Here is a 56,660-nt window from a genome sequence, read left to right on the forward strand (position 1 = left end):
CATAATCTTCGACCCGTGCAGGTAGAAGGCTGACCTGATCCCGGCTGACGCCGGTCTTGAACCTACGATTCGTCATACCGAATCGTACACTCGTTCCTACAAAAAGCTCAGATTCTTACCCAGTCTCGAAGCGCAATCCGGGGCCGCTCGTGAGGCGGATGTAGTTTTCCCGGGTTGCGCTTCGCTCCACCCGGGCTACAGGACCCGCAACGTCAGCGCACGTTGGCGAGGCGCATGTCGAGATAGCCGGTGACCGTTTCCATCAACGGTTCGAGCTTGCCGTCGAAGAAATGGTTGGCGCCGGGGATGACCTGCTGATCGATCACGATGCCCTTTTGCGTCTTCAATTTCTCGACCAGCGTGTTGACGTCCTTGGCCGGCACCACGGCATCCTTGTCGCCATGCACGATCAGGCCGGAGGACGGGCAGGGCGCCAGGAACGAGAAGTCATAGAGATTGGCGGGTGGCGCGATCGAGATGAAGCCCTCGACCTCGGGCCGGCGCATCAAAAGCTGCATGCCGATCCAGGCGCCGAACGAGAAGCCCGCGACCCAGCAGGCGCGCGCTTCCGGGTTAATGCTCTGCGCCCAGTCGAGCGCGGACGCAGCATCGGACAATTCGCCGGTGCCGTGATCGAACGAGCCCTGGCTGCGACCGACTCCGCGGAAGTTGAAGCGCAGCACTGAGAAGCCACGATGCGCGAAGGCATAGTAGCACTGGTAGACGATCTGGTGATTCATCGTGCCGTGAAACTGCGGGTGCGGATGCAGGATCATGGCGATCGGCGCGTTCTTCTGCTTGGCCGGGTGGTAACGGCCTTCGAGACGGCCCGCCGGGCCGTTGAAAATAACTTCAGGCATCCGTGATCCCTTGAGTGATCCTACGCTTGACCATTGGTTGGCGCTGGGCAATCAACCGAGTTGTGCTGACTTTATCGGCCCCCGGCAGACAAAGTGGCTGGATTACCGCGATCGGCGTCGTCAGGCGGCTTCCCGCGAACGAACGGCGCCTCGGTTGGTTTTGAGGCCCGCGTTCTAGCATGAGGCGAGGGGCAAAAAGCAAGCATCTTGAACATCGCCAAGCGTGTTCAATGCGTTAGCTGGTGATTGCGGGCGTCATCGCAGTTACCAACTGGCATAACGCCGGCAAGACTCGAGTGAAGATTGCAGGCAAGAGGCTGGAAGACGTATTTAGGTATTATATTACCTCATGAAGGGCCGAGTCTATCTCGACTGGAATGCGACCACGCCGCTTCGCCCTGAGGCGAAGGCGGCAATGGCGGCGGCATGGGAATTGTGCGGCAATCCGTCCTCTGTGCATGCCGAGGGGCGGCAGGCGCGGCGCCTGGTCGAGGACGCGAGGAGCGCGATTGCAGCGGCGGTTGGTGGCAGGGCGCAGGACGTGGTGTTTGCCTCCGGTGGCACGGAAGCGAACGCGCTGGCGTTGACGCCGGGGATGCGACGCGGCGGCGGTGCGCCTGTCCAGCGGCTGCTGGTGTCGGCGATCGAGCATGCATCGGTGCTATCGGGGGGACGCTTTGCGGCCGAGGCCATCGAGACTGTCGCCGTGACGCCGTCTGGCGTGCTCGACCTTGATCACCTCCGCGGCAAGCTCGCTGACGGCCCGCCGGCGCTGGTGTCGGTCATGCTTGCCAACAACGAGACCGGCGCGTTGCAGCCGGTCTCGGAGGCGGCCGAAATCGTTCATGCCGCCGGCGGCCTGCTCCACGTCGATGCGATCCAGGCGTTCGGAAAGATGCCGTTCGATCTGCAGTCATTGCAGGCGGATCTGGTGACGCTGTCCGCGCACAAGATCGGCGGTCCCAAGGGCGTCGGGGCCGTGGTTCTGGCTGACGGCATGGAGGGGCTCGAACCCCTGCTGCGGGGCGGCGGCCAGGAACTGGGACGCCGTGCCGGTACCGAGAATGTTGCCGGCATCTCGGCCTTTGGCGTGGCTGCCAAGGTCGCGATGGCCAGCCTTTCGAACGATATGACTCGGGTGAAGGCCCTGAGGGACCGGCTTGAGGCCGGCCTGAGGGAGATTGGTGGTATTATTGTATTCTCCGACGGTATGCCGCGGCTGCCGAACACGACGTTGTTCACCGCGCCCGGTTTGAAGGCCGAGACAGCCGTGATCGGGTTCGATCTGGCCGGTATCGCTGTATCCTCGGGTTCCGCCTGTTCCTCGGGAAAGGTCCAGCCCTCGCATGTGCTGGCCGCCATGGGGTTCCAGCCGGACCTCGCCCAGGGAGCAGTGCGGCTTAGTCTTGGCTGGTCTACATCGCCAACAGATATAGATTTGACCGTAAAGGCTTGGCTAACGCTCGCCAATACCTTACTTAGAGGGGGACGAAACACAGCTTGAACGGTTCTAAGCGGGTTTTTCGTCCACTAAGCAACCGTACCACTCTTTAGAACTGATCCACCGCGGTCCTTGAAACCGCGAGCGGAGGATTGAATGCCTGCTGTACAGGAGACGGTCGACCGTGTCCGACGGATCGACGTCGATCAGTATCGATATGGGTTCGAGACGCTTATCGAGTCCGAAAAGGCCCCCAAGGGGCTCTCGGAAGATATCGTCCGCTTCATCTCAGAGAAAAAGAACGAGCCGGCCTGGATGCTGGAATGGCGCCTGGAGGCGTATCGCCGCTGGCTGACCATGACCGAGCCGACCTGGGCGCGCGTCAACTATCCCAAGATCGACTACCAGGACCTCTATTATTACGCGGCGCCGAAGCCGAAGAAGACGCTGTCGTCGATCGACGAGATCGATCCGGAGATTCTCAAGACCTACGAGAAGCTCGGCATTCCCTTGCGCGAAGTCGCGATCCTCGAGGGCGTCGAGCCGCCTCCGGGCGGAGAGCCGTCGGAGCAGCGCAAGATCGCCGTCGACGCGGTGTTCGACTCGGTGTCGGTGGCGACCACCTTCCAGAAGGAACTGAAGAAGGCCGGCGTGATCTTCATGCCGATCTCTGAGGCGATCCGCGAGCATCCTGAACTCGTGCGGAAGTATCTCGGCAGCGTGGTGCCGACCTCGGATAACTTCTTTGCAACGTTGAACTCGGCAGTGTTCTCCGACGGCTCGTTCGTCTACGTGCCGCCGGGCGTGCGCTGTCCGATGGAATTGTCGACCTATTTCCGCATCAACGAGCGCAACACCGGCCAGTTCGAGCGCACGTTGATCATCGCCGACAAGGGCTCCTATGTGAGCTACCTCGAAGGCTGCACCGCGCCGCAGCGCGACGAGAATCAGTTGCATGCCGCGGTCGTCGAGCTCGTCGCGCTCGATGACGCCGAGATCAAATATTCGACGGTGCAGAACTGGTATCCCGGCAACTCCGAAGGCAAGGGCGGCATCTACAATTTCGTCACCAAGCGTGGCGACTGCCGCGGCAACCATTCGAAGATCTCCTGGACCCAGGTCGAGACCGGATCTGCGATCACCTGGAAATATCCAAGCTGCATCCTGCGCGGCGACAATTCGCGCGGCGAATTCTATTCGATCGCGATCTCGAACGGTTACCAGCAGGTCGACAGCGGCACCAAGATGCTCCATCTCGGCAAGAACACTTCGAGCCGGATCATCTCCAAGGGCATCGCCGCCGGCAAGTCGCAGAACACCTATCGCGGCCTCGTCACCGCGCACCGCAAAGCCACCGGCGCGCGCAACTATACCGCCTGCGACTCGCTCCTGATCGGCGACAAGTGCGGCGCGCACACCGTGCCCTACGTCGAGGCGAAGAACTCGTCGGCGACGTTCGAGCACGAGGCGACGACCTCGAAGATCTCCGAGGACGTGCTGTTCTACTGTACTCAGCGCGGGCTGAGCCAGGAGGAAGCGGTCGGCCTCGTCGTCAACGGCTTCGTCAAGGACGTGCTGCAGCAGCTCCCGATGGAGTTCGCGGTCGAGGCGCAGAAGCTGATCTCGATCTCGCTCGAAGGTTCGGTTGGATAATCCTCATCCTTCGCAGGCCTGCCGTAGCGGCGCCTTAAGGATGCTACCTAGGAAAACTGTAATGGCATTGCTCGAAGTGAAAGACCTCCAGGTCCGTGTCGAGGATCGCGAAATCCTCCATGGATTGTCGCTGACCGTGAACGACGGTGAGGTGCACGCGATCATGGGGCCGAACGGCTCCGGCAAATCGACGCTCTCCCATGTCATCGCCGGCAAGCCGGGCTACGAAGTCACCGGCGGACAGATCCTGTTCCGCGGCGAGGACCTGCTCGAAATGGAGCCGGACGAGCGCGCCGCCAAGGGCGTATTCCTGGCGTTTCAGTATCCGGTGGAAATCCCGGGCGTCACCACCATGAATTTCCTGCGTACCGCGCTGAACGCGCAACGCAAGGCACGTGGCGAAAGCGAACTGCTCGTGCCGGACTTTCTGAAGAAGGTGCGCTCCGTCGCAGCCGGGCTCAACATCCCGCAGGACATGCTCAAGCGCGGCGTCAATGTCGGCTTCTCCGGCGGCGAGAAGAAGCGCAACGAGATCCTGCAGATGGCGCTGTTCGAGCCGAGCCTCTGCATCCTCGACGAAATGGACTCCGGCCTCGACATCGACGCGCTCAGGATCGCGGCCGACGGCGTCAATGCGTTGCGCTCGCCCGAGCGCGCGATGGTCGTGATCACCCACTACCAGCGGCTGCTCAACTACATCGTGCCGGACTATGTGCACGTGATGGCGAAGGGGCGTGTCGTGAAGAGCGGCGGCAAGGAGCTGGCGTTGCAGCTGGAAGAATCCGGCTACGCGCAGTTCGAAGACGCCGCCTGAGCCTGAACGGAATTCGTGATGAACGTCGTGTTGGCAAAAACCGATACCGGACGCGCGGTGAGCAGCAGCTTTGCGCTCGCACGCGAGCGGTTGCCTGGCTCGGGCAAGGTCGCCGAGCAAAGGCGGCAGGCCTTTGAGGCCTTTGAGCGTGCGGGCCTCCCGCACCGCCGGATCGAGGATTGGAAATATACCGATCTGCGCGTCCTGATGCGCGAAGTGTTGCCGCTGGCGGCAGCACCGGACACGGCGGCGCTGTCGCGCGCGGAAACCGCGCTCAAGCTGCACGCTATCGAACGCACGCGCCGTCTGGTGCTGGTCGACGGCGTGTTCGCGCCAAAACTTTCCGACCTTGGCAAGTCCGAGAAGGGCCTGTCCGTTCGCACGCTGCGCGAAGTGCTGGAGGCTGGAGACGGCGCGCTGCAGAGCGAGTTGCTGGCGTCGGATAACTCCAATCCCATGATCGCGCTGAACACGGCGATGGCGACCGATGGCGTCGTGATCGAGATTGCCAACGGCACCGTGCTCGAGCAACCGCTCCACGTGGTCCATGTCGCGAGCGCGACTACACCGGCTGCGACGTTCACCCGTTCGCTGCTCCGGATCGGACGCGATGTGGCCGCGACGCTGGTGGAAAGTTTTGTCGCCGCCGAGGGCGCAAAGGCGTATCAGACCTACGACTCCCTGATCGTTTCGCTCGACGATAACGCGCGGCTTGATCATCTCCGTCTGGTCGAGGACGGACTGGAAGCCTTCAACATCGCTTCCGCGGCGGTGACGCTCGGCGCGCATGCGCAGCTCAACACGTTTGGCATGGTGTCGGGCGCAAGCGTCAGCCGCTATCAGCCGACCATCGTGTTCGCAGGCGAGGGCGCCCGGGTCGACACCAATGGCGTCAACCTGATCAAGGGCCGCCAGCACGCCGACACCACGCTGTTCATGGATCACGCGGTGCCGAACTGCGCCAGCCGCGAGGTGTTCCGCGCCGTGATCGACGATCGCGCTCACTCGGTGTTCCAGGGCCGCATCATCGTCCGTCCCGATGCGCAGAAAACCGACGCCAAGATGATGACGCGGGCGCTGCTGCTGTCCGATGAGGCCGAGGCCGACAACAAGCCCGAGCTCGAGATTTTCGCCGACGACGTGACCTGCGGTCATGGCGCCACCACCGGTGCGCTGGACGAAAGCCTCTTGTTCTATCTGCGCGCGCGCGGCCTTCCCGAGAAGGAAGCGCAGGCGTTGCTGATCCAGGCCTTTGTCGGAGAGGCCATCGAATCCATCACGAGCGATTCGTTGCGCGAGCATGTGATCGCGGCGGCACGGCGCTGGCTGGAGGCAAGGGGATGAGCATGCATCCGGCGGTCGCCAACGGCGCTTACGATATCGCGCGGGTGCGTGAAGACTTTCCGGCGCTGGCGCTGCAGATCTACGGCAAGCCGCTGGTCTATCTCGACAACGCGGCCTCCGCGCAGAAGCCGAACGCGGTTCTCGACCGTATGGCCGAAGCCTACAAGACCGAATACGCCAATGTGCACCGCGGACTGCACTACCTCGCCAATGCCGCGACCGAGGCTTACGAAGGCGCCCGCACCAAGGTGGCGCAGTTCGTCAACGCCCGGCGCACCGAGGAGATCATCTTCACCCGCAACGTCACCGAGGCGATCAACCTGGTCGCATCGTCATGGGGCGAACCCAATATCGGGCCGGGCGACGAGATCGTGCTCTCGATCATGGAGCACCATTCCAACATCGTGCCCTGGCACTTCCTGCGGGAGCGGCATGGCGCCGTCATCAAATGGGCGCCGGTCGATGACGACGGCAATTTCCTGATCGAGGAATTTGAGAAGCTGCTCTCGCCGCGTACCAAGCTGGTCGCGATCACGCAGATGTCGAACGCGCTCGGCACGCTGGTCCCGATCAAGGACGTCGTCAGGATCGCGCATGACCGCGGCATTCCGGTGCTGGTCGACGGCGCGCAGGGCGCGGTGCATCTGCCGATCGATGTCCAGGACCTCGACTGCGATTTCTATGCCTTCACCGGCCACAAGGTTTACGGGCCGACCGGCATCGGCGCGCTCTATGCCAAGCATGAGCTGCTGGTCGCGATGCGGCCGTATAACGGCGGCGGCGAGATGATCCGCGAGGTCGCAAAGGACTGGGTCACCTATGGCGACCCGCCGCACAAATTCGAGGCCGGAACTCCGCCGATCGTGCAGGCGATCGGGCTGGGGGCCGCGATCGATTACGTCAATTCGATCGGCAAGGAGCGCATCGCCGCCCATGAACACGGCCTGGTCACCTATGCCCAGGAACGCCTGCGCGAGATCAATTCGCTGCGGCTGATCGGCACCGCGCGCGAGAAGGGGCCGGTGATCTCCTTCGAGATGAAGGGCGCCCATCCCCATGATGTCGCCACCGTGATCGACCGCCAGGGCATTGCGGTGCGCGCCGGCACCCACTGCGTGATGCCGCTCTTAGAGCGGTTCAATGTCACTGCCACCTGCCGGGCCTCGTTCGGCATGTATAATACGAAAGAAGAGGTCGACCATCTGGCGCAAGCCTTGATCAAGGCCGGGGAATTGTTCGCATGACCGAGACAGCCGAAGACGTCAAAACCGCCCATGTGGAGACGAACTCCGCCTTGCCGCCGGAGGAGACCGAGCGTCTGAGCCAGGAGATCGTGGCGGCGCTGAAGACGGTGTTCGACCCGGAAATTCCGGCTGACATCTATGAGCTCGGATTGATCTACAAGGTCGATCTCAAGGACGACCGCGGCGTTGATGTGGTGATGACGCTGACCACGCCGAACTGCCCGGCCGCCGGCGAGTTGCCGACCATGGTGGAGAATGCGCTGGCCAGCGTTCCAGGCGTTGGCGTCGTCAACGTCAACATAGTCTGGGAGCCGGCCTGGACGCCGGACCGGATGAGCGACGAGGCCCGCCTCGTGCTCAACATGTGGTGAGGTTCGTTGCCCAAGCTATCCGGTGTCATCGAGACCGCGCTTTATGTCGATGATCTCGACCGCGCGCGTGCGTTCTACACCGATGTGCTTGGTCTTGTGCCTCTGACCAGCGATTCGCGGTTTTTGGCCTTCGACGTGGGAGGCCGTAACGTGCTGCTGCTGTTTCAACGCGGCGCCACGCTCGAGACGGTCCATTTGCCCGGCGGCACCATTCCGCCGCACGACGGCAACGGCCCGATCCACGCGGCCTTTGCCATCGCAGCCGACGAGTTGCCGGCCTGGGAAAAACGGCTGGGCGAGCACGACATCGCGATCGAAGGCAGGACCGATTGGCCGCGCGGCGGCAAGAGCATCTACTTCCGCGATCCGGACCGGCACCTACTTGAATTGGTCACACCGGGAGTATGGGCGATCTACTAAAGCGCGATGAGATGAGGATGAACCAACATCGCGCTTTAGGTTATTGTTTGAGCATGATCTTTTCGGAAACCGCTTCACACTTTTCCGGATCATGCTCTAGCAATGGTTCGGAAACGTGAGACGATTTTCCGGACAAGTTCTGGGCCACGTTGGAACATGAGACCTTCACAGCCGGAATTTCGTTGTTATTTTTAGAGCTAACAGACTTCGCCGCCGTGCGGCGGCAAGGAGATCCACTGCAATGGATACCATCGCACCAGTTGCCAAGCCGAAGCCGCGGCCGCGCCCGCAGGTGATGAAGCTGACCGACGCCGCGGCCGCGCGGATCACGGAACTGACCAGGCGCGCCGATTCGGAGATCGTCGGCCTACGCGTCGGCATCAAGAATGGCGGCTGCGCCGGACAATCCTATACGGTCGAATACGCCCACGAGATCCGGCCGACCGACGAGGTGGTCGAGGACAAAGGCGTGAAGATCCTGGTCGACCCCAAGGCAGTGCTGTTCCTGCTCGGCACCGAGATGGACTACAAGGCCGACAAGATGCAGGCGCAGTTCATCTTCAACAACCCGAACCAGGTTTCCGCCTGCGGCTGCGGCGAGTCGGTGCAGCTCACGCCGGCGAAGGTGTAAGCCTCTCGCCAAATGCACCGACCTCATCCTGAGAGCGCGTAGCGCGTCTCGAAGGATGGCCACGGGCGGGATCGAGGCCTCATGGCGAGACGCCGCTGCGCGGCTCCTCACCATGAGGGGCTAACGTCTGTGGCTGGGGCGCCATGATGGACCGCGAATTCCTGATCGATCTGTTTGCGGATTTCGGCCCGGTCACCATCCGCCGCATGTTCTCCGGCTATGGCATCTCCGCCGACGGCACCAACTTCGCATTATCGTTGCGCGCCGGGCTTTATTTCCGCGCCGACGAAGAGACCATTCCGCGGTTTGAAGCGGAAGGATCGAAGCCGTTCCAATATCAGACAAGCACCAGAACCGTCACGGTGAACTCCTACTGGCAGTTGCCGGCGCGGCTGTTCGACGATTCCGAAGAACTGGCGCAGTGGGCGCGGGCCGCGCTCGCCGCCGCGCAGCGCGCCGCCTCGCGCAAGCGGCCGAGACGGAAGAAGGCGGCGAAGGAGTCGGCCAAGAAGGGCGCGGGTAAGAAGCGCGTGGCAAAAAAGAAAGTGGCGAAGAAGGCCAAACAGAAATCGCCACAAAGAAAGTCCTCATCCTGAGGAGGCCGCATAGCGGCCGTCTCGAAGGATGGCCGCGGGCGAGATAGGGGCCTCATGGTTCGAGACGGCGCTTGCGCGCCTCCTCACCATGAGGAGCGGGCGCGGAGCGCGTTCGCAAGCATCAAGCCACGCGGCTGCGGATTTCGGCGGTGTATTCGGGGTCGACTTCGCAGACCACGCGGTTGCGGCCGGCGCGCTTGGCGGCGTAGAGGCAGGCATCCGCACGCTCGATCAGCGCATCGGTGTCGTCGCCCGGCTTCAGCATGGAGACGCCGACCGAGATGGTGACGCGGCCGAGGATCTCGCCGGTGGACTTCTTCTTCAATTCCTTCGCCATCACGGCGCGGCGGATGTGGTCGGCGACCGTCAGCGCCTGGCGCAGCGCGGTGTTGGGCAGTACGACCGCAAATTCCTCGCCGCCATAGCGCGCGGTGATGTCCTGGCCCTTGATGGTCTGTTTCAGGGACATGCCGACCAGCCGCAGCACCTGGTCGCCGGTGAGATGGCCGTAGGAATCGTTGAACGATTTGAAATGGTCGATGTCGAACATCAGGAGCGACAGCGGCTCTTCATTGGCGATCGCGGTCTGCACCGCCATCTCGATCGAGCGGTCGAAATATTTGCGGTTGCCGAGCCCGGTCAGCGGATCGGTCAGGCTTTCGGCGCGGATCGCCTCCAGGCTGTGCTGGAGATTGCTGATCTCGGTCTTTGACAGCGCCAGGCGGCTCTCCAGCGCCTTGTTGGTTTCGCGCATCTCGCGGGTCGACTTCACGAGCTGCTCGATGATCGGCTTGAACTGGTCGCGGTTCTTTGCGGCAGCGAGCTTTTCGCTGGCGCCGCTCAGGCTGGCGTCATAGCTCGCGGACATGGCGAGGGCATCCGAGATCAACGTCACGACATCGTCGATCTCGCCGATGACGCGTGCGCCGACCTTGTCGATGCGGTCCGATGTCTTGATGTGCGAGAGATAGGTCTCGTAGATCTGCTCGAGATCGGCTTCGCTCAGCCTGCCATTGCGCGCCAGAGTCTCGTTGATGATCTTGTTGAGCGGAGCGTTATATCCGGTCGCGTACACGTACCAGATTTCATAATTGCGGGGGACTGCGGTCTGTCGGAGCGACCTGATCTGGCCAAGCGCAACCTCGGCAAAAGCCATCGTGCGTTCGTGTTCGTCCAGCAGCTTGACCACTGATCAAGTCCCCAATGCCGAGCCGCGCTGCCCAGCCGCAATGACTAAAATTATCGTTGTCACGCTAATGGAGGATAATGAACGCCCCGTAAACACTACAATTGCACGGTTCGTGCCGATGATCCTGACGCAAGAATCAGCGGCGTGAAAAAAAGAGCCGGGCCAAGAGATTAGAGCGTCGGCTTGATTTGAGCCGACGCTGCCGGAAAGCGCTAGACGCGAGCGCGTACGGGGCGCAGCAGAAACGCGGGGAGATGCGAGTGATCGGCCGGCTCTGAGTCGACGTCGCGCGGCGTGTGTCGCGGCTCCGGACGTCCGATCGAAGGCACGCGCGGGCTAGCGGCGGCCTGCGGCTGCGCATTGCCGTTGCGGCCTTCGCGACCATGGCCGTGACGCGGCTCGCGTTCGCGCCGCGAATTGCGGCCACTGCGCTCGCGCGAACCATCGCGCCGTCGTGCCTCACGTGGCTGCTCGTCCGTCTCGCTCGCATCCGATTGAACCGTGAAGTCACCTTCGGCGCGTGGGATCGGCTGACCGATCAGCTTCTCGATCGCGGCGACCGACTTGGTATCGAGCGAGGTGACGATCGAGATTGCGGTACCGGTGCGGCCCGCGCGGCCGGTGCGGCCGATGCGGTGAACATAGTCGTCGGGATGGTGCGGGACGTCGAAATTGAAGACGTGGCTGACGGCGGGAATGTCGAGACCGCGGGCGGCAACGTCGGAGGCGACCAGGAGCGGTAATTCGCCCTTGCGGAATTGATCGAGCGCCGCCATGCGGGCGCTCTGATCCATATCGCCGTGCAGCGCGCCGACGCTGAAGCCGTGCTTCTGGAGCGATTTGTGAAGAATGGCGACTTCACGCTTGCGATTGCAGAAGATAATCGCGTTGTTGAGGTCTTTGGCGTCGCGCAGCAGGCGGCGGAGGATCTCGCGCTTCTGGTGCGGCTCACGCCCGGCGGGCACCTGCGACTGCGTAACTGTGACGGCGGTGGTCGCCGGCTTGGAGACTTCAACCCTGACGGGGTTGTGGAGGAAGGTATCGGTGACGCGCCGGATTTCCGGCGGCATGGTGGCGGTAAAGAACAGCGTCTGCCGGGTGAAGGGCACCAGCTTGCAAATGCGTTCGATATCGGGGATGAAGCCCATGTCCAGCATGCGGTCCGCTTCATCGATCACCAGCAGTTCGACGCCGGTGAGCAATAGTCCGCCGCGCTCGGTATGGTCGAGCAGCCGGCCGGGGGTTGCGATCAGGACATCGACGCCACGGGTCAGTTTGCTGTCCTGGTCGCCGAACGAGACGCCGCCGATCAGGAGCGCCACGTTGAGTTTCTGGCCGGCGCCATAGCGGTCGAAGTTTTCCTTCACCTGGGCGGCGAGCTCACGCGTTGGCTCCAGGATCAGGGTCCGCGGCATCCGTGCCCGCGCTCGGCCTTTCTCAAGGATGGTGAGCATCGGAAGCACGAAGGCGGCGGTCTTGCCGGTGCCGGTCTGCGCGATGCCGAGGACATCGCGGCGGGCCAGAACGTGGGGGATCGCCTGTTCCTGGATGGGCGTGGGATTGGTGTATCCGGAGGCCGCTACGGCGGCCAAGACCTTGTCGGAAAGGCCAAGATTGGAAAAAGACATTGAGCCTCTTGTCGACACCGCCGTTCGGAATCGAAGGTAAAAAGGCTGGTCGCGTTTCGCCCCGAAACGGCGTTGCTTCTCAAAAAAGCTCGGGGGCTCTGACTGACGCTGACGGGCGGCAAACTCAGGGAATCGCGTTTCGATCCAAGGCCGCGTTGCCCGGAACATAGGTTCGAAATCGCCAAAGTCAATCTGGGAACCGCCCAAATGACCGAAAAAGCTTAATGTTTTCGCACAAATAACGGGCGAGCTGTCATTTGGCCGTCACATGCGGGACCGTATTGGTCGGCGAATGAAAGGTCATACACTGAACCGGTTGGGGCGGTGTATCGACTACGCCATCGACGGTCGCTTGGTGAGACGGGGGCAGAGGATGGCTGGCTTGCTTTCGAGAGTTCTGAGGGTGGCAGGCATTGCCCTGGCATCGGTCACTCTCGCCATGCCGGCGCAGGCCGAAAAGCGCGTGGCGCTGGTGGTCGGCAACAACGACTACAAATACGTCCCAAAGCTGCAGAAGGCGGTCAACGACGCCCGCACCATGGGTGACACGCTGAAGCAACTCGGCTTCTCCGTGATGATTGCCGAGAACCAGAACCGGCAGCAATTCTCCGAGACGCTGCTCGCCTTCGACAAGGCGATCGAACCCGGCGACACCGCATTCTTCTTCTACGCCGGCCATGGCTTCGAGATCGCCGGCCAGAATTTCCTGCTGCCGACCGATGTGCCGGCTGCGACCGAGGGCCAGGAGGAATTGGTGCGCGACGCATCCGTCCTCGCTGACCGCATCGTCGAGCGCCTGCAGAACAAGAAGGCGCGCACCTCGATCCTGGTGTTCGACGCTTGCCGCAACAATCCGTTCGAGCGGCCGGGAACGCGCGCGGTCGCCGGCGGCGGCGGGCTTGCGCCGATGACGCAATTGCCGGAGGGCGTGTTCTCGGTGTTCTCGGCCGGCCCGCGCCAGACCGCGCTCGATCGCCTGTCGAACGACGACGCCAATCCTAATTCGGTGTTCACCCGTACCTTCGCCAAGGAGCTGCTGCAGCCCGGCAGGAATCTGGTGCAGGTCGCCCAGCACACGCGGCGCCTGGTCAGCGAGGCGGCCGAGACCATCAGGCACAAGCAGATCCCGGTCTATTTCGACCAGATGGTCGACGACGTATTCCTGAACGGTATGGCGAAAGGGCCGGATGCGGGGCCTGCCGAGGCTCCGCAGAAGCTTGCGGCGTTGCCGCCGGTCTCGGTGCCGCGAATCCCAAAGGAGGATTCCGTCAATGCGCCGATCGCGAGTTTCTCGCGCCATAATGGCGGCTGGACGGTGGTGTTCTCGATCGCGGACCCTGCGCTCGGGATTTCCTGGCGGATGGGCGACGGCGGCAATTTCCGCGAGACCGGGTTCATCGACACGCTCGATCCGCGCACCCGCAAGCGGATGCCCAATCCTTCGATCGAGCTGCCGGCCGATGCGCAGGCCGGCACCATCCAGGTCCGCTACGTCGATACGGCAGGCGAGATGCAGGGACCGTTTCCGATCCGGTTCGACCCCGAAGCAGCCTTGATCCGCGACCAGCGCAAGATCCTCGACATGACCGCAACGAGCTGGCTGTCGTTCCGCGAGTTCAACGGGCTCCTGATCTATTACACCCATCTGATGTCTTATCGCTGCGCGATCCGCGAGGCGCGTGTCGGCATCGACAGTGCGGTGCCGGACAAGGTGCTGAAAATGCCGCCCTGCGATCCCCGCGATCCCAGTGTGATCCCGCACGAGGCGCAGCCCTATCTGAAGCTGGCGCCGCAGACCAAGTCGGTCTCGGTGGAGCTGACCTATCGCGACGGTAGCGTGTCGGAGATCAAGACGTTCCGGCGCTAGAACATTTTCGGTTCTGATTGAATCAGAACCGAAGCTCTAGATTCTTGTTGGGTTTTCTTCACGCGAACCGGTATACACTTCGCTCGAAAACGCTCTAGTCATCTCGCCTGTTGGACCGGCGCTACAATTCCGGCCGAGCATCGAAGTCTCGACGAGGACATCATGACCGCCAAGGTGATGCAGCACCCGTCAGCCCGCAGGATGAAAGTGCACTGCTGCATCGTCGGCGGCGGGCCGGCGGGCATGATGCTCGGTTATCTCCTGGGCCGCGCCGGCATCGACGTCGTGGTGCTGGAGAAGCACGCCGACTTCTTCCGCGATTTTCGCGGCGACACCGTGCATCCCTCGACCTTGCAGGTCATGGACGAACTCGGCTTGATCGACGGCTTCCTCAAGCTGCCGCACCAGCAATTGCAAAAGCTCGACGGGATGTTCGGCGGCGCAAAGGTGCGGATCGCCGATCTCTCTCGCGTCGGCGCAAAATACCCGTTCATCGCTTTGATGCCGCAATGGGACTTTCTCAACTTCCTGCGCGAGAGCGGCAAGCGTTTCGCCTCGCTGCAGGTGCTGATGAGCACGGAGGCGACCGACCTGATCCGCGACGGTGAAGCGGTCGCGGGCGTGAGGGCCGAGGCACCGGAGGGTACGCTCGACATCGAGGCTGATCTGACGATTGCCTGCGATGGCCGTCATTCGACGGTGCGCGAGCGTGCCGGACTTGCGGTCGAGGAGATCGGGGCGCCGATGGACGTGTTGTGGTTCCGCGTCGGGCGGCGGCCGGACGAGAGCGAGAACCTGTTCGCGCGCGTCGAGCCCGGCAAGATGATGGTCACCTTCGATCGCGGCGATTACTGGCAATGCGCCTATGTCATCGCCAAGGGGCAATACGATGCGGTGAAGGCGAGGGGACTGGCCGCGCTGCTGGACGACGTGGTGCGGCTGGCGCCGATCCTGAAGTCCGGCATCTCCGACGTCAGAAGCTGGGACGACGTGAAGCTCCTGACGGTTGCGATCAATCGCCTGAAGCGCTGGACGCTGCCGGGGCTGCTCTGCATCGGCGACGCCGCGCATGCGATGTCGCCGGTCGGCGGTGTCGGCGTCAATCTCGCGGTGCAGGATGCGGTCGCGACCGCCAATCTGCTCGCGGCGCGGCTTGCGGGCGGATGTCCGACCGAGGACGAACTCGACGCCGTGCGAAAGCGGCGCGAGTTTCCGATGAAGATGACGCAGCGGATGCAGGTCATCGTGCAGAACAGGATCATCAGCAGCGCATTGGGGCCAGCCAACCAGCCGCTCAAGGTCCCGCTCGTGGTACGGCTGATCACGGCCGTACCCTGGTTGCAGGGCATCACCGCGCGCTTCGTCGGAATCGGCGTGCGACCCGAACATGTGCAGTCGCCGGCGCTCTCCTGAAGGATTCAGCCCATGATCGAATAGCCGCCGTCGACGGGGATGGCGGTGCCGGTGACGAAATCAGAAGCCGGCGAGGCAAGGAAGACCGCGATCCCCGACAGATCGCCGCTATCGCCCCAGCGCGCCGCCGGCGTGCGCGCCAGCACCCGCTCATGCAGCCCGGCGATCTCGCTGCGGGCGCGCCGGGTCAGGTCGGTGTCGATCCAGCCGGGCAGGATCGCGTTGACCTGGACGTTGTCGGGCGCCCAGGCGCAGGCACAGGCGCGCGTGAACTGCACGATGCCGCCTTTGCTCGCGGCGTAGGCCGGCGCGAAGCCGGCGCCGAAGATCGACATCATCGAGCCGATATTGATGATCTTGCCGCCGCCGGCCTCTTTCATCGCCGGATGGACCGCCTGCGAGCACAGGAACGCGCTGGTGAGATTGGTCGAGATCACGCTGTCCCATTCGCTGACATCGAGCGCATGCGGCGGCTTGCGGATATTGATGCCGGCGTTGTTGACGAGGATATCGATCCGACCGAGCTCGCCTTTGACGCGCGCTACCATATCGGCGACGGCTTTGCCGTCGGTGACGTCGGCGGCCACTGCAATGGTCTTCCCGCCGCGCTGTCCGAGTTCAGCGGCCGCGGCTGCCGATTTCGCCTCGTTGCGGCCGACGACGGCGATCGCAGCACCAGCGTCCGCCAGTCCGCGTGCCATCCCAAGCCCGATTCCACCATTGCCGCCGGTGACGATCGCAACCTTGCCCGTAAGGTCGAAGAGGGACGTTCCCATTGGTGTGTTCCGCTTCTGTTGAGCTTGGGGGAAGATGCCGACTTGGGCGAGCCTTTGCCAGACCCGGATGTCGCAGACCTGTCCGTGTTGCAACGAGCGCCAGCCGCAGACGCAAAAAAGCCCCGGACAATGCCGGGGCTTCCGCCTGCCATTTTAGCAGAGATCAGTACCTGCCGCCGACCGGAGCGCCCCAGTTGAAGCGGTAGACGATCGAGGTGCTGATGGTCTGCACCCAGGGCTTGAAGGTCGTCGAAACTCCCGTCGGCGCACCGAGGAACGACTCCGGCAGGGAGATACGGTCGTAGAACGCGGAGCGGTATTCGGTCTTCATGAACCAGCCGGGCGCGCTGATGCCGAAGATATCGAGGTTATTCTCGACGCCACCACCGACGAACCAGCCATCGCGACGGAACGAATCAGTGGTCACCCCGGTCGGGTTCCCGGCCAAGTCGTTCATGGAAGTGCCCGACCATTCGGAGCCTGAATAGCCGCCGTTGACGTAGGAGTAGACATTCGGCGCAACGAGATAGCCGAGGCGCACACCAGCCGCATAGCTGGTCCGGAGCTTCACGCGTCCTTCAATGTCGTTGATCGGATCGGTCAGCGAGCCGCGGAGGCTGCCAAACTGGCCGTCGGCGAACACGCCGGCAACCCAGCGGCCGCTGAACTGCCAGTCGTAGCCGATACCAACGGTACCGAACCAGCCATCGCCGCCGAGCCGCGTGTCGCGCGACAGGGGAATCTGGCCAACGGTGGTCTCAACATTGCTGTCGGCGTCCCACAAACCGCCGCCGCCACCGCCGAAGATGTAGAAGCCCGTCCAGTTGTAAACCGGCGCAACCGGCGGCGGCGCCTTCGTATACGGCCGAGCGCCAAGATCGGCCGCCGAGGCCGACCCCGTCAGTGCTGCAACCGTGGCCACAGCGAGCGCCAATTTCTTCATATCCAATCCCCAACTTGCTAGACGAACGCCTGACGGCTGCGTCGATTCCATTCCGTAGCTGCACAAACTATAGCTGTTTCAACCGGGAATGCTGTTGCGGGACAGGCACACTTACCTGAAAACGCTCCGGTGAATTGTTGGCCGAAGCGCCTTGGTGCTACGGTACCGGACCAAAATCCGCCGCATGTACAGAGGGTTAAGGCTGGAGGGCTGGCGATTAGACGTCTAGCATGTCGTCGCTGGCGAATTCCGCCTTGTCGGAAATGAAGGCGAACCGCGCCTCCGCCTTGGTGCCCATCAATCGCTCGACCGAGTCGGCAGTGCCCTCGCGGTCGTCGGCAAGCAGAACGACCCGCAGCAGGGTACGCTTGGCCGGGTCCATGGTGGTTTCCTTGAGCTGGGCCGGCATCATCTCGCCAAGGCCTTTGAAGCGGCTGATCTCGACCTTGGCGTTGGCATTGAACTCGCTCTTGATCAGCGTATCCCTGTGCGCGTCGTCGCGGGCATAGACCGATTTGGAGCCGTGGGTGAGCTTGTAGAGCGGCGGCACCGCCAGATAGAGGTGCCCTTCGTCGATCAGCCGCGGCATCTGACGGTAGAAGAAGGTGATCAGCAGCGATGCGATATGGGCGCCGTCGACGTCGGCGTCCGTCATGATGATGATGCGCTGATAGCGCAGATCCTCTTCGCGGTAGTGTGCACCGGTGCCGCAGCCGATCGCCTGCACGAGATCGCTGAGCTGGACATTGCCCATCAGCTTGTCCTTGCCGGCAGAGGCGACGTTGAGGATCTTGCCGCGCAGGGGCAGCACGGCCTGCAGCTTGCGATCGCGCGCCTGCTTGGCGCTGCCGCCGGCCGAGTCGCCCTCGACGATGAAGAGTTCGGAGCCAGCAAGTCCGGCGTCGGTGCAATCGGCGAGCTTGCCGGGCAGGCGGGCCTTCTTGCCCGCAGTCTTGCGCGCAACCTCTTTCTCCTGGCGGCGGCGCAGCCGTTCCTCGGCGCGCTCGATCACGAAATCGAGCAGCCTGTTGGCCTGCACCGGATTGCCCGACAGCCAGTGGTCGAACGGATCCTTGATTGCCTGCTCGACGATGCGCTGGGCCTCCGCCGTGGCCAGCCGGTCCTTGGTCTGGCCCTGGAATTCGGGCTCACGCACGAACACGCTGAGCATCACCGCGGCGCCGACCATGACGTCTTCCGACGTTACCGGCGCAGCCCGCTTGCCCTGGCCGACACGTTCGGCATGGTCCTTCAGGCCGCGCAGCAGCGCGCTGCGCATGCCTGATTCATGGGTGCCGCCATCGGGAGTCGGAACGGTGTTGCAGTAGGAGGAGAGGAAGCCATCGGCATCCGCCGTCCACGCCACCGCCCATTCGCAGGCGCCATGGGCGCCATTGCGGCCCGACTTGCCCGAGAAGATGTCCGGATGCACCAGCGTGTCGGCGTGGATCGCGGCGGCGAGGTAATCCTTCAGGCCGCCGGGGAAGTGGAAGGTCGCTTCGGCTGGAACGTCCTCGACGCCCTTCAGCAGTTCCTCGTCGCAATGCCAACGGATTTCGACACCGCCGAACAGGTACGCCTTCGAGCGCGTCATCTTGAACAGGCGCTGCGGCTTGAACGTGGCCTTGCCGCCGAAAATATCAGTATCGGGCTTGAAGCGGATGCGCGTGCCGCGGCGGTTATTGACCTTGCCGAGGTCTTCCAGCTTGCCCTTGGGATGGCCACGCTCGAACGTCATGCGATGGAGCTTCTGGCCGCGCGCGACCTCGACCTCGAGCTGTGAGGAGAGGGCGTTGACCACGGAAATACCGACGCCGTGCAGGCCGCCCGAGGTCTCGTAGACCTTGGAGTCGAACTTGCCGCCCGAGTGCAGCGTGCACATGATCACTTCGAGCGCCGATTTCTTCGGGAATTTCGGGTGGGGATCGACCGGGATGCCGCGGCCGTTGTCGGTGACCGTCAGGAAGCCGTCGGCGGTCAATTCGACCTCGATGAAGGTGGCGTGCCCCGCCAGCGCCTCGTCCATCGAGTTGTCGATGACTTCGGCGAACAGGTGGTGCAGTGCCTTTTCGTCGGTGCCGCCGATATACATGCCGGGCCGCCGGCGGACCGGCTCCAGCCCCTCGAGCACCTCGATATCGGCAGCGGTATAGTCAGCCTCACCGGAACCCGATCGCGCAGCGACCTTCAACGGCGCCCGGCCCTTGGACGCAGCGCCCGCGAAGAGATCATCATTGGATTTGGTTTTTGCAGCGGACTTCAGTGATTTGGACATGGCTCTTCATAGATTGCGCGAACAGCGCGCAGCGAATCAGTCAACCTGACTATGCCACGGATAGGCTTAAAAAGTGACCGCCGGGCAGCAGCAATCGCTGCCTTCGCCCGGCGGTCACAGGAAATATGGGGATCCTCAATCAGGCACGCGAGGTGCGGAACACGATGAGGGCAAACAGCGCCATGGAGGCAATCACCATGAATGATCCCACAATTGGCGCGATCTCGAACGAGGATCCCTTCAGAAGCACGATGGCGACGCCGGCGGGGAATAGGATCGCGCCGAAAATGTGCAGCCAGCCCTGGATTCGAGCCAGCATTGTGGTCCCGGCCGCTGGAATCAGGTGGTAGTAGAGCCCAAACAGGAACAAAAGCACTCCGCCGACGAGGTTCAGGTGCGCATGCGCAGGTGCCAGGATGAAGTTTTGCTGGATACCCATGGCAATTCCACCGAGCATTCCGAGCAGAAGAACGACCGCACTGACGCACATCATCAACGATCCAATCATCAAAAAACCTCGTCTTTACAGGAAAAAACCGGTCCGGCCCTGGGCCGGAACTGAAATCACGCCCCTTCCTGCGGCTTTGTGACTTGATTGTCATGCAAGGGGCTGGCTTACCTGTCCTTAGGCTATGAGCCCGCAGAAAGGTTCAAGCCATCTGAGCGGGGCGGGGAAGGCGTTCACTACATGGAAGAATTTGCGCGTGCCGTGGCCGATTTCGTGCGCCACCACCAGGTTTGGGCCGCGCCAATCGTGCTCGTGCTGGCGTTCGGCGAGTCGCTCGCCTTCATTTCGCTGCTGATCCCGGCGTGGGGCGCGCTGGTCGGGATCGGCGCGCTGATCGGGGTAAGCGGCATCAGCTTCTGGCCGGTCTGGATTGCCGGTGGCATCGGCGCGGCGCTCGGCGACTGGGTCTCCTATTGGTTCGGCTACCGCTACAAGGAGAAGGTCGCGCAGATGTGGCCGCTGTCGTGCTACCCGGACATCCTGGAGCGCGGCGAGGCTTTCGTGCGCAAGTGGGGCGTGCCCAGCATTTTCATCGGGCGCTTCTTCGGACCCCTGCGCGCCTCGGTTCCGCTCGCGGCCGGTATTTTCGAAATGTCATATTGGCAATTCCAGATCGCCAATTTCGTCTCGGCGCTGGTCTGGTCGGCCGTGCTGCTGCTGTTTGGAGACGTGATGGCGCATGTCGCCGAATGGTTGTGGCGATCGGTGTGAGCGGTGGAATAAGCGCTTGAGGTGGGGGTTAGCCCCGACGGTACCGGGCGCTCCATTCCGGTAGATCGGTCTTGCAGGAGGCCAACGCGGAAATACCGCGGTCATCGTTTCACTGGGAGAGCATCATGGAAATGACACGTCGTCACGCCCTTGCGGGCGCAGCCGCCATTGCTGCCGCGCCGCTGTTGCCGAACATTCCCGCACAGGCTGCGGCGCCACTTGCGGACAAGCAGGCGCCAAGCTTCTACCGCTACAAGGTCGGTGACACCCAAGTCACCGTGGTGTCCGACGGCAAGAACGTCTTCAAGCTGGAAGACTCCTTCATCATCAATGCGAAGAAAGAGGAGGTGAACGAGGCACTGGAAAAGGCATTCCTGCCGCGCGATGTGTTCACGATCCATTTCGCCCCGCTCGTGATCAACGCCGGCGGTAAGCTCATCGTGCTCGACACCGGCAATGGCCCCACGGCGAAAGCCAACAGCAAGGGTGCCAACGGATTGTTCATCGACCACATGACCGCGGCGGGATTCGATCCCAAGGCGGTCGACATGGTCGTGATCTCCCACTTCCACGGCGATCATGTGAACGGGTTGCTGACAGCGGACGGCACCCCGGCATTTCCGAACGCCGAGGTGCTGGTGCCGGCGGTGGAATGGAAGTTCTGGATGGATGACGGCGAGATGAGCCGCGCCTCAGCCGGGCGGATGCAGAACCTTTTCAAGAACAACCGCAGCATCTTCGAGGCGAGCCTTAAGGTGACGCCCTACGAGTGGGGCAAGGAGGTCGCGCCGGGATTGCTCGCGGTCGAGACTCCCGGCCATACGCCGGGTCACACTTCTTACGTGCTGTCGTCGGGATCTGGAAAAGTCTTCATCCAGTCCGACGTCACCAACAATCCGAATCCGTTCGCGACCAATCCGGGCTGGCACGCGTTCTTCGACCAGGACGCTGCCATGGCCGAAAAGACCCGTCGCCGGGTCTATGACATGGTGGCCGCCGAGAAGCTGCAACTGCAGGGCTTCCACTATCCGTTCCCCGGGCTCGCCAATATTGAGAAGGACGGCAATGGCTACCGGGTGATCCCGGCGCCGTGGAATCCAGTGATCTGAACCGCTTTCAGCATCCCGGAGCGCGCACCGTCAGCGCGCGAATCCGGAAAGCCGGGAGGTTGTGGCGCGACGTTCCGGGTTCGATGCTTCCGCGTTGCCCGGAATGACGGCGTTCGTATCTTGACGCGCGCCGTTCGCGACCCTATAGCCTCGTCCATGATCCTCATCGCGACCAATTCCATCGCCCGTCGCCGCCGCGCTTGCGCGGTATGGGCGGTCGTCTGCGTTTAAGATCATCGCCTCTGCCGCCGGATTACTTCCCGCGGCATCTTTCCTCGAAAAAGAAACGCGGTCGGTCTGGCGGCTCCTAGCTACCTCCGGAGTTCGACATGTATACGCCACCGCCGTTCAAGCCCGACCGCGCCGCAAGTCTCGCCTTTGCGGAAGCGCGCGGGTTCGGCCTTGTGTGCGCCTGGGACGGCGCCAAGCCGATCGCCTCGCCGCTGCCGTTCTACCTGTCCTACGCGGCGGACGGAACGCCGCGCGCGACCTTTCATCTCGCCCGTCACAATCCGCTGGTAAAGCTTGCGGGGACTTTGTCCTGGCTGCTGGCCGTCACCGGAGCGGATGCCTATGTGTCGGCGGACTGGTATGTTTCGCCGGATCAAGTGCCGACCTGGCTCTATCAGGCCGTGCACCTGACCGGTCCGGTGCGGCCGCTGTCGGATCATGAGCTGGCAGTGCAGATCGATACGCTCAGCGCCAAGTACGAGAATAGGCTATTGCCGAAGAAGCCGTGGACGTCGGCGAAGATGACCGCGGCGCGGCTGGAGGCGATGAAGAAGGCAATCGTGGGCCTTGAGATGACGGTTGAAGAGGTTGAGGGCAGCTTCAAGCTCAACCAGCATAAATCCGAAACCGACTACGCGGCGGTGGCGGGCGCGCTCGCCTCGCGGACCGATGCAGGGGCGCAGCAGATTGCAGATCTGATGCGGGAAGCGCGACCCGACGCCTTTGCAAGTGAAACGAACAAGCTCGAAAGGAGCGAGCCATGAGCCTCTCGGACGTCAAGCAATCCCCGACTGTCGGTAGCTCCGCCAGGCCTGCCGTGTTCGTCGACGGTGCCAGCGGAACAACGGGCCTCGGCATCAACGAGCGGCTTCGGCTGCAGAACGACGTGATGGTGAAGAGCATCGCCGAAGACAAGCGCAAGGACGCAGGCGCCAAGCGCGCGCTGATGGAGGAGGTGGATCTCGTGATCCTCTGCCTGCCGGACGATGCCGCGAAGGAGACTGTTGCGCTGATCGACAGCATGGGCGCGGCGGCCCCCCATGTGCTCGATGCCTCGACGGCGTTTCGGGTCGCCAGCGACTGGGCTTACGGCTTTCCCGAGCTCGCGCCGGATCAGGCGGAGAAGATCCGGGCGGCGCGGAAGGTCTCCAACCCCGGCTGCTATCCGACCGGCGCGATCGCGCTGCTCCGGCCGCTGGTCGACGCCGGCCTCCTGCCTGCGGATTATCCGGTCACGGTCAACGCCGTCAGCGGCTATTCCGGTGGTGGAAAGTCGATGATCGCAAGCTTCGAGGACGGCACGGCGCCGGCGTTCGAACTCTATGGTCTCGGTTTCGAGCACAAGCACGTGCCGGAGATGCAGCTTTACTCAAGGCTGACACGGCGGCCGATCTTCATACCGTCGGTGGGCAACTACCGGCAGGGCATGCTGGTGTCGGTGCCGCTGCAGCTCGAGACATTGCCAGGCAAGCCCGGCGTGGCTGACCTGCACTCGGCATTGGCGAAACGCTACGCTGGCAGCCGCTATGTCTCCGTCATGCCGCTGGAGAACGAGGCCGCCAGGAGCGGGCGGATCGAGCCCGAGGCGTTGAACGAGACCAACATGCTCGAGCTGTATGTCTTTGGCAGCGACAAGCACCATCAGGCGGTGCTGGTCGCACGTCTCGACAACCTGGGCAAAGGCGCCTCAGGCGCGGCGGTGCAGAACATGCGGCTGATGCTGGGGCTGCCCGACAAGTAGCACCGACGATTTATGGCCCATCATGGCCGGGCTGATCCCGGCCATGATGGCGTGCAGGGTTGCTCAGAACGCCCTGAAGATCGCGAGGGCTAGCACGGCCTGCGCAAGGAAGCCGATGACGAAGGCGAGGGTGCGGAACACCGGCAGGCCGAGCGTGTAGACGATCAGGTGCGCGACGCGCGACCAGAAATAGACCGCACAGGCGAGCACGGTCCATGTGCTGGAATAGTCGATTGCGTTGAGGATTAGGACCAGCGGCGCGAAGACGATAAGGTTCTCGACCGCATTGTCGTGCGCGAACATCAGCCGGTTTGCCCAGTCGGCCTGGGCCTTGTCGTTGCGCGAGGGGTTGGCCATCGCGCCGGCGAGGCCGCGGGTCTGGCAGCGGTTGATCATGTAGGGGATCCACAATACGCCGGTCAGAATCACCGTCAGCGTCAGCCAGAACAGTTCACGCGTCATTGGTTTCCCCTCGGTTGATCTGCGTCCCGTCGACGAGACGGGACGCTCGCTTATACCGAAGCGGCGCGCATCGCGCTACGCGCGCACCCGGACATAGCTGCCAGGGGCCTCTTCGATCGGCGGCAGCGCCTCCGAACCGACGGTGCGCGCCGGGACTTTCTCGGCATCGATGCTTTCCAGCCATTCGCGCCAATCGGGCCACCACGATCCCTTGTGCTCCCTGGCGCTCTTCAGCCAGTTGGAAAGCTTGGCGTCCTTGATGTTGTCGTTGGTCCAGTACTGGTACTTGTTGGCCGCCGGCGGATTGACCACGCCGGCGATATGGCCGGAGCCGGACAGCACATATTTCACCGGTCCGCCGAAGAACTGCGAGCCGTACAGCACCGATTCCGCCGGCGCGATGTGGTCCTCGCGGGTCGCGAGATTGTAGACCGGCACCTTCACCTTGGAGAGATCGAGCAGCGTGTTGTCCAGCACCATGCTGCCGGAGGAAAGCCGGTTCTCCAGGTAGCAGTTGCGCAGGTAATAGGAATGGTTCGCCGCCGGCATCCGCGTCGCATCGGAGTTCCAGTGCAAGAGGTCGAACGAGGCGGGCGGCTGCCCCTTCAGATAGTTGCTGACGACATAGTTCCAGATCAGATCGTTCGAGCGCAGCATGTTGAAGGCCATCGCCATCTTGCTGCCCTCGAGCACGCCCCGCTGCTCCATGTCGCGCTCGAGCGCGGAGATCTGGTCCTCGTCGACGAACACCAGCAGGTCGCCGGCATGGGTGAAGTCGACCTGCGCGGCGAAGAAGGTGGCCGACGTGGCGCGCACGCGGCGCTTCTCGGCGAGCCAGGCGAGCGTCGCGGCGAGCAGGGTGCCACCCACGCAATAGCCGACGGTGTGAACCTTCATCTCGCCCGTGACCTTCTCGATGACGTCCATCGCGGTCAGCGGTCCTTCGGTCATGTAGTCGGCGAAGCTCTTCTTGCCGAGCTCGCGATCCGGATTGACCCAGGAGATCACGAATACGGTCAGCCCCTGGTCGACGCACCATTTGATGAAGGACTTCTCGGGCCTGAGATCGAGGATGTAGTACTTGTTGATCCAGGGCGGCACGATCAGGAGCGGCGTGCGCAGCACCATCTCCGTGGTCGGCGAATACTGGATCAACTGCATCAAATCGTTTTGATAGATCACCTTGCCCGGCGTCGTCGCCATGTTGACGCCGACCGCGAGGTTGGTCGGGTCGGACTGGCGGATCCGCAGTGTGCCATGGCCCGCCTCGATGTCCTCCGCCAGCATCTTCATGCCGCGAACGAGGTTGTCGCCGTTCGTCTCCATGGTGGTGCGCAGCACTTCCGGATTGGTCAGAACGAAATTCGACGGCGCCAGCGCGTTGGTGATCTGCTGCACGTAGAATTCGGCCTTCTTGCGGGTGTGCGGATCGACGCCCTCGGCGTTGCGCACCAGGTCCTGCGCCCATTGCGTGGTGAGCAGATAGAGCTGCAGGATGAAATCGAAGAACTGGTTCGATCGCCATTCCGGGTCGGCGAAGCGCTTGTCGCGCGGTGCCGGATCGATCGCAGGCTTCGCCTCCTGACCGGCCATGCGGCGCGCGGCCGAGCCGAACAGGTCGAGATACGCCTTGCCGAGCCTGGTCTGGAGTTCGGCGGCCCGGTCCTGGTCCGCGAGCCAGTATTCGGCGACCGCGGTGAAGGTCTTGATCACCTCGGCGAACTCGCCTCCAGCCTTGTCCTTGATGTCAGCGCCCTCGCGCGGCTTCAGATAGGCTGCAAGCGCCTGGCCGGAGCTCTCCAGCGCACGCGCAATGTTCATCGCAAAGGCTTCGCCGTCGAATTTCTTCGCGGCCTGGGTTTCGATGGTAACGTCGCTCATGCAATCGACACTATCGCTTCGGTTCTCCCGCGTCATCGCGCGGTGCAGTAACGACGATGTAGGATTTCTCTAGGCTTTCGCATTGTTGCACTGCGACAAATTCCTCCCAGTTCCGACACATTGAAGCCGCATCAATCGGATTTGCTGTTCACGGCTTAATCGTTTCGGGCGACAATGGTTTGAACCGGTTGGGACGGGGCCGCCGCAACCAGACGATTTGTCGCTGCAAGGCTCGTACCAGTGATTAGTTACCGGCAAGTGGGGACTTCCGGACGTATGCGTATCGATCGAATGACAAGGCTGCTCGCGGCCGGCGCGCTGCTGGCATCGGCGTTTGCCCTTGGCGGATGCTCCACGTCCATCGCAGATCTTCCCGGCGTCGGGGTCCCCGCCGATGCCCCGGCGCGTCCCAAGGAAGCGGGCGGCTATCTGCCGGTGCACGACATGCCACCGGATCGTGAAGAGGCGCCGATGAAGCCGGCGGAGCAGGCCAAGATCGAGGCCGAACTGAAGGCTGCGCGCGACCGCCAGGCTGCGACCGCACAAAACGCCGGCAAGTGAAGTGGCCGCTAGCTAATCGCTGGCGCTGCCACCGCTACATGCTAAAAGAGCCTCAATTCAACCGCATATCCGGTCGCCGAGCCCAGATTTTGCGTCTGGAAACGCCCTAAGTCATTGATTGGGCGTAATTTCCGGCCCAAACCGGGTTTGGTTTCGGCAAGGCGCGCAAATCATCGCGCGATTCTGTCGTGCCGGTCGTCGGAGCAGGGTCCCATGGAAGAATTTTATCGCATTCGCCGTCTGCCGCCCTACGTCTTCGAGAAGGTCAACCAGGCCAAGGCAGCCGCGCGCAATGCCGGGGCCGACATCATCGATATGGGCATGGGCAACCCGGACCTGCCGACGCCGGCCCATGTGATCGAGAAGCTCAAGGAAACCCTCGGCAAGCCGCGGACCGACCGCTATTCGGCTTCGCGCGGCATCAACGGCCTTCGCAAGGCGCAGGCTGCGTATTACGCGCGGCGGTTCGGCGTGAAGCTCAACCCGGACACCCAGGTGGTGGCGACGCTGGGCTCGAAGGAGGGCTTTGCCAATGTGGCGCAGGCGATCACCGCGCCCGGCGATGTCATCCTGTGCCCCAACCCGAGCTATCCGATCCATGCCTTCGGCTTCCTGATGGCGGGCGGGGTGATCCGCTCGGTGCCGTCGGAACCGACGCCGCAATTCTTCGAGGCGGTGGAACGCGCGATCATCCATTCGATCCCGAAGCCGCTTGCGCTCGTGGTCTGTTATCCCTCCAATCCGACGGCCTATGTCGCCGATCTCGACTTCTACAGGGATCTCGTCGCGTTCGCGAAGAAGCACGAGATTTTCATCCTGTCGGATCTCGCTTACGCCGAAGTTTATTTCGACGACAACAATCCGCCGCCGTCGGTGCTGCAGGTGCCGGGCGCGATGGACGTCACCGTCGAATTCACCTCGATGTCGAAGACCTATTCGATGGCCGGCTGGCGCATGGGCTTTGCAGTCGGCAACGAGCGCATCATCGCAGCGCTGGCGCGGGTGAAGTCCTATCTCGACTACGGCGCCTTCACGCCGATCCAGGTGGCCGCGACCGCAGCGCTGAACGGGCCAGACGACTGTATCCGCGAGATGCGCGAGACCTATCGCCGGCGGCGTGACACGCTGGTGGAAGCGTTCGGCCGCGCCGGCTGGGAGATCCCGCCGCCGCAAGCTTCGATGTTCGCCTGGGCGCCGCTGCCGAAAGCATTCGAGGATGTCGGCAGCATGCAGTTCGCTACCCTCTTGGTGGAGAAATCAGGCGTCGTGGTGTCGCCCGGCGTTGCCTTCGGTGAGCACGGCGAAGGTTTTGTCCGCATCGCGATGGTGGAAAACGAGCAACGTATCCGCCAGGCCGCGCGCGGCGTGCGCCGCTTCCTTGAAAGCGGCATCGAAACGTTGCACAACGTGGTTCCTCTCGCCAACCGGCGTTAATCTCCTCGGCAGGTTTGTTCTCGATGGTTGCACCGCTGAAAGTGGGCATAGCGGGGCTTGGCACCGTTGGTGCCGAAGTCGTCCGCCTGATTGAGCAACAGGGAACGACCTTGGCGGCGCGCAGCGGTCGTGGCGTCCGCGTTGTCGCAGTCACCGCGCGGTCGAAGGCGAAGAAGCGCGGGCTCGATTTGCGCGGCATCGACTGGGTCGAAAGCCCGCAGGCGCTGGCCGAGGATTCCAATGTCGACTGCTTCGTCGAATTGATGGGCGGCGCCGATGATCCCGCCTTCTCGGCGATCGAGACCGCGCTGAAGGCCGGCAAGTCGGTGGTGACGGCCAACAAGGCGCTGATCGCCAAGCATGGACTGCGGCTCGCCAAGGCCGCCGAGCAGCATGGTGGCGCACTGAATTTCGAGGCCGCGGTCGGCGCGGCCATTCCCGTGATCAAGACGCTGCGCGAGGGGCTCTCCGGCACCAGCGTCAACCGCGTCTACGGCATCCTCAACGGCACCTGCAATTACATCCTGACGCGGATGGAGCAGGAGGGATTGTCGTTCGAGGAATGTTTGAAGGACGCGCAGCGGCTCGGTTATGCCGAAGCCAATCCGTCGTTCGATGTCGACGGGCACGATACCGCGCAAAAGCTTGCGATCCTGGCGAGCCTCGCCTTCGGCACCAAGGTCGCGCAAACCGCGGTCTATGTCGAAGGCATTTCCTCGATCACGCCCGAGGATCTGCGTGCGGCGGAGGAACTCGGATATCGCGTCAAGCTGCTCGGCGTTGCCGTGCGAACCGCAAAGGGCATCGAGCAGCGCGTGCATCCGACCATGGTGCCGAAATCTTCGTCGATTGCCCAAGTCATGGGCGTCACCAATGCGGTGACGATCGACGGCGAGGGCATTCCGCCGATCACTCTGGTCGGACCGGGCGCGGGCGGGGCGGCGACTGCGTCCGCCGTGGTTGCCGATATCGCCGACGTGGCGCGCGGCATCCGCGCAACGCCGTTCGGCCGGCCGGTCGACAGCCTACGCGCGACGACCAAGGCGCCGATGGAGCGCCATGAGGGCGGCTATTACATCCGCCTTCTGGCCCGTGATCACGCCGGCACCGCCGCAACCATCGCAACGCGGCTCGCGGAACAGAAGATTTCGCTGGAATCGATCGTGCAGCGCCACCGCAATGGCAGCGATGTTAACGGTTCGGCCAAAAAAGCTTCACCGGTTCCGGTCATTCTGATTACCTATGCGACCAATGAAGACGCGGTTCATCGGGCGCTCAAGGCCGTGCAGCGCGACAGGGTCATCAGTGGTCGCCCACAGGTGATACGAATTGAGAAAAATTAGTGTGCGATAGCGAACGCCTTCTACGTTAAATGATTGAATGCGGGCGAGGGGCCCGAAGGCTGAAGGAGTGTTGAGATGTCGACCCATATTTCCGTCCCGCCGCAGCTCTTGCTCGAGCGCATCCTCACGCTCGAAATCGTGCGGGTCACGGAGCGGGCGGCGGTGTCGGCCGCGCGGTTGCGCGGCCACGGCCAGGAGAAGGCGGCCGACCAGGCCGCGGTCGACGCGATGCGCCGCGAACTCAACAAATTGCCGATCGAGGGCACGGTCGTGATCGGCGAGGGCGAGCGCGATGAAGCGCCGATGCTGTTCATCGGGGAGAAGGTCGGGCTCAATGCCGGCCCGCAGGTCGATATCGCCGTTGATCCGCTGGAAGGCACCACGCTCTGCGCCAAGAACATGCCGGGCGCGATCGCGACCATGGCGATGGCCGATGGCGGCACGCTGCTGCACGCGCCTGACGTCTACATGGAGAAGATCGCGATCGGTCCAGGCTACGACAAGAACGTCATCGAGCTCGATGCGTCGCCCGCCGACAACATCCAGCGGCTGGCCAAGGCCAAGGGCGTGCCGGCATCGGCGATCACGGCGCTGGTGCTCGACCGTCCGCGCCATGCCGACATCATCGCGAGCATCCGCTCGACCGGCGCCGCCGTGCGCCTGATCACCGACGGCGACGTCGCCGGCGTGATCCATACCACCAACCCGGACGAGACCGGCGTCGACATCTACATGGGCACCGGCGGTGCGCCCGAGGGCGTGCTGGCGGCTGCCGCGCTGCGCTGCATCGGCGGCCAGATGCAGTGCCGCCTCATCCTCGACAGCGACGAGAAGCGCGAGCGCGCGCAGAAGATGGGCATCACCGATCCGAAGATGATCTACGGCATCGAGGACATGGCGCGCGGCGATTGCCTGTTCGCCGCCACCGGCGTCACCACCGGCTCGCTGCTCACAGGCGTCAAGTTCAAGAAGAACACGATCGAGACCGAGACGGTGGTGATGCGCTCGGTCACCGGCACCGTGCGCTACATCAAGGCGGAGCACCGCCAGCTCGAGAAGTTTCATCTCGACTGAGATGGCCTGCAGGATGCGCCTTGAGGCGCATCCTGCAACGACAACAACAAGAACGGGAGGCGAGCATGGCCGATCTTTCGGCGGTCAAGGCGCTGGTGTTCGACGTGTTCGGTACCGTCGTCGACTGGCGCACCAGCCTGATCAACGACTTCACGAAGTGGTCGAAGACGCGCGGCATCGAAGCCGACTGGACCGCCCTCGTTGACGGCTGGCGTGCAGTCTACGTCGCCTCGATGGACGAGGTGCGCAAACATCCCGAGCGCGGCTATGTCATCCTCGATGTGCTGCACCGCCGCTCGCTGGAGAAGCTGGTCGAGCAGCACGGGATCAAGGGATTGACCGACGCCGACCTGCAGTACCTGACCACGGGCTGGCACCGCCTGCATCCGTGGCCCGACAGCGTGGCGGGGCTGACGCGGCTGAAGACGAAATACATCATCTCGCCGCTCTCGAACGGCAACGTCGCGCTGTTGACCAACATGGCGAAGTTCGCGGGGTTACCCTGGGACCTCGTCATGTCGGCCGAATTGTTCGAGCACTACAAGCCGGATTCTGAGACCTATCTCGGCGCCGCGAAATTGCTGTGCCTGCCACCGGAGCAGGTGATGATGGTCGCCGCGCACAATGGCGACCTCAAGCATGCGCAACAGAACGGCCTGAAGACCGCCTTTGTGGCGCGTCCGACCGAATACGGCCCGCTGCAGAAAGTCGACTTCGAAGCGACCGGCAACTGGGACATCGTCGCCAAGGATTTCGGCGCGATTGCGGATCGTATGGGCTGTTAGCTGAGCAGTTCGTCGCGAAAAGCCAAGACGAGCGCCACACAGAAGGTCCGCACCCTGAGGAGCGGCCCTCGGGCCGCGTCTCGAAGGATGGCTGCAGGTGATATCGGGGCCTCATGGTTCGAGACGCCGCTGCGCGGCTCTTCGCCATGAGGGGACAACACCCAGCACTTCGGCTTAAGAAGCAGCCCCGCAAAGAATGACGCCGTACCAGCCGAGACCCCTGTAGGTCTCGTAGCCCGGCGTGGCGTGGAAGGCGACCAGCGCGCCGGAGCGGTCCTGGTAGAAGCCGCTGCGCTGGCCGCCCAGCGAGAGCGAGACGTGCTCGGTCAGAAGACCTTTTCGGTCCGACGCCGCGATCACCCGGAAATTGGAATCGATCAGGAGCACGCGCGCTCTATCGGCCGCGCCGACGCGAATGCCCTGGACGATGGCGCGCGCCTGCGGCTCCCAGTCGAAATGGATCGCGAGCACGCCGGTCGGTTTGCCGTGAGCCTTGCCGCCTTCGCGGACGCTGGCGCAATAGGTTGCGACTTGGGCGTTGCCAAGCAGCGGCTGGCACTCGATGTCGCCGGCGACATAGTCGTCGCCCGAGCGCAGATCGCGCGCCTGGCGAAACCATTTGGTCGTCGCAACATTCTGACCGATCACCTTGAAGCGATCGGCGCGCCCGTTGGCGATCACATTGCCCTCGAGGTCGCAGAGCCAGAGATCGAGATAGACGGTGTAGGCGGAAAGGATCACGGCGAGCCGCTCGGACGCGTGCGCCACCACCGCCGGCTCAGGCGACGCGGCGCAGTCGATGACGGCGGAATCGGTCGCCCACCAGCGCACGTCGCAGGTCCGTTCGTAGAGATTGCGGTCGATCAGCTCGATCGCGTTCAGCGACAGATCCACCATGCGCTCGCCGCGCGAGCGGTCGGTCATGCGTTCGATCGAGCTCATGAGGCTGCCGGTCCGCCTGGTTAGCTGCGTCTCGAGCTCGCGGGCGATGGTCTCGACCTGCTGGCCGACGCCGCGCACCTCCTGCGCCACCACAGCGAAGCCGGCGCCTTGCGCGCCGGCGCGCGAACTCTCGATCAGCGCGTTCAGCGCCAGCATCTTCATCTGGTTGGTGATCTTCTGGATCGATCTTGTCTTCTCGCAGGCGATCTGGTTGACCTCTGCGGTCAGCCGCGCGATCAGGGCCGAAATATCGGATTCATCATCGACGTCAGGCGAGAGCGCCGATTCGTTCGCGACTGATTTCGCGCGCGCAAGCGCGATGGACATCGGCGGACTTCCCCTGCGTTATGCCTTTGACCGCTTGCAGCGGACCGGACGGAACCAAAAAATCGCACATTAAACACACGCCCAATTTCGGGGATTTGCGCTAACGTCGGCTTAATTTTCCGAAATTGCTACCTATGTAGGACTGCACTTTATTTCGGCATTCCGCTGTTTCCCGCTGTGAATCCTCCTCCAAATACCAACCGACGAAGGCGTCAGCACGCCTCCAAAACGAATCCGCGTCCTCCGTATCCTGCGAAAAGTGGGCAAAACCACCTGGTAGCGCTTCGCGATTGCCCGCTCAGGGTCAAGGATGGGAGCGCTGATTCGCGCATCCGCCAGTGCTGCTCGTCGTCGGGACCGTTATGACGCTTCACACCGCCATCCTGCCCGTGGAGATGCCGCCGGCCTTTCTCGGCGTGGCGCGCTCGCTCACCGGCAAGTTCTGGCGCGACCGCCTGGACGCGCGGGGTGCGGCACGGGCGCTCGCGATCGTGCAGCGCCATCAACTGCCGGAAATGCTGGCGCGCCTGCTCGCGGGCCGCGACGTCGCGATCGATGACGTGCCGGATTTCCTCGATCCGACCATCCGCAAACTGATGCCGGATCCCTTCACCGTGACCGCAATGGAAGCGGCGGCGAAGCGGATCGCGGATGCGGCGATGCGCAACGAGAAGGTCGCGATCTTCGGCGATTACGACGTCGACGGCGCGACCTCGGCGGCGCTGCTCGCCTGGCATTTGCGGCATTGTGGACTCGATCCGCTGATCCACATTCCCGATCGCCTGTTCGAGGGCTACGGCCCGAACACGGAAGCCGTGCGTGCGCTGGCGGCCAAGGGGGCGACGCTCCTTGTGACGGTTGATTGCGGCACCACGAGCCTGGAGCCGCTCGCGGAGGCGCGGCGGCTCGGCATGTCCGTGGTCGTCATCGATCACCATCAATGCGGCGAGGTGCTGCCCGAGGTCGACGCGCTGGTCAATCCGAACCGGCTCGACGATCTCTCCGGTCTTGGCCATCTCGCGGCCGTCGGCCTCGTGCTGGTGACCCTGGTCGCCGTGAATCGGGACTTGCGCCAGCGCGGTTTCTGGACATCGGAAATGCCCGAGCCGGACCTGCTCGGCATGCTGCATCACGTCGCGCTTGGGACGGTGGCCGACGTCGCGCCGCTGATCGGGCTCAACCGCGCCCTCGTCGCCAAGGGGCTGATCGCGCTGCGCAGGCGCGACCATGTCGGGCACACCGCGCTGATGGATGTGGCCCGGCTCAACGGCCCGCCGGAGGCCTGGCACCTCGGCTTCATGCTGGGGCCGCGCATCAATGCCGGCGGGCGGATCGGCCGCGCCGATCTCGGCGTGCGGCTGCTGCTGGAAGGCGACACCTCGGAGGCGGCACGGATCGCGGCCGAGCTTGATCGTCTCAACAGCGAGCGGCGCGTCATCGAACAGGCGGCCGAAGCGCAGGCCGAGGCGGAGGCGCTGGCCGCGCTCGGGCTGGAGGACAAGGGCTCCGTCATCGTCACCGCCGCCGAGGGCTGGCATCCCGGTGTCGTCGGTCTTGTGGCCTCGCGTCTCAAGGAGAAGTTTGGCAGGCCGGCCTTTGCCGTCGCGCTTGAGCCGGGCGGCATCGGCACCGGCTCGGGCCGCTCGATCGGCGGCGTCGATCTCGGCAAAGCGGTGCGGCAGGCGGTGGCGGATGGTTTGTTGCTGAAGGGCGGCGGCCACGCGATGGCTGCGGGCGTGACGCTGCGCAGGGAGAAGCTTGCGGAGTTCCGCGCCTATCTGGAAAGCGTGCTCGCCGCCGACGTCGCCAATTCGCGCCACGAGCATGAATTGTTCATCGACGGCGCGGTGAGCGCACGCGCCGTGACGGTGGAGTTTGCGGCGATGCTGAACCGCGCCGGCCCGTTCGGTGCCGGCAATCCGGAGCCGGTGATCGCGCTGCCGGCGCACCAGCTCGTCTACGCCGACGAAGTCGGGCAGGCGCACTTGCGCCTGCGCTTCAAGTCGGGCGACGGCTCGATCGTGAACGGCATGGCGTTCCGTTCGGTCGGCCAAAAGCTCGGCAATGCGCTGATACAGAACCGCGGCCAGCCGCTCCATGTCGCAGGCTCGCTCGCGATCGACCGTTGGCAAGGCAGCGAACGTGTGCAATTGCGTGTGCTCGACGTCGCGGTCCCCGACCAGGGGCCCGCGGTCATCAGATAAGAAAACAGTCGGGAGAGCACATGGCAGGACAGGTTGAAGGCAAGGTGGCTTTGGTCACCGGCGGCGCCTCGGGTATTGGCGCGGCGGTGGCCGAATTGTTGGCGCAGGAGGGCGCCACGGTTGTGGCGACCGATATCGACGAACTCAGGGGACCGGAACTGGTCGCCGGCATCAACAAGGCCGGCGGCAAAGCGGTGTTTCTGCAGCAGGACGTGACCAGCGAGGCGCGCTGGGCGGACATCATCGCGGAGATCGACAAGCGTTTCGGCCGGCTCGATGTGCTGGTCTCCAACGCCGGCATCGGCATCTCCGTGCCCTCGATTGTGGACATGACGTTCGCCGACTGGCGCCGGCAGACGTCCATCAATCTCGACGGCGTTTTCCTCTCTGTGAAATATTCCCTGCCGCTGATGCGGAAAACCGGCGGTGGGTCCGTGATCATGATGTCCTCGCTTGCGGGCCTTCGCGGCGCGGCCGGATTGGCTGGCTATTGCGCGACCAAGGGCGGCGTGCGGCTGTTTGCGAAAGCGGTCGCGATGGAGTGCGCCGCTGCAGATGACGGTATCCGCGTCAACTCTGTGCATCCTGGCATCATCGACACGCCGATCTGGGGCAAGATTCCGACGGAGGCGACTGGCAGAGGGGCGAACGCGCCGATCGACCCGGAAGAGCGAGCGAAGCTCGCAACACCGCTCGCCCGCGCTGGTCAGGCGGCGGAGATCGCCAGCGGCGTGCTTTACCTGGCCTCCGATGCGTCACGCTACGTGACGGGGACTGAGCTCGTCATCGACGGCGGCATGAATGCGGGTGCTGTCGCGCGCAAGGCGTGACGTTCCGCGTCATTGCGAGCGTAGCGAAGCAACCCATCTCTCAACTCGTGGCGACGTGGATTGCTTCGTCGCTGTCGCTCCTCGCAATGACGATGTGTCAATTGCCCTGCCGCAGCCGCGCCAGCACCTTCAGTCCGCCGTAACCATCCGCGGGCAATAGCCCCATCTTGGTCTGATAATCCCGGATCGCCTTCATCGTATCGTTGCCGACGCGGCCGTCGGTGCCGCCGGTATCGAAGCCGGCCTTGGTGAGCCGCGTCTGCATCTCCTGCACCTCGGCCAGCGTCAGCGCGCGTTCCGAGCCGGGGAAGGGATGAATGAACGGCGGAGCGCCCAGAATGCGGTCGCCGAGATGGCAGATCGCCAGCGCATAGTTCATCGAGGGATTGTAGCTGCGCACGGCATAGAAATTCGGCCCCAGCAGGAAGGCGGGGCCGCCTGCGACCGGAATCCATAGCTGCGCCGATGCATTCGGCTGCGGGAACGGCTGGCCGTCGGCGCGGGTGACGCCGGCACTGGCCCACGCCGCGTAGCTGCGGCTGCCGCTTGTGCCGCCGCTGGCGCGCACCTCGTAACCCCAATGCTCGCCGCGGTGATATTTGCCGCGGTTGACGAGGTATTTCGCGGTCGACCCGAGTGCATCGTCCGGCCGGCCGAATGGCGAGACCTTGCCGTCGCGGTCATAGTCGAAGCCGACATTGAGCCACACTTCCGGCATCCACTGCGAATGTCCCATCGCGCCGGCCCAGGAGCCGCGCATCTCCTCCGGCGTACTCCAGCCGCGGTCGACGATCCTGAGCGCGTTGATCAGCTCGGTCTCCCAATAGGCCTTGCGGCGCGGCTCGTTCCAGGCGAGCGCGGCGAGTGCGGGGAATACCGGCTTCATGTGGTTCTGCTGCACCAGGGGATCGCCATAGGCGGACTCGACGCCCCACAAGGCCAGCAGCGTGCCGCGTTCGACGCCAAAATCCTTTTCGATCCGCGCAAACAGCGCCTCGTTCTTCTTGAGCGCCTCGCGGCCATTGATGATGCGCCAGTCGGAGACGCGGCGGTTGATGTACTGCCAGATCTGCTCGTTGAATTCCGGCTGCTTCTGCATTTGCCGGAACACGCTCATGTCGGGCTCGATACGGCCCATCACGCGCGTCCAGGTCGCCTCCGAAATTCCCTTGGCGAGCGCGCGGGCGCGGAAATTGTCGCGCCACTGGTCGAAGCCCGCTGGCGCCGCGAACGCGGCCAGCGGACAGGTGAGCAGGCCACCGGCCGCGATGCCGCCCTGCAGGAAAGTCCGGCGGGTAGGGGATGTCAGGGAATCAAGCTGCTTCATGATCTCAGTCTAACGGCGCGGCCCGTGCACACCAAAGGCCACGACGCCGCGGGAACTAGCTATCCTGCAGGTCTGTGGCGATTTTGGACAGCCAGCGGCGCACGATCAGTTCCGCTTTAGGGTTGAGCCCGTCGGCCAGCCGCCGGTCCACGGCGTGAGCGTGGCGTCGGCATTTTTCCAGAATCGCTGTTCCGCGCCTGGTCAGCGTCCATTGCAGGACGCGGCCATGGACCGGATGCGGTGTCTTCCGGATCGCGCCGTCGCGCTCGAGATTGCGGATGATGACGCCGACCGTCTGCGGCGTCAGCAGCGCCACCCGCGCGAGATCGGCGCCGGACAGCCCGGGGTAGGCGCGCAGCATCGTCAGCACCACGAATTGCGGCGGGGTGACCCCGAGCGTTCCCAGCGCCCGTTCCATCGTCAGTCGCGTCGCAGCCTGCGCCTGCCGCAGGAGATAGGCGAGGTAGCCCTGTTCGCCGCGCTTGCCCTGGCCGGGCGGCGGCGGATGGATCATCGCGAGCGCAGGATTTTCCGCGGCCGTTTTCCGGTTGCGAGCCGGACTTTTCGAGTTTCCGCCTTGTCGTTTCTTGCGGGCCGTGACCGATTTCCTGCCGGTGGACCGTGATGCCTTGCGCGACATATCAGTACTCTTATAATATCTGAGAACTCTTATAACACGAGTGAGAAGCCGATGTCATACGCGAGAAGCGAATACGCCGACTTTCAGAAGCTGGCACCCGATGTCTACGATGCCGTGCGGGCGCTGGGCCAGATGGCGGCCAAGGCCGGGCTCGACAAGCAACTGCTCGAACTGGTCAAGCTGCGCGCCTCGCAGATCAACGGCTGTGCCTTCTGCGTGCAGTTTCACATCCTGCAGGCCGAGAGCCTCGGCATACCCGCCGACAAGCTCAACCTCGTCGTGGTCTGGCGCGAGGCTCCGCAGTTCTCGAGCCGCGACCGCGCCGCGTTGGCGTGGACCGAAGCCCTCACGAAACCGGGCGATGGAGTGAGTGATGAGGTATATGACGAAGCGCGCGCGGAATTCTCCGAGCAGGAATTGAGCTATCTCACCTCGGCGATTGCGGCGATCAATGTCTGGAACAGGTATGGCGTCGCCTATCGCTGGACGCCACCGGCGCGGAAGCCGTCACCGGTCGGCGCCACTGCGTCGTGAGTCCGGAGGGCAGAGGGGACGAATAACGTCTGTCTCCAAAAGGAGAGCAACATGGCATCAGTGCTGGCGACAGCTCCTTTCGCGCCGACGCGGCCGATCTCGCTCGCGGTCATTGCGGGTCTTGCCTGTGCCCTGGTCGCTGCGAAGACATTGCCGGCGGCGATGGACGCGGTATCCGGAGCCATCGCGCCGCTTTGCGCGAACGCCGCCGAGGGATCGCCGCTCGACAAGGTCGAGCCGATTGGCTCGTACGCGCTGCCAAACGTGCCGGGCAAACGAGTGACCATCGTGCGCGTGTTCTACGGCCCCGGAGGTTTCACGCGTGCGCATCGGCATGCCGGTTCGGTGACGGCCTATATCACCAAGGGCGAAATTCGTTCGCAGCTCGGCGGCGGACCGCTCGAGACGTTCAAGGTCGGCCAATCCTTCTTCGAGCCGCCGGGCTCGACGCACCTGGTTTCGGCCAATGCCAGCAACACGGAGCCTGCAGAGTTGATCGCGGTGTTCGTCGCCGACGAGGGCGCGCAGCTCACGACGTTTCTCGAGTAGCTAATTGCCGCCGCCTTCCTGCGGATCGAGGCGTTGGATCACATCCTCCGGCTGCGCGTGCGCCACCGCGGCGGCTGCTGGTGGTTCGGGGCCGATCTCGCGGCCGCGGCCGCGGATCAGGCGTTCGTAGGCGGAGACCAGCGTGGTGTAGGGATTGACCCAGAGCCAGCCGTCGCGTGTGAACACCTGCACGTCGAAATGCAGGTGGCGGGTGGTGCCGTTCGGATGATCGAGATAGTTCGAGACCACGCCGATCTTTTCGCCTTCGGTGACGCGTCGCCCGTTGAGAAGGCCGTCGGCGTCCATCGCCGACGGGTTCATATGCATATAGCGGAAGCGAATATGCTCGGTCTGGGTGTTGACCTGCAGCGTTGCGCCTTGCTGGCCCGGCGAGCGGATTACGACGCCATCGCGCACTGCGACGACCGCCTGCCGCTTGGGATCACAGGGCTCGCCCTCTTTGTTGGGCGGGCAGGCGCCCGGGCGGATATCCTGCCCCTGGTGGCCAAAGCCAGTGGCGCACTGGCCGACTTCGAAACTGCGCGCCTCGCAAAAATTGTCCTGCCAGGGATATTGGTCGGCGCGCCTGCCGAAGGATTGCGAATGGACGAAAGCGGGCGCCTTCGCCAGTGGAAAGCGGATCTGCGAATAGGCAGTCAGGTCGGTGCGGCCGGCCTGTTTACGGTAGCCGCTGTTGGCAACGATGTCGCCGCTCGGCCGGTAGGTGAAATCGGGTGAAGCGGTGGCCGGCCGCTCGGCGCTGATGGAGGCGATGTCCCGGCGCACCCGCGCGGGTTGGCCGCCGGTGACGCGCAGCGCTTTCAGGAAGCGCTCGGCAACCGGATAGGCTTCGCGGCAGGCCAGTCGCCGCAGCCGTGGCACGCTGTCGAGGCAGTGGATCGAGACCACATAGGGTACGCCGAAGCGGGTGAAGGCATAGCGCACATAGCCTTCGCGGATGACGCGTCGAATATCCGGATACTGTGCCGAAAGCGATTTGACCGGCTCACCCTTGCCGCCGAGCCGGTCGTTGAGATCATAGAGCAGCAGCGAGCCGGTAATATGTACCTCGACCGGTCTCGCGAAAGTCCGCTCCGGCATTTCGCCCGCACCCGGTTCGAGTGCGAACATCGCGTCATAACCGGCGGCTCCGGCATGGAAGAGATCGGCCGGGCGGAAGTCGGCCTGATAGCGTGACACGGATAGGCTCTGAGACGCGCTGCCCTGTCGTGCCTCCAGATAGCTTGCGGTATCGAACGGCAACAGCACCGGGATTGGGCTGCGGCCGATGCCTGGGAATAGCTGCGAGGTGATCGCATTCAATTGCACCAGCGCGGGCCTCGATCGCGGATCGTAGGAAGGCACGCGGCGCTGGCTGGCAAAGCTGAAGTTCGCGGCGATCGACGGCTGGGTGTTGATCTCGGCGCGAAGCTGATCGAGCACGGCGCGCCATTCGACGCGCACGGCTGAGATCGAAGGGGTACGGAATTCGTCGGCGGAAGCGGCGAGGGGGCTGGCAAGGAACGACGCGAAAGCTGCCAGCCAGAATGCGACAAAGCGGACAGCTTTCCCTTTCAACGCGTCGCCCCCCGGCGCGGCACCCCCTTAATCCGATCGGCTAATCCTTTGCGCGTTCGACGTAGGAGCCGTCTTCGGTCATCACCACGATGCGCGTGCCGGTGCTGATGTGCGGCGGCACGGCGGTGCGAACGCCGTTCGAGAGGACGGCAGGCTTGTAGGAGGAGGAGGCGGTCTGGCCCTTCGTCACCGGCTCGGTCTCGACGACCTCAAGCGTGGCGCGCTGAGGCAACTGGATCGCCACCGGATTGCCGTCATGCATCGAGAGCTTCACGGTCATGTTTTCCTGCAGGTACGGCGCGGACGAGCCGACGATGTCCTTCGGAACCTGGACCTGGTCGTAGGTCTCGCCATTCATGAAGTGGAAGCCGTCGGCGTCCTCGTAGAGGTAGTTGAAGTTGCGATCCTCAACTGTTGCCTTCTCGACCTGGTCGGTGGTCTTGTAGCGTTCCGAGACCTTCACGCCGTCGCCGATGCGACGCATTTCGATCTGGCTGACCGGGGTTCCCTTGCCGGGATGGATGTTTTCGGCGGATAGCACCACATAGAGCCTGCCATCCTGCTCGATGACGTTGCCCTTGCGGATAGAACTGGCGATGACTTTCAAAGCGGTTTTCCTGAATGGTTAGGCCGCCGGCTCAGCTCGGCTGATGCGCTCGGCGGCCTGGCGGGCAGTTTCGGGCTGCAACATACTGATTTGCTGTCGCGATGCCAGCCTTTTGCGGCCGGTTCTGCCAGGTTGCTGACAGGTGTGGCGCCGGCCACGCCCTGTCAACCACGCGTAAGGTACGGAATCTGCACGAGCTTGACGTCGGGAGGACGAAGCCGCAGACGGGAGGGCGATCCGCCGGCAAACTGGACCTCCCTGCAGGTGAGATTCAGGGTGAGTCACGTAAGAAGACGTGTAGAAATCAAGTGATTTCAATGGTTTTTGCTGAGATTCTCAACTTGCTGCTCGATCACCGGAAGTGCCATATGAAGCGGCGTTCGGTGGTGGTGCGTTCATGATCGGCGTCGATCGGCCATCGCCCTGGTGGACGCCCTTGCGGCATGCCGACAGACGGCCGTTTCTTGCGGCGCGCAGCGCGGTGACGAGGGCGGTGCGAACCTGGTTCGAGAAGCGGGGATTTTCGGAGGTCGAGACCGGCGTCCTGCAGATTTCGCCCGGCAACGAGACCCATCTGCATGCGCCACGCACGGAGCTGACGCGTGCCGATGGCAGCCGCGTGCAGCGCTACCTGCGGACGTCACCCGAGTTTGCCTGCAAGAAACTGCTGGCCGCGGGTGAAACCAAGATCTTCGAGTTCGCCCGCGTCTTCCGCGACCGCGAGCGCGGTGACCTCCATTTGCCCGAGTTCACCATGCTGGAATGGTATCGCGCCAATGATGACATCGACGCCATAGTGACCGACACCCTTTTGGTCATCGCCGAGGCAGCGCACGCGACCGGCATCGGGCGATTCTCGTTCCGCGGCAAGACCGCCGATCCCAATGCGTTGCCTGAAGAGCTGACGGTCGCGTCCGCCTTTGAGCGCTTTGCCGGGATCGATCTGTTGGCCACCATCGTTGACGGCGAGGGCGACCGTGGGGCGCTTGCGAATGCAGCCCGGGAACGGGTACGAATCGCCGAGGATGACACCTGGTCGGATATTTTCAGCAAGGTTCTGGTGGAGCATGTCGAGCCCCATCTCGGACAGGGGCGCCTGACCGTGCTGTCCGACTATCCGATCCCGGAAGCGGCGCTGGCGCGCGCAGATCCGTCCGATCCTGATGTCGCCGAGCGGTTCGAGGTCTATGCCTGCGGCGTCGAACTCGCCAACGGATTCGGCGAATTGACCGATGCCGCCGAGCAGCGCCGTCGCTTCGCCGCGGCCATGGACGAGAAAGAGCGCCGCTACGGCGAGCGCTATCCGCTGGATGAGGACTTCATTGCGGCCGTCGGCGCGATGCCGGAGGCGAGCGGGGTGGCGCTCGGCTTCGACCGGCTGGTGATGCTGGCAAGCGGGGCGCCAAGGATCGATCAGGTGGTCTGGACGCCGCCAGCAGGAGAGACATGAACCGGATCGACCGAAAGCTGACCGCAACGCTACGTCAGCCCGCCGAACTGATCGAGCGCGGCCTGGCGCCAGAGGCGGCGCTTGCCGATCTCGAACAGGTCGCCGCGCGCTATGCGATCGCGGTGACGCCCGACGTCGCGGCGCTGATCGACCCGGACGATCCGAACGATCCGATCGCGCGGCAGTTCATCCCCGCCGCGGGCGAACTTGTCACGCGACCCGGCGAGAACGCCGATCCGATCGGCGATGACGCGCATTCGCCTGTTCCCGGCATTGTGCACCGCTATCCAGACCGGGTGCTGTTCAAGCTCGTGCATGTCTGCGCGGTCTATTGCCGGTTTTGCTTCCGCCGCGAGATGGTCGGACCGGGCAAGGCGACCGCGCTGTCGGAAGATGCCTATCGCGATGCGCTTTCCTATATCCGCTCACGTCCGGAGATCTGGGAGGTGATCCTGACCGGCGGCGATCCATTGATGTTGTCGCCGCGGAGATTGACCGAGATCATGGCCGACATCGCGGCTATCGATCACGTCAAGATTGTCCGCCTGCACACGCGCGTGCCGGTGGCCGATCCGGCGCGCGTCAGTCCGGAGATGACCCGCGCGCTGCGCGTGGACGGCACGACGACCTGGATCGCGATCCACGCCAATCATCCGCGCGAACTGACGCCCGAGGCGCGTGCCGCTTGCGCGCGGCTCGCAGATGCCGGCATTCCCCTGGTGAGCCAGACCGTGCTGCTCAAGGGCGTCAACGATGATGCCGCCACATTGGAGGCCTTGATGCGAGCGTTTGTCGAATGCCGGATCAAGCCCTACTACCTGCACCACGGCGATCTAGCGCCCGGCACCGCGCATCTGCGCACGAGCATCGAAGCTGGTCAGGAGCTGATGCGGTCGTTGCGGGGCCGCGTTTCCGGCCTGTGCCAGCCCGATTACGTGCTCGATATTCCGGGCGGCCATGGCAAGGCGCCGATCGGGCCGCGCTATTTGTCGCAGGAGAATCCCAGACGACGTGAAGGAACTAACGAAACACGCTATCGTATCGTCGATTATTGCGGTGACGTGCATCTCTATCCACCTAAGGTGTGATCCGGAGGTGCATCAACATCGACGGTGCGGAACCGGTGCGGTAGAGTGTTGAAAGGCAGGAGAATCAGGATGCGGAAAACAATCTTGTCGATGGCACTTGTGACCCTGATCGGTGCGCCTGCCTTTGCGCAGGGCGGGACTTCGACAGTGCCGAAAAGCAGCCCCGAAGTCAGGCCAATTCCGGAAGCACCGATCGGCCACCGTCAGCCGCGCCGCTCGGAGGTGCCGAGCGAGAGCAATATCAGCGATCCGAACAATCCCGTGAACAAGGAAGACGCGGCCCTCGATCGCAAGATCAAGAGTATCTGCAGGGGTTGCTGAGCGAGCCGCCGGGCGCCGCGACGCCCAGCGTCACGTATCTGCGAGCGCCTAGGCCAACAATTCCCGGACATCGCGGCATTGCTCCTTGCGCCGCCCCTCGACCGCATCGGCGAGCACATTCAGCGCGGACACTGTCGTGTTCCAGTCGATGCAGCCATCGGTGATGCTCTGCCCGTAGGTGAGCGCGACCCCCGGCACCACATCCTGCCGCCCGGCGACCAGGTTGCTCTCGATCATCACGCCCATGATGCGCATCTCGCCGCCGGAAACCTGGCCGGCGATGTCGGCAACGACCAGCGGCTGGTTTTCCGGCTTCTTGCTGCTGTTGGCGTGGCTGGTGTCGATCATCATGCGCTGATTGACGCCTGAACGCGCCAGCTCGCCTGCGGCGGCATCGACGCTCGCCGCATCGTAGTTCGGCGTGCGGCCGCCGCGCAGGATGATGTGGCAATCCTCGTTGCCGCTGGTCGCCGCGATCGCCGAGCGCCCGCCCTTCGTCACCGCCATGAAATGGTGCGGGTGCGAGGCCGATTTCACCGCGTCGGCGGCGATGCGCACATTGCCGTCGGTGCCGTTCTTGAAGCCGACCGGACAGGAGAGGCCGGAGGCAAGCTCGCGGTGGATCTGGCTCTCGGTCGTGCGCGCCCCGATCGCGGCCCAGCTGACGAGATCGGCGATATATTGCGGTGTCGTCATGTCAAGGAATTCGGCGCCGGCCGGCAGGCCGAGATTGTTGACGGCGGACAGCACGCTGCGGGCGAGCCGCAGGCCCTTGTTGATGTCGAAACTGCCGTCAAGGTTGGGATCGTTGATCAGCCCCTTCCAGCCGACAGTGGTGCGCGGCTTCTCGAAATAGATCCGCATCACGATCTCGAGGCGGTCGGACAGCGTCTCGCGCAAGGTGGCGAGGCGCTCGGCGTAATCGATGGCCGCTTCGGGATCGTGCACGGAGCAGGGGCCGACGACGACCAGCAGGCGGTCGTCCTTGCCGTTCAGGATGGCATGGATGGCGTTGCGCGCCGCCATCACCACTCGCGTCGCCGTCAGGGTGCGCGGGACCTCGCGCATTACCTCTTCGGGCGTACTCAGCTCTTTCAGTTCTCTAATGCGAAGATCGTCAGTGGTACTCAACACGGCGGGCTCCTTTGATTTTTGAACCTGCCGGCCAACAAAAAAGCCGCCAGGTCTGGCGGCTGTTCGGACGTCTTGCTGCAATTTCACTAAATTGAGCGCGATCCTCCCGCCGCCAGCGAGCTGTCGTAGCTAAAGTACCAAAAATAGCTGGTGGCGACGTTGATCATGGTCCGGTCTATAGCGGAACGATTCCGCCTTGTCACCTCCAAAGATTCGGTTCTGATTCAATCCTAACCGAATCTTCAGTTCTTGTTTTGACGCGTTTTCGTCACGCGAACCGGTATCCACTTCGCTCGAAACCGCTCTAAATCACGGGTCGGTGCTGTGCGCGGCGAGCGCGATGCCGATCAGCGTGGCTCCGCCGAACAGGAGATTGAGCCCGACCAGCAGGCCAAGCGCCCATTCCGCCGAGCCGGGCAGGCCCGCGATGATGATGAAGGCGATCAGGATGTCCATCAGCCCCGCGATCAACAGCCACGACCAGCGTCCGGTCAATTCGCGCCGATGCTCCAGCGCGTACATGATGGTGGCGACACCCTCGGCGACGAAATAGGCGCCGACCACGATGGTCAGCGTCAGCACCCCCTGCATCGGCCGGGCCAGCAACAGCAGACCGGCGAGCACGGCGAGCGCCGCCGAGATCAGCGACCACCAGAAGCCCGGCATCTCGCGCGCCCAGTAGGTGACGATCAGTCCGCCGATGCCGGAGATCAGGAATAGCCAGCCGAGGAAGATGGTCACCGCGAGGCTGGCGAAGGTCGGAACGATCATCGCGGCGAGGCCCAGAACCGCGAGCAGGATGCCCTCGAACAGGAAGGCCTTCCAATGCGCCTTCACGGCGGCGTTCACTTCGGACTGAAGTTTGTCGAGATTGTCTGGAAGGGTCATCGCAGCTCTCCGGGCAGGCACGTGATTGCACGCAATCCTAGAGCATATTCGGTTCTGACTATATCAGATTAGCCCGGTCCCGGCGCCGACGAAAAGCCCTCCGATGTCGTGCGAATTCGATTTCGCCCGAAGATGTAGATCGCGGTGGTCGCGATCAGCAGTGCGATGCCGACCACGATCGAAATCGCCGCGACCGGGACCAGGATCGCCGCCGGATTGTGCTCGGGATTGATCAGCCAGCGACGGAACGAGGTGAGCACGAAGGCGAGCCCCAGAAAGCTGGCGCCGCCGCCGAGGACGAAGACGGCCCACATCCGCCGCAACTGGCTCAGCCGTTCGCGCGCGAGCGCGGTGCGCGGGGCATGATGGCGGCCGACCCGGTAGACCAGGCGGATGGCGAAGCCGATCGAGCTGAACCCGATCAGGACGCTTGCCGAGCCCAGGATCATCCGGAGCGTGGAGCCGAGATCGCCGCCGCGCTGCAGCGTCAGGAGCGGGAAGTCGAACGCGGCATGCAGCAGGACCGGGGCGAGCAGCACCATGGCCCAGCTCGAGAACCGCGCCCAGGCGCGGTTCTTTCGGTGTGCGCCGAGCGCGGTGCCGGAGCGCGCGATTGCGACATAGGCGCCGGCGATGATGCCGAGCGCACCGTGAAACGGTACGGTGAGCACGCTGCGCAGCACGGCGAGCGCGCGCCACATCTCGGCATGCTGGACGAGGTAGGCGAGGTTCTCGTAAGCGGCGAAACCGAGCCCCGCGGCCGCGCCATAGACCACCGGGTCCATCGGGTCGGCGGAGGCCCGGCGCCGCGACGACACCGCGATGATCACCGCGATCTTCACGATCTCCTCGGGGACCGCGACGCCGAACAGCGAGCGCAGCGCCAGCGTCATCCAGGGGTTTTCCGGTATCGCCAGCAATGCATTGAACGGCGCGCGCACCAGCCCGAGCAGCGAGATGCTGGCCGCGCCGAGAATGAAAGCGAGCCAGACCTGCGCCGGCGGACCCGGGCGTTCATCGGCGGCGATGACGAGCCAGAGCATCAGAAGCGCCGGCGCAATGGCGGCGGCACCGATGACGGTTGGGAGCGACTCGAGCAACAGCATCTGCAGGCAATCAAACCAGGTACGAATGAGGAAAATGGCCGCAAAGCCGGCCCTTGGCAAGGCAACGTAACCGCTTTGCGAAGAGTTCGGCGCGCCGCATTCACGGCTTTTTGTCGCATTGCAGCGCCCGCCATTCTCGGCGTCGTCGGGCCCCGGGGTCCAGCGGCCCTAGGATGGTTAGAGCGAAAGCGCGCCCGCAATGACGGAGAGTGAGGAGTCCGTGGTGCGCGTTCACCGCAGCAGCAAGCGCCGGCAGGTCTCGACGAACACCTTTGCTCCCGTGACGATGTCGGCGTCGTCGGTGTTCTCGCTCCAGTGATGGCTGATGCCGCCGATCGAGGGGACGAACAGCATGCCTGATGGCATGATGGTGGCCAGCATCTGGGCGTCATGGCCGGCGCCGCTTGGCATCCGGATCGACTTGCCGTCGGCAACGCGCGCGCTCGCAGCTTCGATCGCCTCCTGGAACGCGGCATCCATCATCGCCGGCGCGCCGGTGCGGATGCGCTCGACCTCGACGCTGCAGCGGCCTCCCGCGGTGACCTCTGCTGCCATGCGGCGCAGATGCGCCTCCAGGCGTTCGATCACGCTCACATCGTCGTCGCGCATCTGGAACAGCATTTCGGCGCGGCCCGGAATGATGCTGGGCGCGCCGGGGTCGAGTGTGATGCGGCCGGTGGTCCATACCGTGCGCGGGCCGCACAGGGCAGGGAAGCTGTCATCGATCGCGACGCAGAATTTGGCGAGCGCAAGCCCGGCATCGCGGCGGATCGCCATCCGCGTGGTGCCGGCATGGTTCTGCTCCCCGGTGAACGTGATGCGATACTGCCAGATGCCGACGATGGAGGTGACGACCCCGATCTTGAGGCCGCTGTCTTCGAGCGTCCTGCCTTGCTCGATATGGGCTTCGAGATATCCGATGTGCCGCCCGCGTTCGGCGGTGACGCGCGGACGGCCCGCAAGGCCGACGCTCTCGAGCGCTTCGCGCATAGGACGGCCGTTGCTGCGGTCGCGCGCGGCATCGATCTCCGCCTCCGTCAAGGCGCCGACATAGGAGCGGCTGCCGAGGAAATGGCCGAAATGTCCTTCCTCATCGCACCAGGCGGCAACCTCGACGGCACCGTTGATGTTCGCGTTGGGATTGATGACGCGGGCGGCCTCGAGTGCGTAGACGACGCCGAGCGGTCCATCGAGCCACCCTGCGAAATTCTGACTTTCGAGATGCGAGCCCGCCAGAAGTTTCGGGCCAGGCTTTGCGCTGGTGCCGAGAATGTTGCCGATGCCGTCGATCGTGGGGGCGAGGCCGGCTGCCGGGAGCCTGGCGGCAAGCCACTCAATCGAGCGCATATGCGGTTCCGAAAACGTCGGCTTGTGCACGCCCGTCTTGTAGGCGCCGATGGCGCGGAGCGCATTGAGATCGGCGAGCACGCGTGCGCCGTCGACGGCGAGATTTGGATCAGGCATGGGTATGCGTCCGTGGGATGGTTGCTTCCATCCAGACTCGCATACAGCGCGCGGCAGGGAAAGCCGGCTTCTGTCGGTGCGCGGCTTCCGTCGGCTCGGACGAGGGCCACCCTCTGGTCTGCGCCGCCAGAACGCATAAATGACAGATTGGTGAAGCCAACTTTGATTTGGCGCAAGCCGGGACAATCCTTACTTGCCTTCAATGCGCTCAGCCCCATCAGACGGGCAACAAAAAATCGGGGAAACGGCCGTGGGCGAGATCACTCACTTTGTCGCCATGCCATTCGACCTGACCGAGGATGGCCTCGTCGCCGGCGAGCCCTTCAAATGCGCGAGCCCTGCGGCGGCGATCGAGCGCGCAAAAGGCTTTTGGCAGGTCCTGGGCCATGCCGGTGCCGTGGCGTTCGTCCGCGTCGGCTATCCGGAATCGACGACGACGGTGCTGCGCGCGTTCGGCAATGTGCCGGACGACTTGTTGCGCAGCTAGATCAGCCACCCAAACGCGCGGCGCAGGTACGCTCGGGCATCCTTTCCACGGGTGTTCCGTGGGCCATCGTCACCTTTTCGGCAGGCCAGGCGAGAATCTGTTCCAGGGATTTTTCGCGCGGCGCGGCGGTTGGTAAAGGCCACACGAAACTTGCGCGGGCACCGATGGCTCGGGCCCTACCATGAGGTCGAGCTTCGCGATCATCGCCCGCCAGCATGGCCGATCCAACTGGTACCGACGGACAGTCAGCCGTCGCAGCCTGTGCAGCTTCAGGCGCAATCTCGCTTATCGGCTCCCGATAAGGCTTTCTGTCCCGAGCATCAATTTCTTTTGTTTCCAGCGGTGTCGTGCCTGGCTGTCTCCGGACACACCATTGGTGCTAGTTCAGCATCCGTACCCGCAACGGGAGTGTGCGATGGCAAAGCTCGGTCGACACGAAGAAAGCCGCACGCAACCGCTGCTCAGTCGCAGGGCGCTGCTTCGCAGCGCTCAAGCCGGCGCGTTCTCGCTTGTGGCGGCCCGAACCATGCCGCTTGCGCGCGCTCAGACGTCGTCGCCGAATGAGCCGGCCGACTACAAGATCCGGATCGCCCCGACGTCGCTGGAAATCGGACCCGGGAGGGTGATCAAGACCACCGCCTACAACGGGACCGTCCCCGGTCCGCCGCTACGCCTGAAGGAAGGACGACCGGTCCGGATCGATGTCACCAACGATTCAGGATACCCCAACCTGATCCACTCGCACGGCCTGATGATTCCTTCGCTTCAGGACGGCGCAGCCGAAGAAGGCTCGCCGATCATCGAGCCGGGAAAGTCGCTGACATATTCGTACATTCCCAAGCCTTTCGGGACGCGCTGGTATCACAGCCACGCGATGGCGATGACCGATCTCGCCAAGAGCACCTATTCGGGCGAGTTCGGTTTTATGATCGTCGAGCCTGCTGCTGGCGATCCCGGCGGCTACGATCGCGAAGTACTGCTTGCCGCCCATCACTGGGAAGGTCACTGGGTCAGCATGCAGGATATCAGGAAGGGACCTCCACCGGACAACGGCCTCGAAGTCATGTAGCACGCCGCCACCTTGGGCGATCGCATGCTCGGCCACGGCGAGCCGATCCGGGTGCGCGAAGGCGAGCGCGTGCTGTTTCGCGTGCTCAACGCGAGCGGCAACATGGGTATCTCGCTCGCGCTGTCAGGGCATCGCTTCAAAGTCCTGGCGCTCGACGGCAATCCCGTTCCGACGCCGGCAACGGTCGATGTATTGAAACTTGACGTGGCCGAACGGGCCGACGTGATCGTCGAGATGAACAATCCCGGAATCTGGGTGTTCGGCTCGACGGATGACGAAGACCGCAACATGGGGATGGGCGTGGTGGTCGAGTATGCCAATCGAGGCGGTGAGCCGACCTGGTCAGCGTCCGTCAATTCCAGATGGGATTACACCGTCTTCGGTCGGCCGGGCGCAACTGCCGCGGCTCCGGACGAAACGATCAGCCTCAAATTCGAGAAGGTCCCGGGCGGACGCGGCGGGTACAATCGGTGGACCATCAACGGCAAGTCGTGGCCCGACACAAATCCCTTGTTCTCGGTCGAGCAAGGCAAGCGGTATCGCCTACTTCTGAACAACAACAGCGGTGACGAGCATCCGGTGCACCTCCACCGGCACTCCTTCGAGATCACGAAGGTCGGCGACAAGCCGACGTCCGGTGTGATCAAGGACACGATCAGCCTGCCTCGCTTTTCGACGGCCGAGATCGATTTCGCGGCCGACGACCCCGGGCCGACCTTCTTCCACTGTCATCACCAGGACCATATGGACGAAGGCTTCGCGGGACTGATCACGTATGGATGACAACGTCTTTGCCGTGGTCCGCAGCCTCCGCCGAATCGCGGCGACCTAAAACGGGCAGGGGCGCAGCGCGCATGAAACATGATCCAAATTTAAGGTGACGCGCCGGTGCAGCGGGTTACTTTCGCTGTACATGGTTCGATCATCCGGGGCCGCGGAATGGGACGTTTTGCAACGACAGTTGATCTCTATGAACAATTCCGGCCGCCATATCCCGTCGCGTTCTTCGGTGAGGTCGCCCATCGCCTGGCGCTTACCAAGCGGCATGCCCTGATCGATCTCGGCACCGGGCCCGGCCTGCTTGCGCTCGGCTTTGCTGATTATGTCGGACGCATCGTCGCCGTCGATCCCGAGCCGAACATGCTGGCGGTGGCGCGACAGGCGGCCAAGCGGGCCGGTCGGGACGTGACGCTGATCAAAAGCAGGGCGGAGGACTTGCCTGATAGTATCGGGCACTTCGATCTCGTGACGATCGGACGAGCGCTGCACTGGTTGGACGAGAGCACCTTGGGCCCGCTGTTCGAACGGCTGGTGGCGCCGGATGGCGTCGTCGCCATATGCGCGTCCTCCTCCGCGACCGACGGGCGCAATGCGTGGCTCGAGGAATACGCCGCTGCGCGGCGCGACTGGTCGGAGAAGAAACTATGGTCGGAGTCGCGCTCGGGTCAGCGCGCGCAACGCGAGCTTTCCTCCGTCTTGCAAGGCACGACATTCGAGGCCGCCGAGGTGATCCGGGTCGAGAGCGTGAACGAAACCACTGTGGCCGACCTGGCGCAACGCGTGCTGACTTTCTCGTCATCCTCGCCGGCCGCCTTGGGCGAGAAGGTCGAGCCGATGCTGCGCGATGTCGAGGCGCGTTTGATGCCGATGAGCCGGGACGGCGCGCTCACCGAATTCGTTGTTTCAACCGCGCAGATCGCACGCCGTCGGTAGGAAGGGGCTGGGCTCGAAGCTAACCTCCCAGCGGCTGGCACATTCTTCCCGGCGACCCGCATAGTCGCTTGGTCATCTTTTGGCTCCAATCAATGAGCATCTAATTAGAACGATTTGTTAGCCATTCTGCTCTTAGCTCCCAGCATCAGTTGCGTCAGGTCATTGTCATGCGCCATGTTCGGAACCACGCCTGCCGGATCGCCATCCTGCTTCTTCCGCTCGCGCTTGGCGCCTGCGCGCAATATGGCGCGATGAACATGTCAGCTTCGACCGGACCGAGAGCGTTTGCCTGGGACGGAGCGGGAGAGGATCCGAACCAGCCGCGGCGAACGCCCACGCGCTCAGCGAAGGTAGCTCAGGCGATCGAGCCATCCGAAGCGGCGCAAGAGGTGTCGGACGAAGATGCCGATCGCAAGCTCGCCCGCAAGCTCGTGATCTGCAAAGGCTGCATCAAGCCGGTCGAGACAGCCGAGCGGCCGGACGGATCGCGCCTCGCCAGTCGCTGATCCCGGCGTGATGCGCGCGTGCGCATTGCGCGCGGCGGTTGGTTGCTGATCCGTTAATTCGATCGCGCTCACGTTGCGCGGAGAGCACACTGCTCCTTGTTCCGCTTGGCACAATATGCGCGTTCGTTGACCGGATTGACGTGAGTCATTTAGCATAACAATCGATAACATTTCGCAATCCGCGAACGCAGGTGGGAATACAACCTGTCATCGCGGTGCGGGGCATCAGGGGCTGAGGCACGATGCGCGAATGCATTGGGGCTGTGCTGATCCGATCGCAGTCGGATCACACAGAAGGCATGACTCCGCATCGGACTCGACCATCTTCCGCGCGCAAACGAACTGAATTCCGTCGCTTGTTGCTGATGAGCGTCTCGGTGGCGGCGCTATCGGCGCTGTTGCCGCGATCAGCGGCGGCTCAAATGTGGACCGGTGCCACAAGCTCGGACTGGATGACGGGCTCAAACTGGGACAGTGGAACAGTCCCGGCCGGCACTTCAGTCAACATTAGTTCGACTTCGCCGAACCCAACTATCCTCGGCGTCGCCGGTGCGGTCACCGCCACGACAACGAACATTGGCGTTGCCGTGAACACTGGAAGATCGGGCAACCTGACGATTCAGAACGGCAGCACGCTCACGAGCAATGGCGCCACCCTTCGAATTGGCCAGGGCATAGGAGGCACCGGCATCGCTACGGTAACGGGAGCCGGATCGCGGTGGAATATGTCCAGCTCCCAGATGGTCGTCGGCTACGCCGGCACCGGTACACTCAACATCGAGAACGGAGCGACCGTCGTCGCTCAAGGTGGAATCAGGCTCGGGAACAACGCCGGAAGTTCCGGCACGCTCAACATCAGCAGGGGCGGTATCCTCGAGACGACGGGGATAAGCTTCGGCAGTGGAACGCGGCAGATGAATTTCGACAGCGCCATTGTCCGAGCGTTGGCCACCAGCTCGGCCTTTTTTGGCTCAGCAATGAACCAAACCAATATTGCCGCGGGCGGACTGACAGTTGATACCAACGGCTTCGCGGTCCGCGCGCTCGGATTCAGCGGCGTCGGCGGGTTGACCAAGATCGGCGCAGGGACCTTCACGCTGGGTGCCAACAACTCCTATACAGGCGCAACGGTGATCCAGCAGGGCACACTTGCGCTGGCGGGCCCCGCAAGCTCTGCCACTGATGCCCTCGCCAATTCGAGCCGGGTGGTCGCGAACGCAACGTTCGATATTTCAGCCATCAGCGACGCCGGCTCGCATATTCAGAGCCTGGCAGGAAGCGGCATCGTCACGCTTGGCGCAAAGAACCTGATCATCACAAATGCGAACGACACGTTTGCCGGAGCCATCAGCGGGACTGGCGGGCTGACGATCACTGGCGGCACGCAGACGCTGACCGGCGTCAACACCTACAGCGGCGGGACCACGGTGACCGGCGGCACGCTGCAGATCGGCAACGGCGGCACTTCGGGCAGCATCATCGGCAATGTGGCCAACAACGGCACGCTGGCCTTCAACCGGTCCGACCAATTGGATTTCGCGGGAACGGTCACCGGCAGTGGCCTGATCCGGCAGATCGGCAGCGGCGTGACCAACCTCGGCGCTGACAATTCGGCTTTCACCGGCACGACCTCGGTCGAAGCCGGCACGCTTGCGGTCAACAGCGTTCTCGGGGGCACGCTCAATGTCCTGTCTGCCGGACGGCTGCAGGGCATCGGCACGGTCGGCGCCACAACGAATGCCGGCGTGATCGCTCCCGGCAATTCGATCGGCACGTTGACGGTCGCGGGCAATTACACCGGCAACGGCGGCGCTCTGGAGCTTGAAACCGTGCTGGGCGGCGATGCCTCGGCGACGGATCGCCTCGTGGTCACCGGAAATACGGCAGGCGCGACGACCGTGCGTGTGCTGAATCGCGGCGGCCCCGGTGCGCAGACGGTCGAAGGCATCAAGGTGATCGACGTCGCCGGCGCCTCGAACGGCACCTTTGCGCTGCAGGGCGATTACGTGCTGCAGGGCCAGCAGGCGATCGTCGCCGGCGCCTACGCCTACACGCTGCAGAAGAACGGCGTCAGCACGCCGACGGATGGCGACTGGTACTGCGTTCAAGTCTCGTCAATCCGCCGGCAGCGCCGTCCGGCGGCGCGCCGCCGCCTGCGGCCCCGGCGGGACCGCTCTACCAGGCGGGCGTTCCTCTCTACGAGAATTATGGGCAGGTGCTGCTTGGCATGAACCAGGCGCCGAGCCTGCAGCAGCGCGTCGGCAACCGCTACTGGGGCGGCGGCGAGGCGATGGCGCGCGCCGGCATCGACACGGCGCAGACCGCGGACGGTTCGTGGACGCAGTCGGCGTTCTGGGGCCGCATCGAGGGCGGTCAGGCGAAGTTGCAGCCCTCGAACACGACGGGCTCGACCTACGATGCCGACGAGCTGAAAGCGCAGACCGGCCTTGACGGCGTTGCGCTCGAGAACGACCGCGGCCGCTTGATCGTCGGCCTCACCGCGCAATATGGCTGACCAATGCCTATGTCAGCTCGTTCTTCGGCAACGGCCGCATCCGCGCCGAGGGAACGGGCGTCGGCGCAACCGCGACCTGGTACGGCCATGACGGCTTCTATGTCGATGGTCAGGCGCAGACCATGTTCTACCACAGCGACCTGTCATCGGTGCTGGCGGGCAGCATGACGCATGGCAATGAGGGCTTTGGCTATACGTTCAGCGTCGAAGGCGGCAAGCGGATCGCGGTCGGCAACGGCTTCTGGCTGGCGCCGCAGGCGCAGCTTTCCTATTCGAAGGTCGACTTCGACGCCTTCGCCGATCGCTTCGGCGCGCTGGTTGCGCTCGGCAATGCCGACAGCCTGCTCGGCCGCGTCGGGCTGTCGCTCAATCATCAGAATATCTGGAACGACGGCTCCGGTATCGTCCGCTCCGACATCTACGCGATCGGCAATCTGCACTACGAGGTCCTCAACGGCACCAGGATCGATGTCGCCGGCATCGGCTTCGCCAATGCCAACGGCCGGCTGTGGGGCAGCATCGGCGGCGGCGGCACCTATAGCTGGGCGAGCGGCCGCTACGCGGTGTTCGGCGAGGTCACCTATCGCGCGAGCCTCGAGAACGCCGCCGAGAACCACAGCTACAAGGGCACCGGCGGCTTCCGCATCGTCTGGTGATCGGCGACATTTGGATTGCTGGGGCGCCGGGTTGTTCCGGGAGCATGTCGCGGCTGCCTGCCACAGTCTCAGGCAAGTCAGCCGCGCTATTGTGAGCTGACTGTAATCTTCGTCTCTCTGGTATTGGCCACCCCGGCGACCATATTTCGATTGAACCCAGTTAGGCGAAGGGCGGAGGAGATTAATGGCCGACGCTGTGGAACTTCGGACGCGGGCGGAAATGTTCGCGCGACGCGCGGAGGAGGCGAAGGATCCGATCTCGCGGGCGCACTATCGGGAGATGGCGGCGCACTATCGAACGCTGGCCGTCGAACACCAGCGCGTCCACAACGAGGAATCGGCCGAGCACTAGGTGGTTGCTCGTACGATGCAGCTTTCAACCGAAACAGGACATATCGCGCGGCTCCGCGGGACGGATCATAGGCGGTGCTGTAGCGCTCAACGACTTGCATGGGTGCCAGGCCGAAGGCAGATCCCGCGCAGCCGGCCCGTTGCAGCTTACGGAACTATGACTCGCTAACCGCCGGAAGGAGGCGTAGGCTTTTACCATTGCCGCTGAGGGGCAAAGGGCGACAACTCTCACGCGTCTATCGCAAATGGACCCGCCCCGGGTTTGCAAAATGCCCAGCGAAATGATGATCCGCAGGCTGCGGGTCAATTCCAAATTGAGCGAGGATGATGTTTCCGCACTTCGCTCCATGCGTGTTCAGGTCAAAGAATTTGCGGAGGAAACGGTTGTCGTCCATGAGGGTGAACGCGCCACGCATTGTTGCGTGATCCTGAGCGGCTTTGCCTATCGCGCCAAGGTGGCGGAGAACGGCAAGCGACAGATCCTGTCGTTCCATCCCGCAGGCGATATGCCCGACCTGCAGGGCCTTTTCCTGGATCGAATGGATCATGACATTGTGACGCTGTCGCGGGCGCGTCTCGGCTTCATCGAGCATCGCGCCGTCCACCAGCTCATCGAAGCACGGCCGTCGATCGTGCAGGCGCTTTGGCGCGAAACGCTGGTGGACGCGGCTGTCTTCAGGGAGTGGATCGTAAGCCTGGGCACCAGAACGGCCGCCGGACGCATGGCCCATCTCATCGCCGAACTCCGCCAGCGGCTGACCGCAATCGGGCTGGCGGCCGACGACGAGTTCGAATTTCCGATCACGCAATCGAGGCTCGCGGAAGCGCTTGGGCTAAGCGCCGTACATGTCAACCGGGTGCTGCAGTCCTTTCGTGCGGAGGGCGTGCTCGACATTCAAAAGAACATGGTGAAGCTGAGCGACATCGAGAAGCTCGTGGAGATCGGAGGATTCAACGACACTTATCTGCATCAGCAGTAAGGCTTTTGCGGAACGAGAGGGGTTGGCTCGCGTTGGCGCAAAATGCACACCTATCAGTTTCACATTGGCGGGCCGCGACCCTTCCACGA

Annotated in this window: 54 protein-coding genes and 1 pseudogene (1 of these 55 running past the window's edge); 37 read left to right on the forward strand and 18 right to left on the reverse strand. The window is 63.6% G+C overall.

What is annotated here, in order from left to right:
- Positions 1 to 212 precede the first annotated feature (212 nt).
- Positions 213 to 860 carry an alpha/beta hydrolase gene (locus I6F35_RS11520; RefSeq protein WP_027584377.1) on the reverse strand — a complete coding sequence of 216 codons (648 nt, stop codon included), beginning with the start codon at positions 858 to 860 and terminating at the stop codon, positions 213 to 215.
- Between the two features lie 349 nt (positions 861 to 1,209).
- Here I6F35_RS11520 and I6F35_RS11525 point away from each other — a divergent pair, with 349 nt between their 5' ends.
- From I6F35_RS11525 to I6F35_RS11565, 9 genes are all read left to right on the forward strand, one after another.
- A complete protein-coding gene (locus I6F35_RS11525; protein ID WP_225117788.1) occupies positions 1,210 to 2,364 on the forward strand; it encodes a cysteine desulfurase family protein in 1,155 nt (384 codons plus the stop codon).
- Between the two features lie 93 nt (positions 2,365 to 2,457).
- Positions 2,458 to 3,954, forward strand: coding sequence for a Fe-S cluster assembly protein SufB (gene sufB / locus I6F35_RS11530; RefSeq protein ID WP_225117789.1), 1,497 nt, complete (start codon positions 2,458 to 2,460; stop codon positions 3,952 to 3,954).
- Between the two features lie 61 nt (positions 3,955 to 4,015).
- Positions 4,016 to 4,768: a Fe-S cluster assembly ATPase SufC gene (gene sufC, locus I6F35_RS11535; protein WP_225117790.1), complete on the forward strand. Its 753-nt coding sequence runs from the start codon at positions 4,016 to 4,018 to the stop codon at positions 4,766 to 4,768.
- An 18-nt stretch (positions 4,769 to 4,786) separates the two neighbouring features.
- A complete protein-coding gene (gene sufD, locus I6F35_RS11540; RefSeq protein WP_225117791.1) occupies positions 4,787 to 6,112 on the forward strand; it encodes a Fe-S cluster assembly protein SufD in 1,326 nt (441 codons plus the stop codon).
- Positions 6,109 to 7,356, forward strand: a complete 1,248-nt coding sequence (locus I6F35_RS11545; RefSeq protein WP_225117792.1) for a cysteine desulfurase — start codon at positions 6,109 to 6,111, stop codon at positions 7,354 to 7,356. Before sufD ends, I6F35_RS11545 begins: the two co-directional genes overlap by 4 nt.
- Positions 7,353 to 7,727, forward strand: coding sequence for an SUF system Fe-S cluster assembly protein (locus tag I6F35_RS11550; RefSeq protein WP_225117793.1), 375 nt, complete (start codon positions 7,353 to 7,355; stop codon positions 7,725 to 7,727). The genes I6F35_RS11545 and I6F35_RS11550 overlap by 4 nt, the downstream gene beginning before the upstream one ends.
- A 6-nt stretch (positions 7,728 to 7,733) precedes the next feature.
- The gene (locus I6F35_RS11555; RefSeq protein WP_225117794.1) at positions 7,734 to 8,147 is read left to right on the forward strand and encodes a VOC family protein; all 414 of its coding nucleotides are present in this window, start codon (positions 7,734 to 7,736) and stop codon (positions 8,145 to 8,147) included.
- 241 nt (positions 8,148 to 8,388) lie between these two features.
- On the forward strand, positions 8,389 to 8,778 hold the full coding sequence (locus I6F35_RS11560; protein ID WP_225117795.1) for an iron-sulfur cluster assembly accessory protein: 390 nt from the start codon (positions 8,389 to 8,391) through the stop codon (positions 8,776 to 8,778).
- A gap of 146 nt (positions 8,779 to 8,924) precedes the next feature.
- A complete protein-coding gene (locus I6F35_RS11565; RefSeq protein WP_225118028.1) occupies positions 8,925 to 9,374 on the forward strand; it encodes a TfoX/Sxy family protein in 450 nt (149 codons plus the stop codon).
- Between the two features lie 121 nt (positions 9,375 to 9,495).
- Here the strand turns inward: I6F35_RS11565 and I6F35_RS11570 are convergent, their stop codons facing one another.
- Both I6F35_RS11570 and I6F35_RS11575 read right to left on the reverse strand, forming a co-directional pair.
- The gene (locus I6F35_RS11570; protein WP_225117796.1) at positions 9,496 to 10,563 is read right to left on the reverse strand and encodes a GGDEF domain-containing protein; all 1,068 of its coding nucleotides are present in this window, start codon (positions 10,561 to 10,563) and stop codon (positions 9,496 to 9,498) included.
- A gap of 212 nt (positions 10,564 to 10,775) precedes the next feature.
- The gene (locus tag I6F35_RS11575) at positions 10,776 to 12,191 is read right to left on the reverse strand and encodes a DEAD/DEAH box helicase (RefSeq protein ID WP_225117797.1); all 1,416 of its coding nucleotides are present in this window, start codon (positions 12,189 to 12,191) and stop codon (positions 10,776 to 10,778) included.
- 439 nt (positions 12,192 to 12,630) lie between these two features.
- Between I6F35_RS11575 and I6F35_RS11580 the strand changes: the two genes are divergently transcribed.
- Positions 12,631 to 14,058: a caspase family protein gene (locus tag I6F35_RS11580; protein ID WP_225118029.1), complete on the forward strand. Its 1,428-nt coding sequence runs from the start codon at positions 12,631 to 12,633 to the stop codon at positions 14,056 to 14,058.
- A 162-nt stretch (positions 14,059 to 14,220) separates the two neighbouring features.
- Positions 14,221 to 15,471: an FAD-dependent oxidoreductase gene (locus I6F35_RS11585; protein WP_225117798.1), complete on the forward strand. Its 1,251-nt coding sequence runs from the start codon at positions 14,221 to 14,223 to the stop codon at positions 15,469 to 15,471.
- Between the two features lie 5 nt (positions 15,472 to 15,476).
- Here the strand turns inward: I6F35_RS11585 and I6F35_RS11590 are convergent, their stop codons facing one another.
- The 4 genes from I6F35_RS11590 to I6F35_RS11605 form a co-directional block, all read right to left on the reverse strand.
- Positions 15,477 to 16,247, reverse strand: a complete 771-nt coding sequence (locus tag I6F35_RS11590) for a glucose 1-dehydrogenase (protein ID WP_225117799.1) — start codon at positions 16,245 to 16,247, stop codon at positions 15,477 to 15,479.
- 163 nt (positions 16,248 to 16,410) lie between these two features.
- A complete protein-coding gene (locus I6F35_RS11595; RefSeq protein ID WP_225117800.1) occupies positions 16,411 to 17,190 on the reverse strand; it encodes an outer membrane beta-barrel protein in 780 nt (259 codons plus the stop codon).
- A 217-nt stretch (positions 17,191 to 17,407) separates the two neighbouring features.
- Positions 17,408 to 19,465 (reverse strand): DNA topoisomerase IV subunit B, encoded by a 2,058-nt coding sequence (parE, locus tag I6F35_RS11600; protein ID WP_225117801.1) that lies wholly within the window; start codon positions 19,463 to 19,465, stop codon positions 17,408 to 17,410.
- Positions 19,466 to 19,604: 139 nt separating this feature from the next.
- A complete protein-coding gene (locus I6F35_RS11605) occupies positions 19,605 to 19,973 on the reverse strand; it encodes a hypothetical protein (protein WP_225117802.1) in 369 nt (122 codons plus the stop codon).
- 180 nt (positions 19,974 to 20,153) lie between these two features.
- Between I6F35_RS11605 and I6F35_RS11610 the strand changes: the two genes are divergently transcribed.
- From I6F35_RS11610 to argC, 4 genes are all read left to right on the forward strand, one after another.
- A complete protein-coding gene (locus I6F35_RS11610; RefSeq protein WP_225117803.1) occupies positions 20,154 to 20,684 on the forward strand; it encodes a DedA family protein in 531 nt (176 codons plus the stop codon).
- A gap of 125 nt (positions 20,685 to 20,809) precedes the next feature.
- Entirely contained in the window at positions 20,810 to 21,793 is a 984-nt protein-coding gene (locus I6F35_RS11615; RefSeq protein WP_225117804.1) for an MBL fold metallo-hydrolase, read from the forward strand.
- Positions 21,794 to 22,122: 329 nt separating this feature from the next.
- On the forward strand, positions 22,123 to 22,788 hold the full coding sequence (locus tag I6F35_RS11620) for an FMN-binding negative transcriptional regulator (protein ID WP_225117805.1): 666 nt from the start codon (positions 22,123 to 22,125) through the stop codon (positions 22,786 to 22,788).
- Positions 22,785 to 23,765 carry an N-acetyl-gamma-glutamyl-phosphate reductase gene (gene argC, locus I6F35_RS11625; RefSeq protein ID WP_225117806.1) on the forward strand — a complete coding sequence of 327 codons (981 nt, stop codon included), beginning with the start codon at positions 22,785 to 22,787 and terminating at the stop codon, positions 23,763 to 23,765. The genes I6F35_RS11620 and argC overlap by 4 nt, the downstream gene beginning before the upstream one ends.
- A gap of 63 nt (positions 23,766 to 23,828) precedes the next feature.
- Here argC and I6F35_RS11630 read toward each other — a convergent pair whose 3' ends face one another.
- The gene (locus I6F35_RS11630; protein ID WP_225117807.1) at positions 23,829 to 24,227 is read right to left on the reverse strand and encodes an MAPEG family protein; all 399 of its coding nucleotides are present in this window, start codon (positions 24,225 to 24,227) and stop codon (positions 23,829 to 23,831) included.
- A gap of 75 nt (positions 24,228 to 24,302) precedes the next feature.
- Positions 24,303 to 26,108: a class I poly(R)-hydroxyalkanoic acid synthase gene (gene phaC / locus I6F35_RS11635; RefSeq protein WP_225117808.1), complete on the reverse strand. Its 1,806-nt coding sequence runs from the start codon at positions 26,106 to 26,108 to the stop codon at positions 24,303 to 24,305.
- Between the two features lie 276 nt (positions 26,109 to 26,384).
- Here phaC and I6F35_RS11640 point away from each other — a divergent pair, with 276 nt between their 5' ends.
- From I6F35_RS11640 to I6F35_RS11660, 5 genes are all read left to right on the forward strand, one after another.
- Entirely contained in the window at positions 26,385 to 26,669 is a 285-nt protein-coding gene (locus tag I6F35_RS11640; RefSeq protein ID WP_225117809.1) for a hypothetical protein, read from the forward strand.
- Positions 26,670 to 26,882: 213 nt separating this feature from the next.
- Positions 26,883 to 28,103 carry an LL-diaminopimelate aminotransferase gene (locus I6F35_RS11645; protein WP_225117810.1) on the forward strand — a complete coding sequence of 407 codons (1,221 nt, stop codon included), beginning with the start codon at positions 26,883 to 26,885 and terminating at the stop codon, positions 28,101 to 28,103.
- 23 nt (positions 28,104 to 28,126) lie between these two features.
- On the forward strand, positions 28,127 to 29,446 hold the full coding sequence (locus I6F35_RS11650; RefSeq protein ID WP_225117811.1) for a homoserine dehydrogenase: 1,320 nt from the start codon (positions 28,127 to 28,129) through the stop codon (positions 29,444 to 29,446).
- A gap of 75 nt (positions 29,447 to 29,521) precedes the next feature.
- Positions 29,522 to 30,520, forward strand: a complete 999-nt coding sequence (glpX, locus tag I6F35_RS11655) for a class II fructose-bisphosphatase (protein ID WP_225117812.1) — start codon at positions 29,522 to 29,524, stop codon at positions 30,518 to 30,520.
- Between the two features lie 65 nt (positions 30,521 to 30,585).
- On the forward strand, positions 30,586 to 31,305 hold the full coding sequence (locus I6F35_RS11660) for a haloacid dehalogenase type II (protein ID WP_225117813.1): 720 nt from the start codon (positions 30,586 to 30,588) through the stop codon (positions 31,303 to 31,305).
- 174 nt (positions 31,306 to 31,479) lie between these two features.
- Here the strand turns inward: I6F35_RS11660 and I6F35_RS11665 are convergent, their stop codons facing one another.
- Positions 31,480 to 32,574 carry a methyl-accepting chemotaxis protein gene (locus I6F35_RS11665; RefSeq protein ID WP_225117814.1) on the reverse strand — a complete coding sequence of 365 codons (1,095 nt, stop codon included), beginning with the start codon at positions 32,572 to 32,574 and terminating at the stop codon, positions 31,480 to 31,482.
- A gap of 362 nt (positions 32,575 to 32,936) precedes the next feature.
- On the opposite strand from I6F35_RS11665, the gene recJ reads away from it, so the two are divergent.
- Both recJ and I6F35_RS11675 read left to right on the forward strand, forming a co-directional pair.
- Positions 32,937 to 34,778, forward strand: a complete 1,842-nt coding sequence (recJ, locus tag I6F35_RS11670) for a single-stranded-DNA-specific exonuclease RecJ (RefSeq protein WP_225117815.1) — start codon at positions 32,937 to 32,939, stop codon at positions 34,776 to 34,778.
- A 20-nt stretch (positions 34,779 to 34,798) separates the two neighbouring features.
- Positions 34,799 to 35,608 carry a glucose 1-dehydrogenase gene (locus I6F35_RS11675; protein ID WP_225117816.1) on the forward strand — a complete coding sequence of 270 codons (810 nt, stop codon included), beginning with the start codon at positions 34,799 to 34,801 and terminating at the stop codon, positions 35,606 to 35,608.
- A 97-nt stretch (positions 35,609 to 35,705) separates the two neighbouring features.
- On the opposite strand, the gene I6F35_RS11680 is transcribed toward I6F35_RS11675, so the two are convergent.
- Both I6F35_RS11680 and I6F35_RS11685 read right to left on the reverse strand, forming a co-directional pair.
- Positions 35,706 to 36,935: a lytic murein transglycosylase gene (locus I6F35_RS11680; protein WP_225117817.1), complete on the reverse strand. Its 1,230-nt coding sequence runs from the start codon at positions 36,933 to 36,935 to the stop codon at positions 35,706 to 35,708.
- Positions 36,936 to 36,990: 55 nt separating this feature from the next.
- Entirely contained in the window at positions 36,991 to 37,449 is a 459-nt protein-coding gene (locus tag I6F35_RS11685) for a MarR family transcriptional regulator (protein WP_225117818.1), read from the reverse strand.
- 177 nt (positions 37,450 to 37,626) lie between these two features.
- Here I6F35_RS11685 and I6F35_RS11690 point away from each other — a divergent pair, with 177 nt between their 5' ends.
- Positions 37,627 to 38,109 (forward strand): carboxymuconolactone decarboxylase family protein, encoded by a 483-nt coding sequence (locus I6F35_RS11690; protein ID WP_225117819.1) that lies wholly within the window; start codon positions 37,627 to 37,629, stop codon positions 38,107 to 38,109.
- 51 nt (positions 38,110 to 38,160) lie between these two features.
- Positions 38,161 to 38,658, forward strand: a complete 498-nt coding sequence (locus I6F35_RS11695) for a cupin domain-containing protein (RefSeq protein ID WP_225117820.1) — start codon at positions 38,161 to 38,163, stop codon at positions 38,656 to 38,658.
- On the opposite strand, the gene I6F35_RS11700 is transcribed toward I6F35_RS11695, so the two are convergent.
- The gene (locus I6F35_RS11700; RefSeq protein WP_225117821.1) at positions 38,659 to 40,236 is read right to left on the reverse strand and encodes a M23 family metallopeptidase; all 1,578 of its coding nucleotides are present in this window, start codon (positions 40,234 to 40,236) and stop codon (positions 38,659 to 38,661) included. It abuts the gene before it with no gap.
- A gap of 40 nt (positions 40,237 to 40,276) precedes the next feature.
- A complete protein-coding gene (gene efp / locus I6F35_RS11705) occupies positions 40,277 to 40,843 on the reverse strand; it encodes an elongation factor P (protein ID WP_225117822.1) in 567 nt (188 codons plus the stop codon).
- Between the two features lie 397 nt (positions 40,844 to 41,240).
- On the opposite strand from efp, the gene epmA reads away from it, so the two are divergent.
- The 3 genes from epmA (at position 41,241) to I6F35_RS11720 (ending at position 43,702) form a co-directional block, all read left to right on the forward strand.
- On the forward strand, positions 41,241 to 42,293 hold the full coding sequence (epmA, locus tag I6F35_RS11710) for an EF-P lysine aminoacylase EpmA (RefSeq protein WP_225117823.1): 1,053 nt from the start codon (positions 41,241 to 41,243) through the stop codon (positions 42,291 to 42,293).
- Complete coding sequence (locus I6F35_RS11715; protein ID WP_225117824.1) at positions 42,290 to 43,381, forward strand: lysine-2,3-aminomutase-like protein; 1,092 nt, start codon at positions 42,290 to 42,292, stop codon at positions 43,379 to 43,381. The genes epmA and I6F35_RS11715 overlap by 4 nt, the downstream gene beginning before the upstream one ends.
- Positions 43,382 to 43,450: 69 nt before the next feature.
- Complete coding sequence (locus tag I6F35_RS11720; protein WP_225117825.1) at positions 43,451 to 43,702, forward strand: hypothetical protein; 252 nt, start codon at positions 43,451 to 43,453, stop codon at positions 43,700 to 43,702.
- Positions 43,703 to 43,750: 48 nt separating this feature from the next.
- Here the strand turns inward: I6F35_RS11720 and I6F35_RS11725 are convergent, their stop codons facing one another.
- From I6F35_RS11725 to I6F35_RS11740, 4 genes are all read right to left on the reverse strand, one after another.
- Positions 43,751 to 44,836, reverse strand: coding sequence for a 3-deoxy-7-phosphoheptulonate synthase (locus I6F35_RS11725; RefSeq protein ID WP_225117826.1), 1,086 nt, complete (start codon positions 44,834 to 44,836; stop codon positions 43,751 to 43,753).
- 309 nt (positions 44,837 to 45,145) lie between these two features.
- Complete coding sequence (locus tag I6F35_RS11730; RefSeq protein WP_225117827.1) at positions 45,146 to 45,724, reverse strand: DUF308 domain-containing protein; 579 nt, start codon at positions 45,722 to 45,724, stop codon at positions 45,146 to 45,148.
- Positions 45,725 to 45,792: 68 nt separating this feature from the next.
- The gene (locus I6F35_RS11735) at positions 45,793 to 46,830 is read right to left on the reverse strand and encodes a PrsW family glutamic-type intramembrane protease (protein ID WP_225117828.1); all 1,038 of its coding nucleotides are present in this window, start codon (positions 46,828 to 46,830) and stop codon (positions 45,793 to 45,795) included.
- Positions 46,831 to 47,061: 231 nt separating this feature from the next.
- Positions 47,062 to 48,294, reverse strand: a complete 1,233-nt coding sequence (locus I6F35_RS11740; protein WP_225117829.1) for a Zn-dependent hydrolase — start codon at positions 48,292 to 48,294, stop codon at positions 47,062 to 47,064.
- Positions 48,295 to 48,544: 250 nt separating this feature from the next.
- Between I6F35_RS11740 and I6F35_RS11745 the strand changes: the two genes are divergently transcribed.
- From I6F35_RS11745 to I6F35_RS11785, 10 genes and pseudogenes are all read left to right on the forward strand, one after another.
- Positions 48,545 to 48,781 carry a hypothetical protein gene (locus I6F35_RS11745; protein ID WP_225117830.1) on the forward strand — a complete coding sequence of 79 codons (237 nt, stop codon included), beginning with the start codon at positions 48,545 to 48,547 and terminating at the stop codon, positions 48,779 to 48,781.
- A gap of 415 nt (positions 48,782 to 49,196) precedes the next feature.
- On the forward strand, positions 49,197 to 49,850 hold the full coding sequence (locus I6F35_RS11750; RefSeq protein ID WP_225117831.1) for a multicopper oxidase domain-containing protein: 654 nt from the start codon (positions 49,197 to 49,199) through the stop codon (positions 49,848 to 49,850).
- Between the two features lie 24 nt (positions 49,851 to 49,874).
- Positions 49,875 to 50,633, forward strand: a complete 759-nt coding sequence (locus I6F35_RS11755) for a multicopper oxidase domain-containing protein (protein WP_225117832.1) — start codon at positions 49,875 to 49,877, stop codon at positions 50,631 to 50,633.
- Between the two features lie 156 nt (positions 50,634 to 50,789).
- Positions 50,790 to 51,563, forward strand: a complete 774-nt coding sequence (locus I6F35_RS11760; protein ID WP_225117833.1) for a class I SAM-dependent methyltransferase — start codon at positions 50,790 to 50,792, stop codon at positions 51,561 to 51,563.
- Between the two features lie 167 nt (positions 51,564 to 51,730).
- Entirely contained in the window at positions 51,731 to 52,069 is a 339-nt protein-coding gene (locus I6F35_RS11765; RefSeq protein ID WP_225117834.1) for a hypothetical protein, read from the forward strand.
- A gap of 452 nt (positions 52,070 to 52,521) precedes the next feature.
- Positions 52,522 to 54,584 (forward strand): annotated as a pseudogene (locus tag I6F35_RS11770) (autotransporter outer membrane beta-barrel domain-containing protein).
- Positions 54,585 to 54,622: 38 nt separating this feature from the next.
- Positions 54,623 to 55,240: an autotransporter outer membrane beta-barrel domain-containing protein gene (locus tag I6F35_RS40150; protein ID WP_346283157.1), complete on the forward strand. Its 618-nt coding sequence runs from the start codon at positions 54,623 to 54,625 to the stop codon at positions 55,238 to 55,240.
- A gap of 184 nt (positions 55,241 to 55,424) precedes the next feature.
- On the forward strand, positions 55,425 to 55,592 hold the full coding sequence (locus tag I6F35_RS11775) for a hypothetical protein (protein WP_225117835.1): 168 nt from the start codon (positions 55,425 to 55,427) through the stop codon (positions 55,590 to 55,592).
- Positions 55,593 to 55,860: 268 nt separating this feature from the next.
- Positions 55,861 to 56,571, forward strand: a complete 711-nt coding sequence (locus I6F35_RS11780) for a Crp/Fnr family transcriptional regulator (protein ID WP_225117836.1) — start codon at positions 55,861 to 55,863, stop codon at positions 56,569 to 56,571.
- Positions 56,572 to 56,613: 42 nt separating this feature from the next.
- Positions 56,614 to 56,660 carry the start of a tRNA 5-methylaminomethyl-2-thiouridine synthase gene (locus I6F35_RS11785; protein WP_225117837.1) on the forward strand. 226 nt of this gene lie beyond the right edge of the window, so the window shows 47 of its 273 coding nt (coding positions 1-47); its start codon is at positions 56,614 to 56,616; its stop codon lies beyond the right edge, outside the window.

It is taken from the genome of Bradyrhizobium sp. BRP22 (assembly GCF_020194175.1).
Taxonomy (GTDB): Bacteria; Pseudomonadota; Alphaproteobacteria; order Rhizobiales; family Xanthobacteraceae; genus Bradyrhizobium.

Bases quoted from the DNA above. Each gene is read 5' to 3' on its own strand.
- I6F35_RS11520 (WP_027584377.1), bottom strand. From the start codon at position 860: ATGCCTGAAGTTATTTTCAACGGCCCGGCGGGCCGTCTCGAAGGCCGT.
- I6F35_RS11525 (WP_225117788.1), top strand. From the start codon at position 1,210: ATGAAGGGCCGAGTCTATCTCGACTGGAATGCGACCACGCCGCTTCGC.
- sufB (WP_225117789.1), top strand. From the start codon at position 2,458: ATGCCTGCTGTACAGGAGACGGTCGACCGTGTCCGACGGATCGACGTC.
- sufC (WP_225117790.1), top strand. From the start codon at position 4,016: ATGGCATTGCTCGAAGTGAAAGACCTCCAGGTCCGTGTCGAGGATCGC.
- sufD (WP_225117791.1), top strand. From the start codon at position 4,787: ATGAACGTCGTGTTGGCAAAAACCGATACCGGACGCGCGGTGAGCAGC.
- I6F35_RS11545 (WP_225117792.1), top strand. From the start codon at position 6,109: ATGAGCATGCATCCGGCGGTCGCCAACGGCGCTTACGATATCGCGCGG.
- I6F35_RS11550 (WP_225117793.1), top strand. From the start codon at position 7,353: ATGACCGAGACAGCCGAAGACGTCAAAACCGCCCATGTGGAGACGAAC.
- I6F35_RS11560 (WP_225117795.1), top strand. From the start codon at position 8,389: ATGGATACCATCGCACCAGTTGCCAAGCCGAAGCCGCGGCCGCGCCCG.
- I6F35_RS11565 (WP_225118028.1), top strand. From the start codon at position 8,925: ATGGACCGCGAATTCCTGATCGATCTGTTTGCGGATTTCGGCCCGGTC.
- I6F35_RS11575 (WP_225117797.1), bottom strand. From the start codon at position 12,191: ATGTCTTTTTCCAATCTTGGCCTTTCCGACAAGGTCTTGGCCGCCGTA.
- I6F35_RS11580 (WP_225118029.1), top strand. From the start codon at position 12,631: ATGCCGGCGCAGGCCGAAAAGCGCGTGGCGCTGGTGGTCGGCAACAAC.
- I6F35_RS11585 (WP_225117798.1), top strand. From the start codon at position 14,221: ATGACCGCCAAGGTGATGCAGCACCCGTCAGCCCGCAGGATGAAAGTG.
- I6F35_RS11590 (WP_225117799.1), bottom strand. From the start codon at position 16,247: ATGGGAACGTCCCTCTTCGACCTTACGGGCAAGGTTGCGATCGTCACC.
- I6F35_RS11595 (WP_225117800.1), bottom strand. From the start codon at position 17,190: ATGAAGAAATTGGCGCTCGCTGTGGCCACGGTTGCAGCACTGACGGGG.
- parE (WP_225117801.1), bottom strand. From the start codon at position 19,465: ATGTCCAAATCACTGAAGTCCGCTGCAAAAACCAAATCCAATGATGAT.
- I6F35_RS11605 (WP_225117802.1), bottom strand. From the start codon at position 19,973: ATGATTGGATCGTTGATGATGTGCGTCAGTGCGGTCGTTCTTCTGCTC.
- I6F35_RS11610 (WP_225117803.1), top strand. From the start codon at position 20,154: ATGGAAGAATTTGCGCGTGCCGTGGCCGATTTCGTGCGCCACCACCAG.
- I6F35_RS11615 (WP_225117804.1), top strand. From the start codon at position 20,810: ATGGAAATGACACGTCGTCACGCCCTTGCGGGCGCAGCCGCCATTGCT.
- I6F35_RS11620 (WP_225117805.1), top strand. From the start codon at position 22,123: ATGTATACGCCACCGCCGTTCAAGCCCGACCGCGCCGCAAGTCTCGCC.
- argC (WP_225117806.1), top strand. From the start codon at position 22,785: ATGAGCCTCTCGGACGTCAAGCAATCCCCGACTGTCGGTAGCTCCGCC.
- I6F35_RS11630 (WP_225117807.1), bottom strand. From the start codon at position 24,227: ATGACGCGTGAACTGTTCTGGCTGACGCTGACGGTGATTCTGACCGGC.
- phaC (WP_225117808.1), bottom strand. From the start codon at position 26,108: ATGAGCGACGTTACCATCGAAACCCAGGCCGCGAAGAAATTCGACGGC.
- I6F35_RS11640 (WP_225117809.1), top strand. From the start codon at position 26,385: ATGCGTATCGATCGAATGACAAGGCTGCTCGCGGCCGGCGCGCTGCTG.
- I6F35_RS11645 (WP_225117810.1), top strand. From the start codon at position 26,883: ATGGAAGAATTTTATCGCATTCGCCGTCTGCCGCCCTACGTCTTCGAG.
- I6F35_RS11650 (WP_225117811.1), top strand. From the start codon at position 28,127: ATGGTTGCACCGCTGAAAGTGGGCATAGCGGGGCTTGGCACCGTTGGT.
- glpX (WP_225117812.1), top strand. From the start codon at position 29,522: ATGTCGACCCATATTTCCGTCCCGCCGCAGCTCTTGCTCGAGCGCATC.
- I6F35_RS11660 (WP_225117813.1), top strand. From the start codon at position 30,586: ATGGCCGATCTTTCGGCGGTCAAGGCGCTGGTGTTCGACGTGTTCGGT.
- I6F35_RS11665 (WP_225117814.1), bottom strand. From the start codon at position 32,574: ATGTCCATCGCGCTTGCGCGCGCGAAATCAGTCGCGAACGAATCGGCG.
- recJ (WP_225117815.1), top strand. From the start codon at position 32,937: ATGACGCTTCACACCGCCATCCTGCCCGTGGAGATGCCGCCGGCCTTT.
- I6F35_RS11675 (WP_225117816.1), top strand. From the start codon at position 34,799: ATGGCAGGACAGGTTGAAGGCAAGGTGGCTTTGGTCACCGGCGGCGCC.
- I6F35_RS11680 (WP_225117817.1), bottom strand. From the start codon at position 36,935: ATGAAGCAGCTTGATTCCCTGACATCCCCTACCCGCCGGACTTTCCTG.
- I6F35_RS11685 (WP_225117818.1), bottom strand. From the start codon at position 37,449: ATGATCCATCCGCCGCCGCCCGGCCAGGGCAAGCGCGGCGAACAGGGC.
- I6F35_RS11690 (WP_225117819.1), top strand. From the start codon at position 37,627: ATGTCATACGCGAGAAGCGAATACGCCGACTTTCAGAAGCTGGCACCC.
- I6F35_RS11695 (WP_225117820.1), top strand. From the start codon at position 38,161: ATGGCATCAGTGCTGGCGACAGCTCCTTTCGCGCCGACGCGGCCGATC.
- epmA (WP_225117823.1), top strand. From the start codon at position 41,241: ATGATCGGCGTCGATCGGCCATCGCCCTGGTGGACGCCCTTGCGGCAT.
- I6F35_RS11715 (WP_225117824.1), top strand. From the start codon at position 42,290: ATGAACCGGATCGACCGAAAGCTGACCGCAACGCTACGTCAGCCCGCC.
- I6F35_RS11720 (WP_225117825.1), top strand. From the start codon at position 43,451: ATGCGGAAAACAATCTTGTCGATGGCACTTGTGACCCTGATCGGTGCG.
- I6F35_RS11730 (WP_225117827.1), bottom strand. From the start codon at position 45,724: ATGACCCTTCCAGACAATCTCGACAAACTTCAGTCCGAAGTGAACGCC.
- I6F35_RS11735 (WP_225117828.1), bottom strand. From the start codon at position 46,830: ATGCTGTTGCTCGAGTCGCTCCCAACCGTCATCGGTGCCGCCGCCATT.
- I6F35_RS11740 (WP_225117829.1), bottom strand. From the start codon at position 48,294: ATGCCTGATCCAAATCTCGCCGTCGACGGCGCACGCGTGCTCGCCGAT.
- I6F35_RS11750 (WP_225117831.1), top strand. From the start codon at position 49,197: ATGGCAAAGCTCGGTCGACACGAAGAAAGCCGCACGCAACCGCTGCTC.
- I6F35_RS11755 (WP_225117832.1), top strand. From the start codon at position 49,875: ATGCTCGGCCACGGCGAGCCGATCCGGGTGCGCGAAGGCGAGCGCGTG.
- I6F35_RS11760 (WP_225117833.1), top strand. From the start codon at position 50,790: ATGGGACGTTTTGCAACGACAGTTGATCTCTATGAACAATTCCGGCCG.
- I6F35_RS11765 (WP_225117834.1), top strand. From the start codon at position 51,731: ATGCGCCATGTTCGGAACCACGCCTGCCGGATCGCCATCCTGCTTCTT.
- I6F35_RS11775 (WP_225117835.1), top strand. From the start codon at position 55,425: ATGGCCGACGCTGTGGAACTTCGGACGCGGGCGGAAATGTTCGCGCGA.
- I6F35_RS11780 (WP_225117836.1), top strand. From the start codon at position 55,861: ATGCCCAGCGAAATGATGATCCGCAGGCTGCGGGTCAATTCCAAATTG.